This is a genomic window from Streptomyces sp. NPDC088745 (assembly GCF_044751045.1).
GTDB classification, from domain to species: Bacteria; Actinomycetota; Actinomycetes; order Streptomycetales; family Streptomycetaceae; genus Streptomyces; species Streptomyces cremeus.
The window spans coordinates 1-51,947 of sequence record NZ_JBIVLB010000026.1 but is presented as its reverse complement, the minus strand read 5'-3'; the positions used below and the strand labels follow the sequence as shown (position 1 = coordinate 51,947).

40 protein-coding genes and 5 pseudogenes are annotated in these 51,947 nt (G+C 70.0%); 22 read left to right on the top strand and 23 right to left on the bottom strand.

Translation table 11 applies throughout. From position 1 onward, the window contains the following. Positions 1 to 519 precede the first annotated feature (519 nt). Together ACIP93_RS36910 and ACIP93_RS36905 are read right to left on the bottom strand one after the other, a co-directional pair. Positions 520 to 1,311: a class F sortase gene (locus ACIP93_RS36910; protein ID WP_401766618.1), complete on the bottom strand. Its 792-nt coding sequence runs from the start codon at positions 1,309 to 1,311 to the stop codon at positions 520 to 522. A gap of 15 nt (positions 1,312 to 1,326) precedes the next feature. Beyond that, the gene (locus tag ACIP93_RS36905) at positions 1,327 to 2,109 is read right to left on the bottom strand and encodes a hypothetical protein (protein WP_401766616.1); all 783 of its coding nucleotides are present in this window, start codon (positions 2,107 to 2,109) and stop codon (positions 1,327 to 1,329) included. Positions 2,110 to 2,478: 369 nt separating this feature from the next. Here ACIP93_RS36905 and ACIP93_RS36900 point away from each other — a divergent pair, with 369 nt between their 5' ends. Beyond that, positions 2,479 to 2,700, top strand: a complete 222-nt coding sequence (locus ACIP93_RS36900) for a hypothetical protein (RefSeq protein ID WP_401766613.1) — start codon at positions 2,479 to 2,481, stop codon at positions 2,698 to 2,700. 16 nt (positions 2,701 to 2,716) lie between these two features. On the opposite strand, the pseudogene ACIP93_RS36895 reads toward ACIP93_RS36900, so the two are convergent. After that, a pseudogene (locus tag ACIP93_RS36895) lies at positions 2,717 to 3,649 on the bottom strand (IS5 family transposase). A 248-nt stretch (positions 3,650 to 3,897) separates the two neighbouring features. Between ACIP93_RS36895 and ACIP93_RS36890 the strand changes: the two are divergent. Both ACIP93_RS36890 and ACIP93_RS36885 read left to right on the top strand, forming a co-directional pair. Further along, positions 3,898 to 4,611, top strand: a complete 714-nt coding sequence (locus ACIP93_RS36890; RefSeq protein WP_401766610.1) for a hypothetical protein — start codon at positions 3,898 to 3,900, stop codon at positions 4,609 to 4,611. Then, positions 4,596 to 5,142 (top strand): annotated as a pseudogene (locus ACIP93_RS36885) (GNAT family N-acetyltransferase). The gene ACIP93_RS36890 and the pseudogene ACIP93_RS36885 overlap by 16 nt, the downstream one beginning before the upstream one ends. A gap of 150 nt (positions 5,143 to 5,292) precedes the next feature. Here ACIP93_RS36885 and ACIP93_RS36880 read toward each other — a convergent pair. From ACIP93_RS36880 to ACIP93_RS36870, 3 genes are all read right to left on the bottom strand, one after another. After that, positions 5,293 to 5,613, bottom strand: coding sequence for a hypothetical protein (locus tag ACIP93_RS36880; RefSeq protein WP_401766608.1), 321 nt, complete (start codon positions 5,611 to 5,613; stop codon positions 5,293 to 5,295). A gap of 342 nt (positions 5,614 to 5,955) precedes the next feature. After that, positions 5,956 to 6,270, bottom strand: a complete 315-nt coding sequence (locus ACIP93_RS36875) for a hypothetical protein (RefSeq protein ID WP_401766605.1) — start codon at positions 6,268 to 6,270, stop codon at positions 5,956 to 5,958. 14 nt (positions 6,271 to 6,284) lie between these two features. Next, positions 6,285 to 6,584: a DciA family protein gene (locus ACIP93_RS36870; protein WP_401766603.1), complete on the bottom strand. Its 300-nt coding sequence runs from the start codon at positions 6,582 to 6,584 to the stop codon at positions 6,285 to 6,287. Between the two features lie 12 nt (positions 6,585 to 6,596). On the opposite strand from ACIP93_RS36870, the gene ACIP93_RS36865 reads away from it, so the two are divergent. Beyond that, complete coding sequence (locus ACIP93_RS36865) at positions 6,597 to 6,998, top strand: AAA family ATPase (RefSeq protein ID WP_401766600.1); 402 nt, start codon at positions 6,597 to 6,599, stop codon at positions 6,996 to 6,998. After that, entirely contained in the window at positions 6,970 to 7,656 is a 687-nt protein-coding gene (locus ACIP93_RS36860; protein ID WP_401766597.1) for a transposase family protein, read from the top strand. Before ACIP93_RS36865 ends, ACIP93_RS36860 begins: the two co-directional genes overlap by 29 nt. Before the next feature lie 33 nt (positions 7,657 to 7,689). On the opposite strand, the gene ACIP93_RS36855 is transcribed toward ACIP93_RS36860, so the two are convergent. Then, positions 7,690 to 8,097, bottom strand: coding sequence for a DUF6193 family natural product biosynthesis protein (locus tag ACIP93_RS36855; RefSeq protein WP_401766595.1), 408 nt, complete (start codon positions 8,095 to 8,097; stop codon positions 7,690 to 7,692). A gap of 64 nt (positions 8,098 to 8,161) precedes the next feature. On the opposite strand from ACIP93_RS36855, the gene ACIP93_RS36850 reads away from it, so the two are divergent. Then, positions 8,162 to 9,021, top strand: a protein-coding gene (locus tag ACIP93_RS36850) for an IS5 family transposase (protein ID WP_401766592.1) whose coding sequence is annotated in 2 segments (ribosomal slippage) — positions 8,162 to 8,515 and positions 8,518 to 9,021 — 858 coding nt in all. Because the reading frame shifts where the segments join, the coding sequence is not laid out codon by codon here. Between the two features lie 30 nt (positions 9,022 to 9,051). Here ACIP93_RS36850 and ACIP93_RS36845 read toward each other — a convergent pair. The 3 genes from ACIP93_RS36845 to ACIP93_RS36835 form a co-directional block, all read right to left on the bottom strand. Further along, positions 9,052 to 9,702, bottom strand: a complete 651-nt coding sequence (locus ACIP93_RS36845) for a fasciclin domain-containing protein (protein WP_401766589.1) — start codon at positions 9,700 to 9,702, stop codon at positions 9,052 to 9,054. Between the two features lie 127 nt (positions 9,703 to 9,829). Beyond that, the gene (locus ACIP93_RS36840; protein ID WP_401766586.1) at positions 9,830 to 11,425 is read right to left on the bottom strand and encodes a molybdopterin-dependent oxidoreductase; all 1,596 of its coding nucleotides are present in this window, start codon (positions 11,423 to 11,425) and stop codon (positions 9,830 to 9,832) included. Between the two features lie 44 nt (positions 11,426 to 11,469). Then, positions 11,470 to 11,649, bottom strand: coding sequence for a hypothetical protein (locus ACIP93_RS36835; RefSeq protein ID WP_401766584.1), 180 nt, complete (start codon positions 11,647 to 11,649; stop codon positions 11,470 to 11,472). 810 nt (positions 11,650 to 12,459) lie between these two features. On the opposite strand from ACIP93_RS36835, the gene ACIP93_RS36830 reads away from it, so the two are divergent. Beyond that, positions 12,460 to 13,149, top strand: coding sequence for a ferritin-like domain-containing protein (locus ACIP93_RS36830; protein WP_401766625.1), 690 nt, complete (start codon positions 12,460 to 12,462; stop codon positions 13,147 to 13,149). Then, positions 13,146 to 13,922 carry a ferritin-like domain-containing protein gene (locus tag ACIP93_RS36825; protein WP_401766582.1) on the top strand — a complete coding sequence of 259 codons (777 nt, stop codon included), beginning with the start codon at positions 13,146 to 13,148 and terminating at the stop codon, positions 13,920 to 13,922. The genes ACIP93_RS36830 and ACIP93_RS36825 overlap by 4 nt, the downstream gene beginning before the upstream one ends. A gap of 553 nt (positions 13,923 to 14,475) precedes the next feature. On the opposite strand, the gene ACIP93_RS36820 is transcribed toward ACIP93_RS36825, so the two are convergent. The 10 genes from ACIP93_RS36820 to ACIP93_RS36775 all read right to left on the bottom strand — a co-directional run bounded on the left by ACIP93_RS36820 (position 14,476) and on the right by ACIP93_RS36775 (position 23,320). Then, positions 14,476 to 15,129 (bottom strand): alpha/beta fold hydrolase, encoded by a 654-nt coding sequence (locus ACIP93_RS36820; protein WP_401766581.1) that lies wholly within the window; start codon positions 15,127 to 15,129, stop codon positions 14,476 to 14,478. A 72-nt stretch (positions 15,130 to 15,201) separates the two neighbouring features. Then, positions 15,202 to 16,023, bottom strand: a complete 822-nt coding sequence (locus tag ACIP93_RS36815) for a DUF1295 domain-containing protein (RefSeq protein WP_401766578.1) — start codon at positions 16,021 to 16,023, stop codon at positions 15,202 to 15,204. Continuing rightward, complete coding sequence (locus ACIP93_RS36810; protein WP_401766575.1) at positions 16,020 to 17,306, bottom strand: class I SAM-dependent methyltransferase; 1,287 nt, start codon at positions 17,304 to 17,306, stop codon at positions 16,020 to 16,022. The genes ACIP93_RS36815 and ACIP93_RS36810 overlap by 4 nt, the downstream gene beginning before the upstream one ends. After that, positions 17,303 to 18,601, bottom strand: a complete 1,299-nt coding sequence (locus ACIP93_RS36805) for a class I SAM-dependent methyltransferase (RefSeq protein ID WP_401766623.1) — start codon at positions 18,599 to 18,601, stop codon at positions 17,303 to 17,305. The genes ACIP93_RS36810 and ACIP93_RS36805 overlap by 4 nt, the downstream gene beginning before the upstream one ends. A gap of 76 nt (positions 18,602 to 18,677) precedes the next feature. Then, entirely contained in the window at positions 18,678 to 19,463 is a 786-nt protein-coding gene (locus ACIP93_RS36800; RefSeq protein WP_401766573.1) for a DUF1365 domain-containing protein, read from the bottom strand. Next, positions 19,460 to 20,704 (bottom strand): NAD(P)/FAD-dependent oxidoreductase, encoded by a 1,245-nt coding sequence (locus ACIP93_RS36795; protein WP_401766570.1) that lies wholly within the window; start codon positions 20,702 to 20,704, stop codon positions 19,460 to 19,462. Before ACIP93_RS36795 ends, ACIP93_RS36800 begins: the two co-directional genes overlap by 4 nt. 129 nt (positions 20,705 to 20,833) lie before the next feature. Then, complete coding sequence (locus ACIP93_RS36790; RefSeq protein WP_401766568.1) at positions 20,834 to 21,316, bottom strand: peroxiredoxin; 483 nt, start codon at positions 21,314 to 21,316, stop codon at positions 20,834 to 20,836. 49 nt (positions 21,317 to 21,365) lie between these two features. Further along, the gene (locus ACIP93_RS36785) at positions 21,366 to 22,112 is read right to left on the bottom strand and encodes an anti-sigma factor domain-containing protein (RefSeq protein ID WP_401766565.1); all 747 of its coding nucleotides are present in this window, start codon (positions 22,110 to 22,112) and stop codon (positions 21,366 to 21,368) included. Continuing rightward, on the bottom strand, positions 22,109 to 22,696 hold the full coding sequence (gene sigK / locus ACIP93_RS36780; protein WP_401766562.1) for an ECF RNA polymerase sigma factor SigK: 588 nt from the start codon (positions 22,694 to 22,696) through the stop codon (positions 22,109 to 22,111). The genes ACIP93_RS36785 and sigK overlap by 4 nt, the downstream gene beginning before the upstream one ends. Before the next feature lie 441 nt (positions 22,697 to 23,137). Next, positions 23,138 to 23,320 carry a hypothetical protein gene (locus ACIP93_RS36775; protein WP_401766560.1) on the bottom strand — a complete coding sequence of 61 codons (183 nt, stop codon included), beginning with the start codon at positions 23,318 to 23,320 and terminating at the stop codon, positions 23,138 to 23,140. A gap of 396 nt (positions 23,321 to 23,716) precedes the next feature. On the opposite strand from ACIP93_RS36775, the gene ACIP93_RS36770 reads away from it, so the two are divergent. From ACIP93_RS36770 to ACIP93_RS36750, 5 genes are all read left to right on the top strand, one after another. Then, a complete protein-coding gene (locus tag ACIP93_RS36770) occupies positions 23,717 to 24,484 on the top strand; it encodes a hypothetical protein (RefSeq protein ID WP_401766558.1) in 768 nt (255 codons plus the stop codon). A 15-nt stretch (positions 24,485 to 24,499) separates the two neighbouring features. After that, positions 24,500 to 25,132 (top strand): sortase domain-bontaining protein, encoded by a 633-nt coding sequence (locus ACIP93_RS36765; protein WP_401766556.1) that lies wholly within the window; start codon positions 24,500 to 24,502, stop codon positions 25,130 to 25,132. Between the two features lie 322 nt (positions 25,133 to 25,454). Next, positions 25,455 to 25,691, top strand: a complete 237-nt coding sequence (locus tag ACIP93_RS36760) for a hypothetical protein (protein ID WP_401766553.1) — start codon at positions 25,455 to 25,457, stop codon at positions 25,689 to 25,691. Positions 25,692 to 26,055: 364 nt separating this feature from the next. After that, positions 26,056 to 26,493, top strand: coding sequence for an NfeD family protein (locus ACIP93_RS36755; RefSeq protein WP_401766550.1), 438 nt, complete (start codon positions 26,056 to 26,058; stop codon positions 26,491 to 26,493). A 29-nt stretch (positions 26,494 to 26,522) separates the two neighbouring features. Then, complete coding sequence (locus ACIP93_RS36750; protein ID WP_401766548.1) at positions 26,523 to 27,647, top strand: SPFH domain-containing protein; 1,125 nt, start codon at positions 26,523 to 26,525, stop codon at positions 27,645 to 27,647. A gap of 564 nt (positions 27,648 to 28,211) precedes the next feature. On the opposite strand, the gene ACIP93_RS36745 is transcribed toward ACIP93_RS36750, so the two are convergent. Then, positions 28,212 to 28,529 carry a hypothetical protein gene (locus ACIP93_RS36745; protein ID WP_401766545.1) on the bottom strand — a complete coding sequence of 106 codons (318 nt, stop codon included), beginning with the start codon at positions 28,527 to 28,529 and terminating at the stop codon, positions 28,212 to 28,214. A 330-nt stretch (positions 28,530 to 28,859) separates the two neighbouring features. On the opposite strand from ACIP93_RS36745, the gene ACIP93_RS36740 reads away from it, so the two are divergent. From ACIP93_RS36740 to ACIP93_RS36720, 5 genes are all read left to right on the top strand, one after another. Then, positions 28,860 to 39,284: an amino acid adenylation domain-containing protein gene (locus ACIP93_RS36740; protein ID WP_401766542.1), complete on the top strand. Its 10,425-nt coding sequence runs from the start codon at positions 28,860 to 28,862 to the stop codon at positions 39,282 to 39,284. Continuing rightward, positions 39,281 to 39,487 (top strand): MbtH family protein, encoded by a 207-nt coding sequence (locus tag ACIP93_RS36735; RefSeq protein ID WP_401766539.1) that lies wholly within the window; start codon positions 39,281 to 39,283, stop codon positions 39,485 to 39,487. The genes ACIP93_RS36740 and ACIP93_RS36735 overlap by 4 nt, the downstream gene beginning before the upstream one ends. 44 nt (positions 39,488 to 39,531) lie before the next feature. Continuing rightward, a complete protein-coding gene (locus tag ACIP93_RS36730) occupies positions 39,532 to 40,548 on the top strand; it encodes an ATP-binding cassette domain-containing protein (RefSeq protein WP_401766536.1) in 1,017 nt (338 codons plus the stop codon). Further along, positions 40,545 to 41,345 carry an ABC transporter permease gene (locus ACIP93_RS36725; RefSeq protein WP_401766533.1) on the top strand — a complete coding sequence of 267 codons (801 nt, stop codon included), beginning with the start codon at positions 40,545 to 40,547 and terminating at the stop codon, positions 41,343 to 41,345. The genes ACIP93_RS36730 and ACIP93_RS36725 overlap by 4 nt, the downstream gene beginning before the upstream one ends. Positions 41,346 to 41,785: 440 nt before the next feature. Beyond that, complete coding sequence (locus tag ACIP93_RS36720) at positions 41,786 to 43,804, top strand: serine/threonine-protein kinase (protein WP_401766531.1); 2,019 nt, start codon at positions 41,786 to 41,788, stop codon at positions 43,802 to 43,804. 142 nt (positions 43,805 to 43,946) lie between these two features. Here ACIP93_RS36720 and ACIP93_RS36715 read toward each other — a convergent pair. Further along, positions 43,947 to 44,855, bottom strand: a pseudogene (locus ACIP93_RS36715) (FAD-dependent oxidoreductase); the annotation flags it as partial. A 255-nt stretch (positions 44,856 to 45,110) separates the two neighbouring features. Here ACIP93_RS36715 and ACIP93_RS36710 point away from each other — a divergent pair. Continuing rightward, on the top strand, positions 45,111 to 46,676 hold the full coding sequence (locus ACIP93_RS36710; RefSeq protein WP_401766528.1) for a chitinase: 1,566 nt from the start codon (positions 45,111 to 45,113) through the stop codon (positions 46,674 to 46,676). 119 nt (positions 46,677 to 46,795) lie between these two features. Continuing rightward, positions 46,796 to 47,517, top strand: a pseudogene (locus tag ACIP93_RS36705) (IS5 family transposase); the annotation flags it as partial. A gap of 18 nt (positions 47,518 to 47,535) precedes the next feature. On the opposite strand, the gene ACIP93_RS36700 reads toward ACIP93_RS36705, so the two are convergent. Beyond that, complete coding sequence (locus tag ACIP93_RS36700; RefSeq protein WP_401766525.1) at positions 47,536 to 49,110, bottom strand: alpha/beta hydrolase; 1,575 nt, start codon at positions 49,108 to 49,110, stop codon at positions 47,536 to 47,538. Positions 49,111 to 49,795: 685 nt separating this feature from the next. Here ACIP93_RS36700 and ACIP93_RS36695 point away from each other — a divergent pair. Together ACIP93_RS36695 and ACIP93_RS36690 are read left to right on the top strand one after the other, a co-directional pair. After that, the gene (locus ACIP93_RS36695; protein WP_401766621.1) at positions 49,796 to 50,980 is read left to right on the top strand and encodes an IS701 family transposase; all 1,185 of its coding nucleotides are present in this window, start codon (positions 49,796 to 49,798) and stop codon (positions 50,978 to 50,980) included. A gap of 203 nt (positions 50,981 to 51,183) precedes the next feature. Further along, a pseudogene (locus ACIP93_RS36690) lies at positions 51,184 to 51,947 on the top strand (IS5 family transposase); the annotation flags it as partial.

Sequence of the window (51,947 nt, the reverse complement as noted above, 5' to 3'; positions counted from 1 at the left end):
CGACGACAGCACCAAGCCCGGATCAGCCACTACAAATGCCGCGGCCACACACCACCCGAACCTGCCCAACCATCAGGAAAAGCACCGTTGCAGTATTAGGTTCCGCGCCAGCCGGATGACGTCGGGCCCGGCAGCCCGGTCCAGGGGCAGCCCGTCTCGGGCCGCCTTGTCGACGGGCTCGCGCAGGGCGTCGCACAAGTCGGCGTAGCTGCGCTACGTGTTCTTCCGTCCGTGGAGGTGTGTGACATCCCGTGGGTTCGCGTGAGCGTCCATCTCTCGGATTGACCGTGTTGCCCCAGGTCTACGCGGTGCGAAGGCTCGGCCCACCTGAACGGATCATGATGGTTTTTCAGGGAGCCTGAAGACCATCATGATCTCGACGTCGGAGCATGGGCCGATGGCCGCGAAGCCCCTGGTCGGATCCCTGCTGTGTGATCACCGACCGGCGAGAACCCGCGGGACATTACACATGCGGGTCGGTGAGCCTCGTGGGCGGGGGTCGCCAACCGCGGGCCGGATTCAGCGCACCGAGGTCAGCGAGGCGTAGACGATGACGTTGTCGCTGTAGTGGCGGGTGGCTTCGTCGTAGGTGCCTCCACAGGTGATCAGGCGGAGTCCGGCGTGGTCAAGGTTGCGGTAGACCTCCAGGGTGGGGAACTGGTTCTTGGGGTAGCGGCCGACCCGGTCGACGGTGAACGTGGCGGTCTTCCCGTCCTTGCGGCTGACCTCGATGCGGGTGCCCTTCGCGGCTTTGGCCAGGTCGAAGAAGACGCTGCGGGCACCGTTCCAGGTGACGTGACCGGCGATCACGGCAGGCCCGAGCTCGCCCGGAGTAGGGCCGGGCGTGAACCAGCCGGCTTTTTCGTGGTCGTCAGGGGTTTCCATGACCCGCTTGGCGTCGAGGCCGAGGCTCTCCAGGGCCGAGTCGACGCCGAGGGCAGGCACAGTGATCCGCTCGGGTGCAGACTTCGTCAAGACGGTGCCGCGCGGGGGTGCGGGGTCGGCACCGTCGCCCTTGTGCCCCTCATGCTCCTTGCCGGCTGTCGGCTGTCCAGGGGGTGCCGCGGGGGCCTCGCCGCGTACCGCGGGGGTGGCCTGCGGCGGGGCGGGTTCCTGCTGGTCCAGGCCGACGGCCAGCAGGGTGACGGCCAGGGCGGCAAGGGCAGCAGCCGCCATGAGCAGCGTCCGCCGCCCTGCCATCGTCCCGGTCGTGCGCCCCGGCGAGGCGTCCTCGTCGCGCGGAGGTGCCGCGGTCGTCTCCCCGGAGGCGGGGAGGCGTGAGACGCCCTCATGGGGAGTGTCGTCAGTCATGACCGGGACGCGGTCTCAGAGACCGGACCGGGCGGTCCGGCGGCGGGCCACGGCCAGAACTCCCACGGCTGCTGCGGCTGCCGCGCCGCCGGCGGCGAGGAGTTGCGGGGACTCGGTTCCCGCGGTGTTGCCCGTGCCGGTTTCCACGCCGCCCACCGGCACGGAACCGACTGCCGCGCCCGCGAGCATGCCGCAGGTGGCGGGGGCGGTGGCCTCCTGGGGAAGCTTGGGATCGAGCTCGCTCTTGCCCTTGTTGAAGTCGTACTTCTTGTTCTTGTTGGTGTCGATGCCGTGCTGCACCACGTGCAGGTCCTTGATGTGGTCGGCGACCTTCTGCGAGACGGTGAGGGTCCGCTCGTAGGACATGTAGCCCTTGCTGTCGGCCACCGGCATCCGGTCGACGGCGAGGCCGCTGGCCTTGCTGGTGTCGCCCTTGGTGGTCAGGGAGATGTTGATGTCTCCGTACGCGGGCAGGCCCTCCGCGGTGGAGACGACATTGTCGCCGTTCTTGTCGGCGCTCGGCTTGGGACAGTGGAAGTCGTGCCCCTCGGTGGAGCCGTGGATGTGCTGGGCGTGCGGGGCGCCGGGGACCAGGCCTTCGGCCTCTATCTTCACCGTCAGCTCCTTGCCGCTGAGCGTGAGCATGGCGGTGCCGGAGGCCCCGGAGTCGTTCAGCTGGGCCAGATCGACCTGGTAACTCTGGGAATCCGCTGCTCCGGCGACCCCGCCAAAGCCGAGGACGAGAGCGGCGGGCAGAGCGGTCGCGGCAGCGATTCGTACGGTGCGACGGGACTTCATGAGTCAACCTCCATCAGATGCGGAGGGGCGCGTACGGCCCTCGCGGGGTTGTGAAATGCGGGCAAAGACTCGGCACTACTTCCGGGGGCCGGGGAAGAGACTTGGTCTCACTACTGGGTTCGGCGCGGACACGACAGCGGATTGGTCGCATGTTCGAAGAACTTCTCCGCGCTGCCGATTTCGGCCATGCGGGCCAGGCGTCATCACACGTATGGCCACCGCATGCAACCCTTCGTGTGCGACATCCCGTGGGCTCTCGCCGGTCGGCTAGGACCTGTCCGGCCGATCACGGTCTGGGCTGCTCCCGCGATATGAGTCGCGGGCCCCGGTGGTCGGTCTGCTAACCACGGCAGGTCCTACGATCAGCCCATGATTGATACTCCGGAGCATTGGACCGTGCGCCATTTCTCGCAGGCCAACCCCGCTGGCCCGGGCTGCGATAGCGTTCCGGCCCTCTTGCGACAACTGGCCGACACTATCGACGCGTTGGGACCTGTTGAGATCCAAGACGTGGTGATCTCGTCAGAGACGACCGAACACGGCCCTTGGCGGTCGGGGACCGTCTACTACCACCTGCCGGAAGACGGATGAGGACTGATCCTGGCACTCATGAGCGGAGCCAGATCACCAGTGCCGCAGCAGTCGCGGTGCCGAGGTAGACGTATCGGCGCTTGTCGTAGTGAGTGGCCACCGCCCGGTGCTGCTTGAGTCGATTGATCACCCGTTCAACGGTGTTCCGCTTCTTATACCGCTCTTCATCCCAACCCGGTGGCCGTCCGCCACGTGAACCTTTGCGCAAGCGGGCGGCCTGGCTATCGGCTTTCTCCGGAATGGTGTGCCGGATGCCTCGGCACCTCAGGTACTGGCGGCAGGGCCCGTTGCTGTATGCCTTGTCGGCCGCGACGCTGCCGGGCTTCTTGCGAGGTCTGCCCGGCCCGGTCCGCGGGACGCGGATTGCCTCCAGGACCAGGATGAACTGCGCGCAGTCCGCCCGCTGTCCCGGCGTGACGACCAGAGACAGGGGGGCGGCAGCGGCCGTCCGCGCTCAGGTGAAGCTTGCTGGTGAACCCGCCGCGCGAGCGGCCCAGGCCCTCATCTCCAGCACCAGCTCCACCAGGCGGCCGACGAGGCTCTGCCACGGCGTCTCGTCCTGTTGTTCCACTCCTGCGGCCCCCTTTGAAGCGAGTGCTGGGGGCGGATCGGTGCGGGCACCGGCCGCATGCTGATGCGCGCGGACGATCGTGGAGTCCACCGAGATGTCCCAGTCGATCTCGCCTGCGGCGTCCGCCGCGGCCTGTACCTGCTGGAGCAAGCATTCCCAGGTGTCGTCGGCCGACCACAGGCGATGGCGTTCATAGACGGTCCTCCACGGCCCGAACCGTTCGGGCAAATCACGCCACTGCACCCCGGTCCGCACCCGGTGCAGAATCCCGTCGAACACCTGCCGGTGATCCCGCCACCTGCCACGACGCCCGTTACCGACCGGCAGAAACGGCCGCAGCCGTTCCCACTCGGCATCGCTCAGATCACCCCGCCCCATGCCCACATCAACGACTCGGGTACGCGGTAGTCACATGATCGGCCGGACAAGTCCTAGTCCGAGCCTTCGCACCGTGTAGGCCTGGGACAACACGGTCAATCCGAGAGATGGACGCTCATGCGAACCCACGGGATACTGCACAGTAGGGGTCCCAGCAGCCGCAGCCGCAGCCGCCCGGGGCTTCGGCGGGAGGGCGCCCCAGGTGACGCGTGGACCTGTTGGGTCCAACCGGGGTGACCTCTGGGGACATGGCCCTCAGCGGTGGTGTTCAGCGGCTGCCGGGTGGGGCCGGCCGCCACCTGGAACTGTCCCTGACGCTGGCGGGGCTGGCGCAGGACTCCGAGATGACGATGCAGGTCTGGAATCTGCGGGCGATGCTCGCCCGGCAACGCCGGGACTACCCCGAAGCGGTGGCCTGCGCACAGGCGGCCCGGGCAACGGCCGTCGCCCGGCGCTCCCCGCTGCACGCTTCGCCCGCCCACGCCCGCACGGCGATCGGCCTCGCGCACAGCGGGGAGACCCGGGCCGCGCTGAACTGTCTCGGACGGGCCGAGACCGCCCTGGGCAAAGCCGACCCCGCGCAGCCCAGACCCAGCTGGATCGCCTTCTACGGATGGCCCGAGCTCCACTCCCTGACCGCGATCGTGCGCGACGTCGTGGGGGATGCGGCAGAGGCAGAAGCCGCCTCGCACCGGGCGCTTGCCGTACTGCCGGACTCCTACCGGCGCAACCGTGCGCACACCACGGCCCGGCTCGCTCTCGCGCAGCTGCACCAAGGCGACGTCGAGCAGGCGTGCGCCACCAGCGGCGAGATCTTCACCATCATGTCGGGGGTGCCGCTGCAGGGACGGATGCGGCAGGTTCTCGGCGACTTCCAGCGCGACCTGATCGCCAGTGCGCCCTCCGCGCACCTCGCGCACGAGTGGATCGACCGCTACCGGACCGAATGGAGCACCCCTTGACCACGACAGCTGTCGAACTCCGCCACTTCGGCCACCAGGACCTGCCCGCCATCCGGCAGACCCTGCTGGACGTGCACGCGGACGCCTACGCCGACGACATGGACGAATTCAACGAGCGCTTCCCCCTGGTTCGTGGACCACTGAGGCGGCCACCCCGGCTTCGCCTGCGTCATCGGGTACGACGGCCAGGAACCGGTGGGCTTCGCATACGGGGCCCCGGCCACACCGGGCCGGGAGTGGTGGCGCGAGCACCTGAGCACCCCGCCGGCGGACGACTCGACGTTCGCGTTCTCGGAACTGATGGTGCGTCCGCGGTGGCGCAAGACCGGGACCGCGGACCGGCTGCACGCGGCGCTGGTCGACGCCCGGCCCGAGGCCCTGGCGGTGCTGCTCGTCGACCCCGGCCACCCCAAGGTGCAGGCCCTGTACGAGACATGGGGATACCGCGCGATCGGCTCCCGGCAGCCATTCCCGGACAGCCCGAACTTCACGGTGATGCTCCGCGACCTGCGCAGCCCCATTCCTTCCTGAACCCCGCGCACGAAGAAGAGGCCCTCAACCCACGCATCCCTAAGCGGTGCATGAACGAAGTCCCGCATCCCTGCGTACGGGATGCGGGACAGGGGCTGATCTTGTTGTCTGACCTCTGGCCCCGGTGGAGGTGATCGCGGCGAAGGGCGTTCAGATCCAGTTGCCCCAGCCGAACGTGGCAAGGTAGGCCCGACGGACGGCATCCCGGCCACGGCCGCTGCCGATGTGAATCACCGCCAGTGCAAGAAGGAACCAGGCCGAGAGAGCACCAGCGATGATCAAAGTCCATCGTGGGCCGGAGAAAGTAGCGACGACAATCAAGACGATGACGGTCACGCCCAAGCCCATGTGGGCGTCAGGCAGGTCCGAGCGCAAGGCCTCGCGCAGAGCGTGGCGTTCTTGCTGTATGTCCCGGTTGTAGCGAGCACGAGCTGCGCTTTCGATGTTCTCCCGCTCAGAGCTGCGCTCCACGACTGGCTCCCTGCAGATCTCCGGATTCGACGCGGACAGCATCGTGCAGCAGACCCATCCCCGCGGCTTTGGCATGATCAACAGCGTCTCGACAACGCACATGATCACACCAAGGCAGAGAGTTGCGAACCCCGCCCCGGTGGCGCCCGGTCCTCATGTCACTCTGTACGTTGCCCGGCGGTGCCCATCTCCTGAGGCCGATGCTGCCGCCGGGCCGCTGCCCCGACCGCGGCGATCGGCATGTGCGGGGCTCAGGAGGGGGTACCCTCCGCCTGGCCGCGCCGCGGCCGGCCCCGCCCAGCGGACTGGGGAGCGCAGCGCCTTGGCGGCCACGGCGCCGGCTCATGCCACGTCTCCCGTTGCCTGATGCGCGGGTGACACCGCAGGAAGAGATGTTCCGGCCCGCTCGGTACGGGCCCGGCGCAGGGCAGCGGCATGGGTTTGCGCTGCCTGACGGCGTCGCTGCGCGCGGGCCTGCTCGATCGGGGCCGGGGCATCGGCCGCCACGACGTCGGCCTCGGGGAAGGTTCGGCGGCTGAGTTCGCGCATTGCCCGGTTCTGCCGCTCGATTGCCTCGCTGATGCCCGGGTCGACGCGCTGGGCGGGTTCGGCGGCCTGGGGCGGCGGCGAGGGCCCGGTGGAAGCCGGGAGGGGCATGTCCCGGGTCTTCTTCACTGGTGCCCGCGGCAGAGCCAGCCTACTTGGTGCGGTGACCGTCTCGCGGGGCGCCGGGGCCGTACTGCCGGAGCCAGGGCCTGGACCGTGGAGACCGTCGGAGCACCGACGGCGTCGTTCGCCGAGGCGGCGATCCGGGAGCTGATCAGCCGCAGTTGGGTGGCGTAGGCGGACGAGTCCGGGCGCAGGACCAGCTGGCCGGTCTCCGCTTGGAAGGCGACGGCGGTGACATGCGCGGGCAGGTTCGGGGAGACGGCGGCCGCGATGGCTGGCCACTGGCCCAGGATGCTACCCAATTCGCTGTTGTCATGCGTTTGCTGACCGCCGGTCACGCGGTCGATTCCGTCCGCGGCATCGCGGGAGTGGGCAAGACCACGATCATGTCGGCGGCCCGGGTCGGATGGGAGGCCGCCGGGCTCCGTGTCGTGGGGACCTCGACGGCCGCCGTCGCCGCGGCGAACCTCGCGGCCGAGGCGGGCATCGACAGCCAGACCATCGCCACCTGGACCCACGACATCACCGGCGGCCGCGGCCTGGCCGGTGGCTTCGTTCACTTCTGGGGGCTCTGGTCCACTTCGTGTGGTCACGTACGCAGAGTGACTGTTGATCTCCGCATGATGCTGGTCGAGTTCGCCCGAAATTCGTCAGACCGGAGGGTGGTGTGGTCGACAGTCCTTTGCCGTGGACGAAGTGCTGCTACAGCTGGATGAGCTGTTGTTCTCCTCGGTCGAGGGCGTGGTGGTGGAGTCGGCCGAGGTGACCGACACGGTCGTCCGGGTTGAAGCTCGTACGACCGCAGGAGGAACGGCATGCCCGGGGTGCGGATGCTGGTCGAGGCGAATGCATGGCTCCTACCTGCGCTTTCCTCGTGACCTCCCGACAGCGGGCAAGCCCGTCGTGGTGTCGTTGCGAGTACAGCGGTTCGTCTGTGCGCAGGCTGCCTGCCCGCGCAAGACTTTCGCCGAGCAAGTGCCGGGACTCACCCGCCGGTTCGGACGACGGACCGAGCGGCTGCGATCGGCACTGGTGGCGGTGGCTCTCGCGCTCGCAGGCCGGGCAGGCGCCCGCATGACGGACATCTTTCAGATTCCAGTCAGCAGGAAAACCCTGCTGCGGCTGATCGCCTCGCTTCAACTTCACCCAGCGTGGTCACATCACACAAAGTGGACCAGAGCCGCTTCAGGAGAGCATCGACACCTTTTCGCGAACGACAGCCGAAGGGGGGTCCGTTCCTCAGAGTGGACGGACACCCATACCCTCGAATTGCTCCAGGTCCTGCCCATGGAGTGTGGCGGGGAGGACTGCGTCGAAAGCCACGCCTTCCCCACCACGTTCTGGATCACTCCGGCCAGGCCAGGTTGGCCCTAGGGCCCGTCTTCAAAGCCGCTTGCGGCTCCGGGCCTACTTGCTGTCTTGAGCCTTCTCGTAGGCGGCCAGTTCCTCAGCGTTGCCGATGAAGGCTGGGCCGCAGTGCGGCGGCAGGCGATCGACGACCATTGCTACTGCGGCCTCTGCGCTGTCTGTCTCGGCGATCCGTGGGCTGCTCCGGCTCGGTCCTTCGACGTAATAGCGGCCGTCCCTCAGGGTTCCGATGTAAGGGATGTCCCAGGTGGGGCGGAACTCTGTGCACCTGCTGAAGTGCAGCTCCCACATACCGGCCCAGGGGTAGAGCTGACGAAGCAAAGGCTCGGCATGCGCCACCCTCGCCAGCTCGGCAAAGGGTTCCAGTAGCGGTGATCCCTCCGGCCGGGAAGGCTCGCCGACGGTGGTCAGAATCTTGAGCCAGGCCGCTTCGACAGTCTCGGTCATGCCGCAATTGTGCGGGGCCTGAGCCTCCGCGATCAACGATTGCTCGTCCGCGGATCATGGCCGGGTGCGCAGACATGAACTCACCGATCAGGAATGGGCTTTACTCTCTCCGCTCATACCTCGGGCCGGGACTGGACGGCCCAGGGCGGACGACCGGCAGGTCCTCGATGGGATGGTCTACAAGATCCGGACAGGCATCCCGTGGCGTGACCTGCCCAACCGCTACGGGCCATGGCAAACGGTCTACACCCGCTTCCGCCGCTACGCACTAGCCGGTGTATTCACCCAAGTCCTGCAGCAGATTCAGGCCCAAGCTGATGCAGCCGGCGACATCGACTGGCTCGTCCAGATCGACTCGACCATCGTGCGCGCCCACCAGCATGCTGCCGCCACCGGCCGAAAAAGGGGATGCACCGGCCGGACGAACCGGACAATCACGGCGTGGGCCGGTCCCGCGGAGGTCTCACCACCAAGATCCACCTCGCCTGCGACGGCCGTGGCAGACCCTTGGCACTCCTCGTTACTCCCGGCCAACGCCATGACGGTCTTTGTGCGCAACCGCTGCTGAAACGCATCCGTGTCCCGCGCATGGGTCCGGGCCGCCCGCGCTGTCGCCCCGACCACGTGATCGCGGACAAGGCCTACAGCTCCCGCGGGTTCCGTTCCTACCTGCGCGAACGCGGGATCGGCCACACCATCCCTGAGAAGTCCGACCAGCAGCGACACCGACGTAATCGCGGCCGCCGGGGAGGAAGACCACCACGCTTCGACCGTGCCACATACCGCCGACGCAACACAGTGGAACGGTGCTTCAACCGGTTGAAGCACTTCCGCGGCATCGCTACCCGGTACGACAAAACCGTCGCCTCATACGAAGCGGCGGTCAGCCTGGCCTCGTTCCTGCTGTGGGCAAGATCCGTTTGAAGACGGGCCCTAGTCACAACTTGGGATGAGCTACTTGGGCATCAGGACGGTGTCGACGATGTACACGGTCGCGTTGGCGGTGGGGACGTTGCCGCAGACTACGGACGAGTTGCCGTTGACCTTATAGGACTCGCCGGAGCCCACGGTGGTGAGGGTGGACTTCTCCAGCGTCGGGTAGGTGCCGGACTCCAGCTGCTTCGGAGTCAGCTTCTGGCCGACCACGTGGTACGTGAGGATCTTGGTGAGGGTGGCCTTGTCCGCGAGGACCTTGTCGAGGTCGGCCTTGGGGATCTTGGCGAATGCCTCGTTGGTCGGGGCGAACACGGTGATGTCCTTGGCGTTGTTGAGGGTGTCGACGAGGCCTGCCTTCTTCACGGCGGTAACCAGGGTGGAGAGGTCCTTGTTGTTGGACGCGGCGGTGGCGACCGGGTCCTTGGCCATGCCGTCGAAGCTGCCCGCGCCCTCTGCCGGGACACCGGCGCACGCCGGACCGAACGGCTTGTCCGGCGCCATTGTGTCAGCGGCGTCGGACGAGGGGGCGGCAGGCTCGGACGCGGCGGACGAGGAGGCATTGTCCTTGTCCTTGTCCTTGTCCATGTCACCGCACGCGGTGAGCGTGAGGGGAAGGATCGCGACGGCGGACACGGCGAGGGCGGCACGGCGGAAGATGCGGGCGTTCATGGTGACTGCTCCTGGTGATTGCGGGCTTGGTGATCGAAGGTCCGGAAGGTGGATATCTGCTGGCGGGAGGATCACGGCGGTGTCCGGATCGGAGGCGGGTGACGACCGGTCCGCCTGAGTGGCCGGTTCATTCGACGGTCAGTACGACGGAGTGCCAGCCGGTCGCTCCGTTGGGGACGGTCCCAACGCGTTCCTCGGTCTGGGTGGTGCCGGTGCGGTCGGTGGCGCGGACGGTCAGGGTGTGGCCGCCGGGTGTGGCCTTCCAGGGCAGGGACCACTGGCGCCAGGTGTCGGTGGTGTCCTCGGCGGCGAGGTCGGCGCGCTGCCAGGGCCCGTCGTCGACGCGTACCTCGACCTTGTCGATGCCGCGGTGCTGGGCCCAGGCCACCCCGGCGACCATGACGGTGCCCGCCTTCGGGGTAGCGAACGGTTTGGGGGTGTCGATGCGTGACTGGGTTTTGATGGGGGCTTGCTGGGACCAGGAGCGTTTCACCCAGTACGGGTCGTAGTCGGCGAAGGTGGTGAGCTCGATGTCCTGGATCCACTTGCACGCCGAGACGTAACCGTAGAGGCCGGGCACCACCATCCGCACCGGGAACCCGTGGTCGAAGGGCAGGGGTTCACCGCTCATTCCGACGGCGAGCAGGGCGTCGCGGCCGTCCATGAGGTCCTCGACCGGGCTGCCGATCGTCATGCCGTCCACCGAACGGGCCACCAGTTGGTCGGCGGGTCCGCCCCGGGACGGTGGCTTCACTCCGGCCTCCTTCAGGAGCGCGGCCAAGGGGACGCCGATCCAGCGGGCGTTGCCCGCGTACGGGCCTCCGACCTCGTTGGACACGCAAGTCAGGGTGATGTGACGTTCAATCAGGGGACGGTCCAGCAGATCCTGAAACGTCAGAGTCAGAGGCCGTGAGACACCCTTGCCGTGGATCCTCAGCTTCCATGCGGTGGCGTCGATCTTCGGTACGACCAGCGCGGTGTCGACGCGGTAGAAGTCCTTGTTCGGGGTGATGAACGGGCTGATCCCGGGAGTGTGCAGGGCAGCCCCCGAGGGCACCGGACGAGCCAGAGAGGCAGGACGGGGCAGGACAGCCTCGGCGCGTGAAGCGGTGGCCCCGGCGCCCCGGGAAGAATTGAGCGACCGTCCCAAAAACCCCGCTCCCGCCGAGGCGACGGCTGCGGCACCGGCCGCGACGACGAAGCCGCGACGGTCCCAGCCCGCCGGACGTCCGAAGGTATCTCCCCGCGTATCGCCCTCCGCCGGTGCAGAAGCGAGCGAGGAACCTTTGAGGCGTCCGGACAGGTAGTACAGCAGAGCCGCTGCGCACAGCGCCCCGGCAACGGAAGGCAGTGCATCGACAGGGCCGGTGGAGTCGGGCCGGCCCGTCGCGGCGGCGGCGCCCACCACACCGAACAGCAGCACACCGGCCGCTCCGAGGCGGCGGTAGCGCAGCGCAAGTACACCGATCATGATCGCGAACAGCGCGAGGACGGCGAGGATGCCCAGCTGGAGCACCAGCTTGTCGTTGGTGCCGAACTGGCGGATTGCCCAGTCCTTCACTGCGACGGGCGTCCTATCGATTGCCGCTCCTCCGACCGCGACCACCGGCCCCGCCTCGGGCCTCACCACGGCCGCGACGAGTTCGGCGACCGCCAGCGCTGAGAAGCCTGCCAGCAGCCCGGAAAGGGCGGCCAGCGGCACCCGCACGCCTCTGCTCAACATCCTGATCACACAGGTACTTCGGAACTGCTCCCTCCGCGGATGGGTCAGTCTTCGAGATTCTCGAGGAGAAGATCTGCAGGGCGGCTCTGATCAGACCCCCGGGCCGCGTTGCCGAACGCACGGTGCACGGTAGAAAAGCAATCCGGACCGCGTTTCGCGACGAACCCCTCACGTGCGAGCAGCTCTACTGGAATTTCCTCGATTTCGCTGAAATCGCCCACCATGTCGACCCCTTGATCGGAGACGTCATGTCCCAGGACACCACGCGTATCTCAGCCGCTGGCCCCATCAGCCCTCCGCAGGCCAAGGAACCAAACGGCCAGAACCTCTCGGACCTCAGTTGGACGGATCTCAGTGGGAGTCGGACTGTTGAACCGGTTCCGGCACGGTTGAAGGAGGCCGTGCTGAGGAAGATTCGCAAAGTCCCCCAAGTCACGCCGCCTTCCTCGGAGGGAGCAGCCCGGCGTGAGCGTTGCCACGTCGACGGAACCACCGGCGAAGCCGCAAGCGCGGTCGAGGCCGCTTCGGGTATCCGCTGGCGCAGGGACTGGCGGGCCTGGGCCGGATCTCTGCGCGGGTCTGCCGCAGCATGCTGGGGTCGCTGTCATTGACCGATCCTGCTCAGTGGCCGCACTGGTTGGCCTGACGAAGGTCCGATCGCCTCTGCGGACGGTGTGGCCGGGGGTTCCGCGCTACCACGCGTCGGGAAACGATATCGAGGACTGCGTCCTTGGACTTTGCTGGACTCCTGGCAGTAAAGGGGAGCCAGTCCACCAAGTGCCGTACTTGCCCATACCCGCATTGCACACGCCTTCGAAGCCCGGTCGGCCGAATCCCATCCGCAGCGGTTGCCGCGGGGGACTTTCCGCCTCGCGATGCGCGTTGGCTTTCGTTCGACTGTCGTGCCCTTGGAATGCGGTGCCGGGAATCGTTCGGGTGATTGCCGGACGGGCCGGCAATCTTCGGTGACCTGTGCCGCGAATTCCACCCGGACCGTCCGCATCGGTGCGGACGCAAGGAAGGGACGGGGCGTGATGGGCGCACCGCACATCGATTCCCGGCTGCTGAGCCAACTCACCGAACAGTCGCAGGACTTGAACAGTGACGCCATGCGCCTGACGCATGGTTCGCTGGCCGGGATGGACCGGCACGTCTCCCGGAACGACATCCGGGCCCTCCAGACAGCCGCGTCGCTGGAGAATCTGGCCGTCAGCGTCTACCGGACCGCTGCCGCACTCCCGTTCATCAAGAACGGCAACAGGACCGTCGCGGCATTCATCGCCACCACGGTCAGACAGCACTCCGCCCACGCGCGTGCCTTCAATGCCGCTGCTGTCAACGCGGGCAGCGTGGCGCAGACCGCGGTGAACCCGAAGTACGCCGCCGTGGTGAAGAAGGCCCTGCCCGGCATCAAGGGCCCGGCCGACGTGGTCGCGCTGGCAGTCACGCTGGAGGACGTCGCCACCCAGACGTACGTGAAGAACACCGGCGAGGTTCACGACGTACAGCTGCGCAGGCTGTTCGCGAGCGTCGCCCCGGTCGAGGCGCAGCATCGGGCGACCCTGCTGGCCGTGCAGGCGCTGCTAGGTGCAGGACGCCCTGAGCTGATCGCGCTTCCCACGAACGTGGACAAGCTGCCCGCGGCAGCCGGTTCGGTCGGCTTCCCGCATGCGTTCTACCCGATGAAGAACGCTTCCCCGGTCACCGAAGGAGCCGTCAAGTGAGCACCCGCCATCAGGACGAGAACCTGCACATCAGCGAGCACGACCTGCTGCGGCTGACCGCCGACATGGAGGAGGCCCACCAGGCCACCCTGCCCGGCCTGCACGAAGGCGTAGAGGAGCTTGTCGAGGAGGTGCGGGAGGAGGATGTGCGGCGTCGTGAATTCCTTGTCGGGATCGGCGTCGCCGCAGCGGGCATGGCACTCATCGCTCGCAACGGATCGGCCTCGGCCTACGCGGCCGAGTCGTCCCCGCTCGCTAAACCCAGCCCGTACACCGGAGACTTGAAGGTCGTGGCGCTCGCGGTGGCACTGGAGAACCAGGCGACGCACGCCTACGCTGCCGCCCTCAAGGCCGCCAGGGCCGGCCGACTCGGCAAGGTGCCGGCCGCCGTGGCGACCTTCGCCGTGACCGCGATGAATCAGCACACCGCCCATGCCAAGGCCTGGAACGCGGTCCTGATTGGTGCCGGACGGCCCGCGATCAAGGGCGTCCCCCTTACTAACCAGCCCGCCGTCCTCAAGGCCCTCAACAAGGTCACCAGCATCACGGACGTCGCCCGCCTCGCCCTCTCCCTGGAGGAGCAGGCCGCGCAGACGTACAGCTTCGCCACTACCCATGTCACCAGCCCCGCGGGCATCAAGACCGCCGCGTCCATCGCACCCGTCGAGGCACAGCACGCGGCCATCCTCCACTTCGTCCTCGGCGAATACCCGGTCCAGGACACCTTCCTGCCCCTGAACAAGGCCGCCCAGCCCGCACTCCTCACCATCTGACCCTGGCGATAGCAGCTGAGACCGGGCCCACGCACGCGTTCGGTCCCAGCTGCGTCGATCTGCCTCGACCTCGCGGATAGCCTGAAAAGCCCCTAAAAGGTCCTAACAAAGGCGTTGGACGTGTCAGTGGGTGATCAGACAGTGGCGAGACTGAGGAAGGCTTCGTGGATGTCGTCGCGTCGTTCCCAGCGGTATCAGGACGCAGCTGGGCGAGGATCTTCTCGGGGTGTCCTCGCGAAGATGGGGACATCCCCGACGCAGTCCAGGGCTTCGAGCAGGGCAGCTCGCTCCTGTTCGCCGACGACGGCACAGGACCGCAGGTGTCACCCCGTACTTCCGCAGGGCACACGAGGACCACCGGATCGTGGACGGCGACGCGTTCTGGGTGAACGTCACACAACCGCCGGTGCCAGGGGGCCTATGGCAGTGCGGGCGGCAGTTCTACCTCGCCACCCCGTAACAGTCCCGGCACCGCCCCGGGCACCTGGGAGCGCGTCATCGAGGACACGCTGATCTCCACCCGCTCCCCGGAGGCCGGCGGTGTCGGTGCCGCTCAAGGGGTCCAGAGAGTCGCAGTGCCGGTCCACCCCTCGCTCTGCGCGAGTGTGGCGGGGAGGGGTGTGAGCCCGAGAAGTCCGGTGGTCGCCTCGGCGGCGAGGCGCTGCCAATGGCGTGCGTGACGGAGCATCGTGTGGCCCCCGTGGGGCATGCGCAGGCCGAAGGACCGTGCACCGGCGGCCTGTGCGCGGGTGAGGTAGGACCAGGTGTCCGCAGCGCGGGTAACGCGGTCGGCCTCGTCGTGGAGGGCGATGACGGTACGGCCCATCAGGTGGGAGACGGGTTCGCCCGGCGGACACCAGGGAGCGAGAGCGACCACGCCGCTGACATGTGGGTCGGATGCCGCCCGCAGGGCCGCCCGGCCGCCCATCGAGTGTCCGACGAGCACGACCGGCACGGGGCCCGCGGCCTTGTACAGCCGGGCCAGGGCCCGGCGGGTGTCCACGACGGGGTGGGCGCGATGGCCGTTCCAGCCGCGGTGGCGGTAGCGGACGTGGCCGAGAAAGACGTCCTCGTGCGCGAGGGCCCGCCGGATGGCCGTAGCGAAGAGGCGCATGCGCAGCGCGGGCAGGTTGAGCGTCGTAGGCGGTTGCAGTGCGGTGGCACGGCCGCCGTGCAGCAGCAGGACCGCGGCGCGGGCGTGCCGCAACGGCAGGTGGCTGAAGACGACGGGTTCCAGAGCGGTGTTCTCGTCGGTGCTGTCATAGTCGATGGGAATGGGTCATCTCCTGTGACGTGAGGGCTGCTGACGCGGTGGCCGGGGAAGGAAACCACTGGTGCGGGCGGCGTACGCGGCGAAGCCGGGGCGGTGGGCCATGCGTTTCTCCAGCAGGCGCTTGCCGCTGCCGACGGTCAGAAGCAGGGTCATGACGACGGGAGAGACGAGCCCGGCCAGTCCTGTCTGCCAGCTGGTGCAGGCCAGGAGGTACAGCCCCCACCAGACGAGGGCGTCGCCGAAGTAGTTGGGGTGGCGGGTCCATGCCCACAGTCCCTGGTCCATGACGCGGCCGCGGTTCGCGGGGTCGGCTTTGAAGCGGGCCAGCTGGTGGTCGCCGACGGTCTCGAAGGTGAGTCCGGCCGCCCACACGATGGCCGCGAAGACGTCGAGCGGACCCAGCGGCGCGGGGCTGTGGGCGGCCAGTTGGACGGGTAGCGAGATCAGCCAGACGAGGCCCGCCTGCGACAGGTAGACCGTGCGCAGCGCGTACCAGGTGCGGCTGCCCGGCGCTTTGTCCAGGAGCGCTGTGTAGCGCGGGTCCTCACCATGGCCCCGGGACCGGTGGACGATGTGCAGGGAGAGCCGCAGGCCCCAGACGACAGTGGCCCCCGTGACGAGCAGGCGTCGCACTTCGTCGCCGTGGCCGTCGGACAGCACGAAGGTGACGACGGCGACGGCGCAGAAGGCCAGACCCCAGGTGACGTCCACGATGCGGTGCAGCCCCAGGCGGACGGCGAGGGCGAAGGTGGCGAGCAGGACCCCGGCCCCCGCGGCGGCCGTCGCGACGAGACAGGGCAGGAGCGTGTTCCAGTCGGGCGGGTTCACCGTCGGCCGTCCGGGCCGTACCAGGCGGCGGGGGTGGACGGCATGCCCGAGGCGCCGTCGCGGGTGGGGCGGACGGCGAGGATCTGGTCGACGCCCATGCGCCGTTCCGCGAACGCGAGCGAGGCGCCGGCCAGGTAGAGGCGCCAGACTCGGCACGTCGTCGTGCCGACGAGCGCCTCGAACCGGGACCACTGGGACTCGAGCCGGTCGCGCCAGGCGTTGATGGTCCTCGCGTAGTGCTCGCGGACGGACTCGACATGGCGGGCCTCGAAACCGGAGGACTCCAGTACGTCCAGGGTCTTCCCGACGGGACGCATGTGCATGTCGGGGGCGATGTACGTCTCGATGAACGGGCCCCCGCCCGGAGCGTTCGCACCCCGGGACATCTGCTGGACGAACAGCCGGCCCCCGGGACGCAGCGCACCGTGCAGCTTCGCCGCGAAGACCGGGTACTCGGCGTCCCCGACGTGCTCCCCCATCTCCACGACGGACGCCGCGTCGAAGCCCGCGGCTTCGATGTGGCGCCAGTGCCCGTGTTCGACGTCGACAAGACTGGCCACGCCCTCGCGCACGCACCGGTCGGCGACGAAGTCCCGCTGGGCCCGGGAGAGGGTGACGGCGGTGACGCGGACCTTGTGCTCGCGGGCCGCGTGCACGGTCAGCGAGCCCCAGCCGCAGCCGACGTCGAGCAGCCGGTCCCCGGCGCGCAGGCCGAGCTTGCGGCAGATCAGCTCCAGTTTGTCCCGCTGGGCGTCGGCCAGGCCGTAGGCGGGATCGTCCGGACGAGCCCAGTAACCGCACGAGTACGCCATCGACTCGTCGAGGAGCAGAGCGTAGAAGTCGTTGGAGAGGTCGTAATGGTGGCTGATCGCGGCCCGGTCGCGGGCTGTGGTGTGCAGCCGTCCGCCGAGCCGGGCACGGCCGTCGGGGCGGCGCGGCGGCGGCCCGGCCGCGCCCAGGCGCACGGCCAGGGCGCCCGCCGCCGCCAGAGCGCCCGGACCCGGCCGTGCCGTCCCCTGATCGCGGACGGCACGGCCGGCCCGGGACAGGGCCTGGGCGAGGTCTCCCGCGACGTCGAGGTCGCCGCTGACGTACGCCTCCGCCAGGCCCAGTTCGCCCGGCTGCCACAGCAGGCGGCGCAGCGCCGCAGAGGAGCGGAGCGTGACGCGAGGCGCGTCGGCAGGTCCGGCCGTACTGCCGTCCCAGGCGTGCAGCCGTACCGGCAGGGGTCCGGTGACGAAGTGGCCGAGCAGTTCGGCGAGGCGGTCGGCGGCGGTCCTCATCGGGGGAATCCTTCGGTCAGGAGAATCTGGCGGACGTCGAGGTAGCCGGAGCGGAACCCGGCCTCGGAGTAGGCGAGGTACAGCTCCCACATGCGCAGGAAGACGTTGTCGAAGCCGAGGGCGGCGACGGTGTCCCGGCGCTCGGTGAAGCGCTCTCGCCACAGACGCAGGGTCTCCGCGTAGTGCGGGGCGTAGCCGTGGTCGGCGGCGGTGCGCAGTCCGGCGGCGGTCGCGTGTTCGGCGACGGCCTCGCGGGAGGGGATCAGCCCGCCGGGGAAGACGTACTTGCTGATCCAGGTGTGCGTCGCGGCGGTGTCCAGCATCTGCTGATGGCCCATGGTGATCGCCTGGAGGGCGACCCTGCCGCCGGGAGCGAGGGCACCGCGCAGGGTCTGGAAGTAGGAGGGCCAGAACTCGGCCCCGACGGCCTCGATCATCTCGACGCTGACCACGGCGTCGTAACGGCCCTCGGCGTCGCGGTAGTCGCAAAGCTGGATGTCCACCCGGTCGGCCAGGCCAGCCGTCTGGACCCGCGCGCGGGCGAGATCCGCCTGCTCGGAGGAGAGGGTAAGGGTGGTGACCCGTGCGCCCCGGGCCGCCGCGCGCAGGGCCAGCTCGCCCCAGCCGGTGCCGATCTCCAGCAGCCTCGTGTCCACGCCGACGTGCGCGAGGTCCAACAGCTGGTCGATCTTGCGGTGCTGGGCTTCGCGCAAGGACTCGAAGCGCGCGGGGAAGTCGTGGAACACCGCGGAGGAGTAGGTGAGGGTCGGGTCGAGGAACGTGCCGAACAGCTCGTTCGACAGGTCGTAGTGACAGTGGATATTGTGCCGCGCCCCGTCGGGGGTGTTGCGGTCGGCGGCCGGCCGGGCCGACACCCACAGGGAGCGCAGTCTGCGCAGCGGGGCGGGCACCAGGTCCCCGACGTGTGCGGCGAGGCAGGTCAGCACCCCAGGCAGGTCGTCGCTGTCCCACTCCCCGGCCATGTAGGACTCGCCGAAGCCGATCAGGCCGTCGCTGCCGACGCGGCGGTAGAAGGCGCCCGGGTCATGGAGCGTCAAGCGGGGAGAGCGCGGGGCGGCAGGGTCCGGTTCGCCGTCGGGCGTGAGGAGCGACAGGTTCTTCAGTGCCCTGTGCACCAGGTACCGGGCGAGGGCCGTCCGGCCGGGCCTCGCCTTCGGCAGCCGGGCCACGTCCGGCCAGCGGTCGGCGTCGACGGCGCCCGCGGGCTCGGCGGTTCGAGCGGCCGGCGCCGGGAGTGGGCCGGGCTGGGCCGGAACGCGTACGGTACGCCGCACGGCTCGGGCGCTGTCGGGGCAGGCCGAGGAGGGAGGGTTCACGGTGGTGTGTCCTTCTGCGGGGAGTGCGGTGAGATCAGCGCGGGGGTGCGGTCCGTGTGCCGCACGGCCGGGAGGGCGAGGTGCCCTCGGCCCGGGGCTGCACGGGCAGTCCGCGCAGCCACAGGCGGATGGCGTGGCGGCGGATGCCGGCCCAGACGGCGGCGGTCGACCACGGTCTGCGGGCGGCGCACCGCAGCAGGGCGACGGCGCTGGCGGGCCGGCGGCGGCCCCGTACGGTCGCGGTGAACGGGCGGCCGACGGCCGTCCGTAGCTGCACCGCCAGGCGCAGCTCCTCACCGGGCAGCGGCAGCCTCATCCGGTAGCGGCCTTCGACGGTGAAGAACGGTGAGACGTAGAACTCCTTGTCGACCTCCGTCTCCCCGGCCTCGTCGGGGTGCAGCAGGTAGCAGTGGCGCTGCCCGTACGTGTTGTGGACCTCCGCAACGACGCACGCCAGGGTGCCGGAGGCGTCGTGGCACCAGTACACGCTGAGCGGGTTGAAGACGTAGCCGAGCACCCGGGCGTGGGCCAGCATCACCACGTGCCCTCCGTCCAGACCGATGCCGTGGGAGGCGAGGTAGGCGTCGAGTCCGGCGCGGATGGAGTCGCTGTCGCCGGTGAAGTGGTCCCGGGCATCGAAGCGGGCGAGCGGACGCAGCAGGGGGGGTAGTACCGGCAGCCGGTCGAGGTCCACACACCATAGGTAGGTCCGGTGCCGGAAGGCGTGGCGCAGGGGCGCGGTGCGGGTGTGCGCGACCACGCACTCGTACAGCGCGGCCGCGGGCGCGGCGCGTACGGCATCCCGTGCGGCGGGGGTCACCAGCGCGCCCCCAGGCTCCGGGCGGCTTGCACGCCGGAGCGGCAGCCGTCCTCGTGGAAGCCCCAGCCGTGCCAGGCCCCGGCATACGCCGTCGTCCCCGTGTTGAGGCGGTGCAACTCCCGCTGGGCGGCGACCGAAGCGGGGGTGTACACCGGATGCTCGTACACCATCCGTTCCACCACGCGCCCCGGGGCGATGCCGCTCTCCCCGCCCAGCGTGACGACGTAGTCGGCGCCCGCGGGCAGTCGCTGCAGGCGTTGCATGTCGTAGCTGACGCGGACGGGCTCGGCCGACGGATCGCAGCCGCTCATGCGGTAGTTCCAGCAGGCGCGGGCGCGCGGCGACCGGGGCAGCACGGAGGTGTCGGTGTGCAGGACGGTGGGGTTGCGGGAGTAGGTGAACGCGCCCAGGAGCCGCTTCTCGTCCGTGGTGGGGTCCGCGAGCACGCGCAGTGCCTGGTGCGGGTGTGTAGCGATCACGACGGCGTCGTAGGCATCGGTCGTTCCGTCCCCGGTGGTGACCAGCGCACCCCGGCCGGTGCGCCGGACGGTGTCGACGGGGCTGGAGGTGAGGACGCGCTGGATGTGCTTGGCGGCGGCGTCGACGTAGGCGGCAGAGCCGCCGGTGACGGTCCGCCACTGCGGGGAGCCGGTGACGGACAGCAGGCCGTGGTGGTCGAGGAAGGCGAAGAGGTAGGCGGCGGGATAAGACAGGGCGGTGCGCGCCGGGCAGGACCAGACCGCGGAGACCAGCGGCAGGGCGAAGTGGCTGACGAAGTAGCGGGAGAAGCCCCCCTCGCGCAGGAAGTCCCCGAACGTGAGGCCCGAGTGCGCGGAGCGGGCCATCAGCCGACGGGCACCGCGGTGGAAGACCGGAACCTCCGCGAGCAGTCGCACGTAGCGGCCCCGCAGCGCGGAACGGGAAGCGAACAGCCCCGCCGGGCCCCGCGCCCCCGCATACTCCAGGCCGCAGCCGTCGCACCGCACCGACATGCTCATCTCGGCGTCCTGCGTGGCGACTCCGAGCTCCCTGAAAAGCCGCAGCAGGGTCGGGTAGGTGCGCTCGTTGTGGACGATGAAACCGGAGTCGACGGACAGCACGCGTCCGCCGGGCACGGCCAGTTCGTGGGTGTGGGCGTGGCCTCCGAGCCGTCCGTCGGCCTCGTAGAGGGTGACCCGGTTCGAGGCCGCCAGGATGTAGGCGGCGGTCAGTCCGGCCACCCCGGCACCGACTACTGCCACTTTCCGGTCTTCCGCCACCAGTGCTCCCGCCACTCGACACGCCGCTCGGCTGCTGCGTTTCACCCGTACTTCGCAGCAGCGCGGCTGTCGGATTGGTCCCGCTGGGTGAACGCGGCGGGGGCGTGCCGCTCAGCCCGTGAGACCGGCGAGACGTGCGGACAACGTGTCGGGGCGCGGGTAGGTGGCGCCCACGGCGGTGACGTGCTTCCAGCGCAGGCGGCCGTGGCCGTCGATGATGAACACCGACCGGCGCAGGCCGATCAGCGGCGCGCCGATCCCGAAGGACTTGGCCACCACACGCCCTTCGTCGGACAACAGGGGCATGTTCAAGCCCCTGCGGCGGGCGAAGTCCTCGTGGCTGTCGAGCCCTTGGGGGCTGATGCCCCACACGCGGGCGCCGGCGGACTGGAGCTGGGCCAGGCCGTCGGAGTACGAGCACAGTTGGGCGGTGCACACCGGGGTGTCGTCGCCTGGGTAGAAGGCGAGGATGAGCGGCTTGCCGCGCTGCTCGTGAAGGGAGTAGGCGCGACGGTGAAAGGTGCCGTCGTCCAGGTGTCCGCCGGGCAGGCGGAAATCACCTACGACCTCTCCGATCTTCGGGGTGCTTGTCATGGATTACCTCGATTGCCGGTCTGGCGGCCGAATGAGCGCCCGCGCGGGGTCAGGCGGGAAGGGACATCAGGAGCAGGGGGGCGGAGGTGGGCTGGGGGGAGCCCCCGGCGGGTTCGAGAGTCAGGCCCACGGCGCCCGCGTCGGCGGGGTCGCCGGTCAGGACGACGGTGCCGTCGCCGTCGATGAATCCGGCCGGGCGCATGGTGCCTCCGTAGTCCAGCCACAACTGGTAGATCTTGCCCGCGCCGAGTGCGGGCAGGCTCGTGGCGGTGAGGACGGCGCCGTTCTGCCGCTTGGAGGCGACGATGGTCACCGTGGCTCCGTTGGCGGCCCGTCCGCGCACGCTGCGCGCGTCCGGGGCCGCCAGCACGGCACTGACCGCGTCCAGTTGCTGCTGGGCCTGGCGGGCCTGTTGCCGGAGTTCCTGACCGTCCCGCAGTTGCCACACCGTCGTGCCGCCGAATACGGCGGCGGCCACGCTCGCGGCCAGCGCCAATGGCAGCGCCTTGCGGCGCAGCACGCCGCCGAGGGCGGGTGCGGCGGCTCCCGGGATACGGGGCGGCGACTGGCGAACCCCGTCAATGGCGGCCATGACCTGTGCCTTGGCCGCCGTGGGCGGCGGCAAGGCCACCGCTGCTGCCAGGCGCGCCGCAGTCGCCTCGAACTCGGCGGCCTCCATCTGGCAGGTCTCGCACGCCTGGAGATGGTCTTCGAAGGCTCCGCGTTCACCGGCCTCCAGCGCCCCCAGCACGTAGGCGGCTACCAGGGCGTGGGCGTCGGATTCGTCGAGTTTCATGTGGCCACCCCCATGCAGTCGCGGAGACGGATCAACCCGTCGCGCATGCGTGTCTTGATCGTGGGAAGAGGTGTGCGCAGGGTTTCGGCGACCTCACGGTAGGTCAGTCCGCGGTAGTAGGCGAGGGTGACCGCCTGCCGCTGGATCTCGGTCAGTCCGCGCAGGCAGCGGCGGACCTGTTCGGACTCCAGGCGGGTCTCGACCTGTTCGGCGACCTCGTCGAAGACGGTGGTGTGTTCGCGGGCGGCCTGGGCCTGCTCGCGGTCGGAGGCCGCCTGGACGGAGCGGACGCGGTTCACGGCCCGCCGGTGGGCGATCGTCGCTGCCCACGTCGTCACCGCGCCGGCCTCGGGCCGGTAGCGGGCGGCCTGCCGCCACAGGTCGATCATGACTTCCTGGGCGACCTCCTCGGACTGCGCCCTGTCGCGCACGACCTTGAGCACGATGCCGAAGACGAGAGGCGCGAGGGCGTCATAGAGGGTGGAGAACGCCTGTTTGTCGCCGTGGGCGACCTGCTCCATGAGGTCGGCGAGGTCGGTGCGGTCGGCGATCGGCCCGGGACCGAAGGGGAACGGTTGGTTCACCTGTGGTGCTCCGGCCGGGCGGAGGAGGCGAAGGGCCGGCCGGGGAGGGCGGCCGGTGGGCGGGGTGTCCATCGCATGCCAGTCCTTGACGTGTCGCTGAAGCGCCAGCCGGACCGCCCCGCGGATTGGTCCGGCCACCGCAGCAGATGGGCGTGTCAGCAGTACTTCGTAGCGGACGCGCGTGCGGATGGGAGCGCACTTCGCCGTCCGCACCCCGAAAACTCCCAGCGGGACGCCTGAACTCCGGCGGCCCGGGCTGGCAGGGGCTGAGCTCACGACGGGCATCGACCGGGGCCAGGTACGCTCTCTGCCGTCCGACGTCAGCGAGTACGCGGTCCCGACCCTGCCGGCCAGCCCGCGGATGATGCCAAAGAGCGTCCGGCCGCAGCACGTCGACCGCATCGCGGACGACCACGGATATGCCGCCCGGGGCGCCCCGGGTCAGGGGCGGTGGTCGCGCAGGAACAGCGAGGGCCTGGAGTCTGTCCGCGAGGCGTCGAACTCCACTTCGTGCCGCCCCGTGCCGCCGCCGAGAAGGCGGCCGGGCTCATCACCTGCCCGGCGAAGGCAGGCCGCCGGGTCGCTGCCCTGGGCGACGCCGGTGCCGCGGCGACCACCGACCATGCCACTCGTGACGGGGCCGTGCCCTGCGTGAGGCGTGGCGGATCGGTGTCGAGCGCCAGGTGCGGCTCGACGCGCTGTCCGCCTTCGGCCTGCCCGTCTCCAGCCCGTCCACCTACGACACCCCGCGCGCCGGGGGACCGAACTGTCGTGGTCTGGGGCCGGGCCACCCACCTCGCCCCACTGTGGACCTGCCGTGCCTTATCGGCCGGGCTGGCACCGCGCGAACTCTTCCTCGACGTACGGGCGGGCATCTGCAGCTTCCCTCGAATGGCCGTGTGGGGTGGCTCGCCCTCGGCAGGGGTGCCCAAGCTGTCACGGAAAGCACCGGTATGCGGTCTGCAAGTGCGCCCTCATCACCTCTGGGGCAGCCGGTCTCGACTCTCAGCTGGAGTACGCATGAAGAACAAGACGGTCACCTCGGCGGCTGCCATGGCGGCGATAGCCTCCGGGATGATCCTGTCCCCGGTGGCGTTCGCGGACAGTCCCGCGCACGGCGACGACGCACTGCACGCCACGCTCTCCCCCATTCCGACGAGCAAGGTCACCGGTGCCGGCACGGCGATGGTGCATCTCAAGGGGAACCAGGCCACCGTCACCATCAAGACGCAGGGCCTGCTGGCAGACGCGCCGCACGCCCAGCACTTCCACATCGGCGCCAAGGGCCAGTGCCCGCCGATGTCCGCGGCGAAGAAGCACAACGGGCAGCTCAGCCTGAACACCACGGACGGCCTGCCGTTCTACGGCAAGATCGGCGCCTCGCTCACCACCTCCGGTGACGCCGGCGCCGACCACTCGGCCCTCGCAGTCGCGCGCTTCCCCATGGGTGCCTCGTACACCTACCAGCGCACCCTCACCGTCAACGACGAGACGGCGAAGGAGCTGCGGGCCGAGAACGCCGTCGTCGTGGTGCACGGTATCGACTTCAACGGCAACGGCAAGTACGACAACGTGCTGGGTGCCAGCGACCTTGACCCCAAGCTGCCCTCCGAGGCCACCAACCCCGCCCTGTGCGGGCCGCTGAAGATGGCCCCCACCGGGGCGACCGCCGGTGGCATGGGAGGCACACAGGACGGTGACACCATGGCACTGGGCGCCGCCGGTGGCCTGCTCGCCGCTGCGGGAGGCGCCCTGTACCTGCGCCGCCGCGCCAACCACCAGAGCTGACCGGCAGCGGCACGCATGACCGGCCTCAGGCCCCGTGGCCGCCGCGGTGTCTACACCGCGGCGGCCACCGCCTTCACCACCAGCGCACTCGCCCTCCTCGCTACCGCGATGACCGGGCCGCAGCCTCCCCCCGTCCCGCTCCCCCGTGTTCACACCGCGCCTACCGCGCACAGCACGGCCGTACAGCCACAGGGCGCGGTCCTGTCCCGCTCGGAACCCGTCGTCCTCAGCATCCCGAGGATCGGCCTGCGCACCGAGGTCGACGAGGTGACCCGGGCCGCCGACGGTTCCGTCGCTCTTCCCGAAGACCCGGATCACGCCGGCTGGTACACCGGTTCCGTCACACCGGGCGAAAGGGGCAACGCCATCACCGTCGGCCACGTCGACTCCGAGGACGGCCCCGCCGCCTTCTACGACCTGGGCACTCTGCGCCGGGGCTTTCCCCTCACCGTCACCCGCCGTGACGGCAGTACCGCACGCTTCACCGTCACCGGCATCGACGTGTGGGCGAAGAACGCCTTTCCCTCGCAGCGCGTCTACGGCCCCACCACCACCGCAACCTTGACACTGATCACCTGCACCGGCTGGGACAGCACTCACCACACCTACCGCTCCAACCTCGTCATCACCGCGGAACTCACCCCTTGAGGAAGCCGGAGTATCACCCGTGAAGGGAGACTGAGTTGCCCCCGGAGTGAGAAAGAAGACCGGGGCTTGGAAAGCCAGCCACGTCGTATACGTGAGGAGCTCAACAACCCCCAACGCCCCCAACCAGGCCGGGCACACGCCATTCACGTGTAAGTCGCCATGCGCAAACAACGGATCAGGGCTCTGGGGGACGATCCAGCCCCTTGTCACGTTCCCGCCGCGCAAAGCGTCAATGGGTGATCCACAGGCACATGGTGCGGGAGAGGTCTAGTGTGGGAAAAGAGCTCGGGGACCCCAAGACTGTTTAACAGGAGTGTCCATCATGAGCAGGATCCTCGCCAACGGTGTCGCGGCTGCCGCTCTCGCCGCCGCGCTCATCATCCCCGTTGCTGGCGGAGCCAGCGCCGCTCCCGCCTCCGCACCGCCCACCGCAGTGACAGCATCGGTACAGGACGACCACTGGGGCCACGACGGCTGGTGGGGCCACCACCACGGCTGGTGGAACGACTACTACTACGGAGGCGGAATCGGTATCGGCCTGGGCGTCGGCATCCTCTGACAGACGTCATGTCAGGAATCCGCCACCGCTGAGCGCATGAGAAAGAACGGTGCGTACCGCCTCCGCCTTTCGGACAGGGCGGGAGCGGCATGCACCGCGTAAAGCGCAACGGCAACGGTGTCGTAGACAAGTTGGTCATGGTGTTGTTGTACGCGGTGTTGTCGATGCCGACACCATTGCGGTGACCTTGCACCGGTACCGATGACCGTTCCACCGGTGCGCGGATCAGTACCCCGTCGTTCAAGGTCCGCAGCGCATCAGCCACAGAGTGTGCGGTCGACCGGGTCGAATACCCCCATCTGCCCAGATTCTTCTAGCCCGGGAAGAGCAGATTGGGAAGCAGCCCTTCGAGGGAGGCGATTCGATGACGTGGGTCCTGTGGCTCCTGGCCGCCGGGGTGCTCGGTGTCGCCGAGTTCCTCACGCTGACGCTGGTCTTCGGTCTGCTGGCGGGTGCCGCCCTGGTCGCGGCCGTAGTCGCCGGGGCAGGCGTCGGTGTTCTCGGGCAGTTCGTCGCGTTCGGAGTCGCAGCGGTGGCGGGACTCGTGATCGCGCGGCCCGTCGCGTTGCGCCTGATGACGCGAACGCCCCTCACCCGGGAGGGCAGCGACGCGTTGATCGGCAAGACGGCCGAAGTGATCCAGGAGATCACCGCGACGCGCGGTCTGATCAAGGTCGCAGGCGAGGTGTGGTCCGCCCGTGCCCTCGACGAGAGCCACGTGATCCCCGTGGGAACGCTGGTGGACGTCATGGAGATCGAAGGCGCCACCGCGCTGGTCTATCCCCGAGAGCTACTCCCTTGAACGGTTGAAGCCACCCCGACGGAGGAACCATGGACCTGATCCTCATTCCGATCATCGTGGCCGCGATCGTCGTGGTCTTCCTGGTGGCCTCCTCGGTACGGATCGTGCCGCAGGCGCGCCGTTACAACATCGAGCGGTTCGGCAGGTACCACCGCACGCTGCAGCCCGGACTGAACCTCGTCCTGCCGGTGGCGGACCGGACCAACACCAAACTCGACGTGCGCGAGCAGGTGTACTCGTCCGATCCCAAGCCGGTGATCACCGAGGACAACCTCGTGGTGAACATCGACACCGTGCTCTACTACCAGATCACCGACCCGCGCGCCGCGGCCTACGAGGTCGCGGACTACCTCCAGGCGATCGACCAACTCACCGTCACCACCCTGCGGAACGTCATCGGCAGCCTGGACCTGGAGGGCACGCTCACCTCGCGCGAGGAGATCAACGCACGGCTGCGCAGCGTCCTCGACGAGGCCACCGGCAAGTGGGGCATCCGGGTCAACCGTGTAGAGATCAAGGCCATCGACCCGCCGAACACCATCAAGGAGGCGATGGAGAAGCAGATGCGGGCCGAACGCGACAAGCGCGCGGCCATCCTGCACGCCGAGGGCGAGCGGCAGGCCAAGATCCTCACCGCGGAGGGTACGAAGCAGAAGGACATCCTGGAGGCCCAGGGCACCCAGCAGGCCATGATTCTGCGGGCCGACGGTGAGGCGAAGGCGGTGGAACGCGTCTTCCAAGCCGTTCACCGCAACAACGCCGACCCCAAGATCCTGGCTTACAAATACCTGGAGACCCTGCCCCACCTGGCGAAGAGCGACAACAACACGTTCTGGGTGATCCCGGGCGAACTGACCGAGGCGGTCCGCGCCGTCACCAGCGCGTTCAGCGACCACTCGACGACGGGTCTTCCTCCGCTCGGACAGGCCGGGGAAGGAACTGCCGCCGGGAAGGACACCGGGGCTCAGGAGGCCGAGCTCGGTGAGCCCTCGACAGGGGCGCTGTCGCTCGACGCCGCCACGGCCGCTGACGAAGTCGCCAAGCAGGCCGCGGCCGTGGTGAAGGATGCGAAAGCCGAGGCCGAGGCGGCTCGCACTGCCCAGCTCCCGGGTCGGAAACGGACATCCGCCGACGGGTCGCCGCCCGGCTCGTGAGGGCAAGTCTCCACCACACCGTGGTCTCGCGTTGCGTACACAAGCGGAGCACATCCGGGGCCGCCCCCGCCGGCCCCGTCACCCAGCTGTGGCACGCACGGGTTCAGCACGGCCATCCGCCCCGGCGTGGCAGGAGGCCGTGCCGCCCCGCGGCTCTCGGCGCCTGTCCGCCGCGGTGCCGTTTCCCGCGAGGACCGGCATCGAGGGCGCCCGGGAGCGGCTGGGACATCCGTCCCGGCAGGCCGCGTCCGACACGTAATCGAGCGTGCTGCCGAAAACGCCGCGCACCGGCACCAGGGCCGTGACGCTCGTCGTCCCGCGGACGGCCCCGTTCACCGCAGACCGACACCTGGAGGTCCGGCGGCTTCCTTCAGATCGACGGGCTGGCTGAGGCGTTCGCCTCAGCGGACTGCGAGGCGGCTCTCCGCAGCCGTGAGGCCGCGCGCCCCGACGGGGGGCGCCGACGGCCGTGCCCGCGTCCGCGCCCGTGATGTCGCTTAGGGAAAACCCACTGTTCCGGAGGCCGCTCACCGGCTTCCGGAACAGTGCTGCGCGGGGCCGGTGTCAGGGGCGGACCCCGCAGACCGCGAGCAGGCAGAGGTTGAAGCCCTGGGTGTTGCTCGGTCCGGCGTCGCCCCCCGCTGCGGGGCCGCCGACCGAACACCGCGAAAGCAGGCACAGGTTGCCGCCCTGGACCCCGCGGTAGGCGTAGGCGTTGGCCCAAGATGCCTCGCGCGGCTGGTCCGCCCGTATGGACTGCACCCTCGGCCCGGCCGGCTCTTGGGACTCGGCGGCTGCGGCGATGGTCGCGGTCGACATCAGCAGAGCGCCGGTGGCCGCAGTCGCGGCGCTCCAACGCAAGGCGGTGGCGATGAATTTCATGGGTGCTCCAGTGGTCTCGTAGGGCTCGTCACGGCTGAACCGCGACGCGGGAACTTCGGAGCCAGCCACCGCACAGATTGGCGAGTGACTCAAAAACACTGCTTTTTGACTTGTGTGCGCTTGTGAAGTCCAAAACTCGTCGCTCATAGATGTGTCGTGCATCACTCCGCCAATCCGGTGACTGCGTGGCTCCGAAGGATCGATGTGACGGCCCATTGGGGGCAACGGCGACTGTCTGGAGCTGGCGATCGTGCTCGTGTGCGCGATCGCCCAGGTTTGCAACCGCGATGCCGACCGGTGTCCGGTGGTCTTCTACCGAGGTGAGAGCGCGTGATCGACGTACCGCACAACGGGACTTCGCCCCGCCCGTTCGCGCTGACCGCGGCTCAGCGCGGTCTCTGGTTCGCTCAGCGGATGGACGCCGAGAACCCGTCGTACAACGTGGCCGAGTACGCGGACATCCGGGGCCGGATGGACCCGGAGCTCCTGCGGGCCGCCGTGCGCAGGGTCGCGGACGAGTGGGAAGCGCTGCGTCTGGTCTTCGGCGAGCGCGACGGCATTCCGTTCCAACTCGTCCACCCGAGCGCGGACATCGATGTTCCGCTGGTCGATCTGTCGCGGTACGACGACCCGCACGCCGAGGCGCTGCGGCGGATGAGGGAGTGCCTGGACCGACCGGCGGACATCACCATCGGGCCGCTCGTGCGCATGACGCTCTACCGCCTTGCCGAGAAACGCCATCTGTTCCACCAGCAGGTGCATCACCTGGCGCTCGACGGATACGGCGCCGCGCTCGCCCTCGCCCGCATAGCCGAGGTCTACACCGAGTCCCCGACTCCGGCGGCCGCCTGCCAGGGGTCCCGGCCGCAGCCCGCCCTGGAGGCGTTGGTCGCGGAGGAGGAGGCGTACCGGACCTCCGGAAAGCACAGCGCGGACGGCGAGTTCTGGGCGGAGTACCTGGCCGGCGCCCCCGCCCCCACGGGGCTGGCCGAACGCCGGCGCTCCCCCGGACACGGCTCGTTGCGCGCCCGCCGGGAGTTCGCGGCCCCCGACGCCGAACGGCTGCGCGCGGCGGCCAAGCGGGTGGGTGCCGGGTGGCCGACGCTGTTCATGGCGGCCATGGCGGTCTACCTGCACCGCAGCCGGGGGCTCGGGGAGGTCGTACTGGGACTGCCGGTGACCGGGCGGCGCACGCCGCTGGCCCGTGCGACGCCGAGCATGCTCAGCAACATCCTGCCGATGCGGTTGCGGATATCGCCGTCCGACCGGGTCGCGGACGTGGCCAAGCAGGCGTCGGCCCAGGCCCGCAAGGTCCTGGCGCATCAGCGCTACCCGTCGGAGAGTCTGCGTCACGACCTCGGACTCACCGGTACGGATGTCCCGTTGACCGGGCCTTCGGTCAACGTCCTGGCCTTCGACGACCGGCTCAGTTTCGGCCCGCACCAGGCGACGTTGCACAACCTGTCGGTCGGCCCGGTGGAGGACATGGCCCTCGCCGTGCACGCCTCGTACGCCGACGGCGGGATTCACGTCGACCTGCTCGGCAACCCCGGCCTCTACACCCCGCAGGAGCTGGCCGCCCATCACGAGCGCCTGTGCCGTTTGATCGAGGCATTCGCCGACGACCCGGAGCGGACGATCGGCAGCCTGCGCGTCGTCGGCGACGACGAGCGGCTCCAGGTGCTCGGGCTGGGTGCCCCGGCCTCCGCCGAGGCCGGAGGAGAAGAACGACAAGACCTCGCCACCCTCCCCGAGCAGCTCGCCGAACAGGCGCGGACCACGCCCGCGGACACGGCTGTGGTGTGCGGCGGCACCCGGCTCACCTTCGGAGAGCTGGACGCACAGGTCGACGCCCTCGCCCGGGTGCTGGCCGCCAAGGGTGCCAGGCCCGGCGCCCGCGTGGCCGTCGGCCTGCCCCGGTCCACGCATCTGGTGGTGGCGATGCTCGCGGTGATGCGGACGGGCGCCGCGTATCTACCGCTCGACCCCTCGTACCCCGCCGACCGGCTCGCCTTCATGATCGAGGACTCGCGGCCGATCGCACTCGTCGCCACGGCCGAGAGCGCGCGCACCCTGGCCCCGCGGGGTGCACTCCCCTTGGTCGACCCGGCCCTGGCGGGCCTGGAGCCGGCCGTGGCCGAACCGGGCAGGCCTGGCATCCGGGACGCGGCGTACGTCATCTACACGTCCGGTTCCACCGGCAGGCCCAAGGGTGTCGTCGTAGAGCACCGCTCGCTGAGCAACCTTCTCGAACACCACCGGCAGGAAACCCACGCGCTGGCGGAACGGACGCTAGGCCGACGGCTGAGGGTCGCCCTGACCGCGGCCACCTCCTTCGACGCCTCGTGGGACCCGGTGCTGTGGATGGTCGCGGGCCACGAACTGCACATCGTCGGCGACGACATCCGCCGCGACCCCGAAGCGCTGGTGGACTTCCTCGTCGAGCAGCGCATCGACGCCATCGAGACCACCCCCACGTACCTGCGGCAGATGCTCGCCGCCGGACTGCTCACCGCCCCGCAGCACAGGCCCCTGGTGATCGCCCTCGGCGGGGAAGCCGTCGACGACGCGCTGTGGAATGAACTCGCCGCCCAGTCCGGCCTGCTGGTCTTCAACTTCTACGGCCCCACCGAGGCCACCGTCGACGCGGTGACCACCCGGATCACGGGCGGCACTCCGGTCATCGGCCGCCCGGTCGCCGGTGCCGGGGCCTACGTGCTCGACCCCTCGCTGCATCCGCTACCACTGGGCGCAACCGGTGAACTGTACCTGTCCGGCGAGGGCGTGGCGCGCGGCTACTCCGGCCGTCCGGGGCTCACCTCGGAGCGGTTCCTGCCAGACCCGTTCGGGCCGCCCGGGGGGCGGATGTACCGCACGGGAGACCTCGCCCGCTGGAGCGGGAGCGGCGCCCTGGAGTTCCTGGGCCGAAGCGACCGCCAGATCAAGGTGCGTGGCTACCGCGTGGAGACCGGCGAGGTCGAGTCCGCACTGCGGAGCCTGCCGGGCGTCACCGAGGCGGCGGTCACCCTGACCGGCTCTGCGGACGGGGTGGAACGTCTCGCCGCGTACCTAGTGACCGAGGGCCCGGCGGGCGGCACGGAACTCGCGGACGCACGGGACGCCCTGGCCGGTCTGCTTCCCGAGCACATGGTGCCGACCGCCTGGGCGACGGTGCCCCGGCTGCCGCTCACCCCGAACGGGAAGCTCGACACCGGCCGCCTGCCGCAGGCCACGCCGGTCGCGGCCCGCGGCAGCGCACCGCGCACCCCCGACGAGGAACTGATGTGCGCGGTCTTCGCCGAGTGCCTGGGCGTGCCCCGGGCAGGCCGGGACGACAACTTCTTCCTGCTGGGCGGGCATTCGCTGCTGGCTACCCGCCTGGTGAGCCGGGTCCGCGGCGCCTTCGGCGTCGAGCTGCCGGTCAGCGCCCTCTTCGAGTCGCCGACCCCGGCCGGTCTCGTCGCCGTACTGGACACGGCGCCGACGGCGCGGCCGCCGGTCGAGGCCGCCTCGCCGCGCCCCGAGCGGCTGCCGCTGTCCTTCGGGCAGCAGCGGCTGTGGCTCCTGGAAGAGCTGGGCGAAGCCGGCGCCGCCTACCACCTGCCGGTCGCTCTGCGGCTGTCGGGTCCGCTGCACCGGGAAGCGCTCGCCGACGCGCTCGCCGACCTGACGGGACGGCACGAGAGCCTGCGTACCCTCTTCGCCGTCGACGAGGAGGGCCCCCGCCAACGCGTCCTTTCTCCGGAGGCCGCCCGCCCGGCGCTCGTGGTGATGCCGGAGGGGCCCGTGGAGTCCGATCCCACGCCCTTCGCCCTCGACCGTGAACTGCCTCTGCGCGCACGGTTGTTCCCCGTCGAACCAGATGAGCACGTGCTTGTGCTGACGCTGCATCACATCGCGGCGGACGGCTGGTCGATGGGCCCGCTCATGCACGACCTCGCCACCGCCTACGCGGCGCGCGCCACCGGCGGGGCTCCGCGATGGGACGCCCTTCCCGTGCAGTACGCCGACTACGCCCTGTGGCAGCGCGGCCTGCTGGGCGACCCGCGAAGCGGCGACAGCCTCGCGGGACGCCAGCTCGCCCGCTGGGCGCATCTGCTGGAAGGGCTACCGGAGGAGCTGACCTTCCCCGCCGACCGGGCACGCCCGGCGCGGGCGTCCGGCCGGGGCGGGGCCGTGCCCGTCCGGCTCGACGCCGCCACGCACCGCGCGCTGGTACGGCTCGCGGCCGATTGCGGGGCCAGCACGTTCATGGTGCTGCACGCGGTACTGGCCGCCCTGATGACACGTCTGGGCGCCGGCGAGGACATCGCGATCGGTACGCCGGTGGCGGGCCGCACCGACGAGTCCCTCGCCGACATGGTGGGCTTCTTCGTCAACACGCTGGTGCTGAGGACCGACACCTCCGGTGCGCCGAGCCTGCGCGAACTCGTGGAGCGAGTACGGCGCGCCGACCTCGCGGCCTACGCACTCCAGGACCTTCCCTTCGAGCGCATCGTGGAGGAGGTGGCGCCAGCACGCTCGCTCTCCCGCCACCCCCTCTTCCAGGTCATGCTCAGCCTCAACAACACCCCGGCGCCGCGCCCCGCTCTGGCTGGCCTCAGCGTGTGCCACGAGCCCTCCACCGGCCGCTCCGGGGCCAAGTTCGATCTCACCTGGGACCTGACCGAAGAACACGACGAGGGCGGCGCGCCGACTGGTGTCGTCGGTGAGCTGGAGTTCAGCGAGGACCTCTTCGACCGAGGTACGGCCGAGCGCTTCGCCGAGCACTTCACGCGCCTGCTGCAGGCGGCCCTCGCCGACCCCGGCCGCCCCACGGCCGACATCGGCTTCCTGACCGCCGGCCAGCACGACGCGGCCCTGGACGAGCTGCCCCGGCCCGCACCGATCCCGGTGGCCGCGCCATCCCCCGCTCCCCGGGAGGCGACGGGCGAGGACTGGACGGTGGTGGACGTGCTCACCGCCCGCGCCACCGCCCAGCCGGGCCGTACCGCCGTGGTCGCCTCCGACGGCCGCCTCAGCTATGGGGACCTGCTGGCACGAGGCGAGCAACTGGCCTGTGTGCTGCGGGCGTCCGGTGTCGGCGGTGGCGACCGGGTGGCGGTAGCCCTGCCCCGCACGTCGCTGCAGATCGTGGCGCTGTTCGGGGTGCTGCGTGCCGGAGGCGTGTACGTACCGCTCGACCCCTCGCATCCCCGTACCCGCAACCGGATGATCCTCGACACCGCCGCACCCCGGCTGCTGCTGACCACGACCGAAACACGGGACGCGCTGCCGCCGGCACCAGCCAGTCTCCTTCTCGACGACCCGACGCTATGGCGCCCCGCCGGAGGGACGCTGCCCGGGACTCCGCGCGCCCGGGACGCCGCATACGTGCTCTACACCTCGGGGTCCACGGGCCTTCCCAAGGGCGTCGTCGTCGAGCACCGGTCCCTGGCGAACCTCTTCGCCAGTCACCGCGAGAAGCTGATGGAGCCCGCCGAGGAGGAGAACAACGGCCTCCCGCTGCGGGTCGCGCTCACGGCCGCCACCACCTTCGACGCCTCATGGGACCCGTTCCTGTGGATGGTCGCCGGACACGAACTGCACCTGGTGGACGACGCGACCCGCCGCGACCCCGAGGCGCTCACCGCTCTCGTGCACCGCAGCGCGATCGATGTCGTCGAGACCACTCCGTCCTTCCTCGAACAGCTGCGTTCCTGCGGCCTGTTCGCCCCCGGGCGGCCCCGTCCGCGCGTCCTCGCACTCGGCGGCGAAGCCGTGAACGAGTCGCTGTGGCAGGAGCTGGCGGCGCTCCAGGGCGTCGCGGTGTGGAACCTGTACGGGCCCACCGAGACCACCGTGAACAGTGTGATGGGCCGCGTGACCGCCGGTACCCGCCCCCACCTCGGCCACCCCGTCACCGGCACCCGTGCCAGGGTGCTCGACGAGCGGCTGCGGCCGGTCGCTCCGGGGGTCACGGGCGAGCTGTACCTCTCGGGCGCCGGTCTGGCCCGCGGATACGAGAACCGCCCCTCCGCCACGGCGGCCCGCTTCCTGCCCGACCCGTACGGCGTCCCGGGAACCCGGATGTACCGCACGGGCGACCTTGTGCGGCGCAGGGAGGGGCGCCTCGAATACGTGGGGCGTGCCGACGGGCAGGTCAAGGTACGCGGGTTCCGCGTCGAGACCGGCGAGATCGGTACGGTGCTCACCGCGCATCCCGATGTGGCGCACTCCGCGGTCGCCGTACAACCGGACGTGCGGGGCGACGGGCGGCTCGTGTGCTGGGTCGTCGCCTGTGACGGGCAGGAACTGTCCACCCGTGCCCTGCGGGCCTACCTGGCCGACCGGCTTCCGGCGTACATGGTGCCGACGGCGGTCATACCCGTGGCCGCGCTGCCGCTGACCGCGCACGGCAAGGTGGACTTCGCCGCGTTGCCCACCGCGGCGGACGCGGGCCTCGGGACCGGGGCGGTGCCCGACACCGACCCGCCCCGCTCCGCACCGGAAGAGATCCTGTGCGCCCTGTTCGCGGAGAGCCTCGGACACGAACGGGTCGGCCGCGACGACGACTTCTTCGAACTGGGCGGTCACTCACTGCTGGCCACCCGCCTCGTCGGCCGGATCCGTTCGGCGTTCGGCGTCGAGCTGCCGGTCCGTGCCCTCTTCGAGTCCACCACCCCGGCGGCGCTCGCCGAGCGGCTGGACGAAGCAGGCACGGCGCGTCCCGCGCTACGCAGGTCCCCCAGGCCCCCTAAGCCGCCGCTGTCCCCCGCACAGCAACGGCTCTGGTTCCTGCACCAGATGGACCCGGACTCCGCCGCGTACCACATATCCGTCGCAGTACGGCTGAGCGGCACCCTGGACCGCACGGTGCTGCACCGGGCACTCGCCGACGTGGTGGCCCGGCACGAGAGCCTGCGCACCCTCATCAAGGTCGACGGCGGTGAACCCTTCCAAGCCGTGCTCGCTCCCGGCGACGCGCGCCCCGGCATGCCGGTGACGGCCCTGGAGGACACGGCTCTCGCACAGGCCCTGCGGGAAGCGAGCGGGCGGCCGTTCGACCTGGCCCAGGAGATACCCCTGCGCGCCGAGCTGTTCCGGCTCGCCGAGGACCGGCACACCCTGCTGATCACGGTGCACCACATCGCGGCCGACGGATGGTCGATGGGCCCGCTGGCCCAGGACCTGGCCGGTGCCTACGCGGCGCGGACGTCCGGACGCGCACCCAGCTGGACGGCGCTGCCGGTCCAGTACACGGACTACACCCTGTGGCAGCGCGGGATGCTCGGCAGCACCGACGACCCGGCGTCGTTGTCCACCGGTCAACTGGCGTACTGGACCGCACGGATGGCCGGGGCACCGGAGGAGACGCCGCTGCCCGCCGACCGGCCCAGGCCCGCCGTCTCCAGTGGAAGCGGCGGCGTCGTGACGTTCCAGGTGCCGGCCGACACGACTACGGCACTAGACCGGTTGGCCAGGACCTCCGCGACCAGCACCTTCATGGTTCTGCACGCCGCGCTGGCCGCCGTCCTGCACCGCGCGGGCGCCGGCGAGGACATCACGATCGGCACCCCGGTGGCCGGGCGGACGGACGAGGCCCTCGAACCGCTCGTCGGCTTCTTCGTCAACACGCTCGCCCTGCGCACCGAGGTGGACCCGCGGACGACGTTCAGGGAGCTGCTGGCCGGGGTGCGGGAGACCAACCTGGCCGCCTACGCCCACCAGGAGCTGCCGTTCGAACGCCTCGTGGAGACCTTGCAGCCCGCGCGCTCCCTCGCCCGGCACCCCCTCTTCCAGGTGATGCTCACCCTCAACAACACCCGGCCGCCCCGCCTGGACCTGCCGGGCCTACGGGCGCGGATGGAGGGAGTAGACACCGGGGGAGCCAAGTTCGACCTCTCCTTCGGTTTCACCGAACGGCCCGCAGCGGTGCCCGGTGAGCAAACCCTCGACGCCACCCTGGAGTTCAGCCGGGACCTCTTCGACGAGGACACGGCGCACCGGATCACCCAGTGGTTCCTGCACCTGCTCGACCTGGCCGTCTCCGAACCCGGCACCAGAATCGCCGACCTGGCCCTGACCGACGAGCACGAGCAGGAGCGCCTGCTGGCCCTGGGCCACGGAGCCGAGCCCGCCACCGGCTCGGCGGCGACCGTCCTCGACCAGTTCGCCGAGACGGTCGCCGCGTCGCGCAGCGGTGACATCGCGGTCACCGCGCCCGACGGCCGGATCTCCTTCCCGGAGCTCGACACCCGCTCCGGACGCATCGCCTCCCTGCTGAAGGAGACCGGTGTAGGCCCCGGCGACGTGGTGGCCGTGCTGCTGCCCCGGTCCGTCGACTCCGTCGCGGCCCTACTGGGGGTACTCAAGGCCGGCGGGGTCTACGCGCCGGTCGACGATTCCCTCCCCCAGGGACGGATCGACGCCGTCCTCGACGACGCCCGGCCCCGGCTCGTCGTCACCGTCGACGCCACGGCCGGCCGGGCCGGGGACGCCTGGCCCCGGCTGGTACTCGACGGCGCAGAGCCGGCCCGCTTCCTCACGGCGCCGGACACCGGCGCGCCCGCCGTCCGACCCGCACCGGACTCGGCGGCGTACCTCATCCACACCTCGGGGTCGACCGGGCGCCCCAAGGGCGTGCTCGTCGGGCACGGCTCGCTGGCCCGGCTGCTGGACCACCACCGGCGGCAGGTCTTCGCCCCGGCCGTTCGCGCGAGCGGCGGCCGGCGGCTGCGGGTGGCGTTGACCGCCGCCCTGTCGTTCGACGCCTCCCTCGACCCCGTGCTGTGGATGACCGCCGGACACCAGTTGCACGTCCTCGACGACCTGACCAGGCGCGATTGCGAAGCGCTGGTCGACGCGGTGCGCGAGCACCGCATCGACGTCCTGGAGTCGACACCCAGCCACGTGCGGCAACTCCTGGACGCCGGGCTGCTCGCACCAGGCCCCCACCACCGCCCGTCAGTCGTCGCGCTCGGCGGCGAGGCCGTCCCGCAGGCCCTATGGACCGCGCTGCGCGAGGCGCCCGAGGTGCGGTCCTGGAACTTCTACGGCCCGACGGAAGCCACCGTCGACACCGTCATCGCCCCGCTCGCCGAGACCGACCGCCCCGTGCTGGGCACACCGGTCACCGGCACCCGCGCGTATCTGCTGGACGCGCGGCTGCGCCCGGTGCCCATGGGGATCGTCGGCGACCTGTACCTCGCCGGCGACAGCCTCGCGCTCGGCTACCACGGGCGCCCGGCCGAGACAGCCCGCAGCTTCGTACCCGATCCGTACGGCCCCGCCGGCGCACGGATGTACCGCACCGGAGACCGCGCGCGACGCGGCAGCGACGGCGCACTCGAATTCGCCGGACGCTCCGACAGCCAGGTCAAGGTGCGTGGCTTCCGGGTCGAGCCGGACGAGATCGCGGCCGTGCTCGAAACACACAGCGACGTCGTCCAGGCCGCCGTGACAGCCCACGACAGTGAGGACGCGGGGACACAGCTGGCCGCCTACCTGGTCCTGACCGAAGCGGCCGAAGCGGCCGGGGCGGCAGCCGCTCTGGCGGCGATACGGGACCACGCGGCCCGCAACCTGCCCGTGTACATGGTCCCCACCAGATGGCAGCCCCTGGCCGAGATGCCGCTCTCCCCCAGCGGCAAACTGGACCGCAGGGCCCTGCCCGACCCGGCGTCCTCCGCCCTCGCGGTCGGCGCCGATCGCGTCGGCAGGGGGCCGCGCAACCCTCGCGAGGACGTGCTGTGCACCCTCTTCGCGGAGGTGCTCGGCGTCGAACAGGTACTGATCGACGACGACTTCTTCGCACTGGGCGGCCACTCCCTGCTCGCGACCCGGCTCATCGGCCGCATCCGCACCGCCCTGGGCGTCGAGGTCAGCATCCGCAGCCTCTTCGAGGCGCCGACCGTCGCCGCGCTCGCGGAACGCCTCCTCGACGGCGGGGACGACAATCCGCTGGCGACGCTGCTGCCGCTGCGCACCGCCGGCGACCGCCCGCCCCTGTTCTGCGTCCACCCGGCGGGCGGACTGGCCTGGGCGTACGGCGGACTGCTGCCCCACCTCGACCCCGACCAGCCGGTGTACGGCCTGCAAACCCCCAACCTCGACGGCACGGCGCCCTTCCCCGACAGCATGGAGGCGATGGCGGCCGTGTACGCCGCCGAGCTGCGAGCGGTACAGCCGCACGGGCCGTACCACCTCTTCGGCTGGTCCTTCGGCGGCAACCTCGTGCAGGAGGTCGCGGTGCAGCTCCAAGAGGCAGGTGAACAGATCGCGCTGCTGACCATCCTCGACGCCTTCCCCATCGCGCCGCTCGACGGCCTGGACAGCGCCGGCCGCGACACCGTGTTCCGGGCGCTGCTGTCCAACCTGGGAGTGGGGGAGGACGCGCTCGAAGGAGACGGCGAAGTCGAGGCGACCGCTGTGCGGGACGCGTTCCGCCGCAGCGGCAGCCCGCTCGGGTCTCTCGAACCGGCCACCATCGACACGATGGTGGACAACTTCGCGGGCCAGGCACGGCTGATGCGCACATACACCCCCCGCACGTTCCGGGGCCATGTGCTGTTCTTCACCGCCACCGAAGGCCGCCCGCGCGACGCCTTCGGACTCGAACTGTGGGCACCGTACATCGACGGACACATCGAGAACCACGACGTGGCGTGCGCGCACGCCCAGATGATGCAGCCGGCCGCGCGGGCGCAGATCGGCACGACCCTGGCCGCCGCGCTGCGCGCCGGTCACCACACCGCACAAGGAGATCACTCATGACCAACCCCTTCGACGACCCGCAAACCCAGCACCGCGTCCTCGTCAACGACGAGGACCAGCACGCCCTGTGGCCGTCCTTCGCCGACGTCCCTGCCGGGTGGGAGCCCGTGTTCGGCCCCGCAGCCCACGCCGCCTGCCTGGATTACGTAGAGGCGCACTGGACGGACCTCACACCCAGGAGCGCCCGCGCCGCCATGGCCTGAACAAGACCCGCGGGTCCCAGAACACAGCGAGACGAAAGGAAGCGATGACGGAGCGGCAGAACAGAGCGGCGATACGCGCCGAAGGGCTCACCAAGAGCTTCGGGGGCACACAGGCCCTGGCGGGTGTGGACCTGGAGGCAGCACCCGGCACCGTACTGGCAGTACTCGGCCCCAACGGAGCGGGCAAGACCACCACGGTGCGCGTGCTGTCGACGCTGCTGCGCCCTGACGGCGGGCAGGCCTGGGTGGCCGGGCACGACGTGCGCGAGGACCCCGAGAGCGTGCGGCGCAACCTCGGCCTCTCCGGCCAGTACGCCGCGGTCGACGAGAAACTGACCGGCCGCGAGAACCTCTACCTGGTCGCCCGCCTGTACGGGATGGGGCGGCACGCCGCCCGGCGCAGGGCGGGGCTGCTGCTCGAGAGCTTCCGGCTCGAAGACGCCGCCGACCGGCCCAGCGGTACGTATTCCGGTGGCATGCGCCGGCGTCTCGACCTGGCGGGCGCGCTCGTCGCCCGGCCGCCCGTCGTGGTGCTGGACGAGCCGACCACGGGGCTCGACCCGCGCAGCCGGGCCGATACCTGGGCCTCCATCCAGGAACTCGTCGACGGCGGAACGACCGTCCTGCTCACCACGCAGTACCTGGAGGAGGCCGATCAGCTGGCCGACACCATCGTCGTCATCGAGCACGGCAGTGTGGTCGCCCGGGGTTCGGCGTCCGAACTCAAGGGCCGGGTCGGCGGCGAGCGGCTGACGCTGACCGTCGCCGAACCCCGGGCGCGCGCGGCGGCCGCCGAGATCCTGGACGCCCTGGGCCCGCACGCACCGGTCCTGGATTCCCGGACGGGTCGCTTCACCGTCGCTACCGAGCAAGGCGCTCGGGGCCTCGAACACGCTCTGAGCCGCCTGCGGCTGGCGGACATCGCCGTACGGGACGTGGCACTCGCGCCGCCCACCCTCGACGACGTCTTCCTGGCCCTGACCGGGCAGCCACAGACGTCCCGCGAACCAGCGACCACCGAAGTGATCGTCGGCGCGGGCGCACCGGAGGCAGGGCGATGACGTCGGTACGGCGGCTGGCCCGCGACTCGTCCATCGTCGCCTGGCGCAACCTGCTGAACCTGCGCCGCACACCGGGTTCGGTGATCGCCGCGCTGGTGCAGCCGGTCATGTTCGTACTGCTGCTGGCGTACGTCTTCGGGGGCAGCCTCGGCGGGGCGGACTACCGGACGTTCCTCATGGGCGGGATCTTCGCCCAGGCCGTCACCTTCAACTCGGCGTTCACCGCCCTGGGCCTGGCCAACGACATGGACAAGGGCATCGTCGACCGGTTCCGGTCGCTGCCCATGCCCAGGATGGCCGTGCTGCTGGGCCGCACGATGTCCGACCTGCTCATGAGCACCGTGACACTGGTCGTCACCTCCCTGTGTGGGCTGCTGGTGGGGTGGCGCGTCGGCGCGTCCGCCGGTGACGCGGTGCTCGCGTACCTCCTCATCCTGCTGTTCGCCTTCGCCATGTCGTGGGTCGGTGCCGCCATCGGGCTGATGGCCCGCAGCGTGGAGGTGGCGCAGAGCGCGGGCCTGCTGTGGCTCTTTCCGGTGACTTTCGTGTCGTCTGCGTTCGTGTCGACGCATACGATGCCAGGCCCGCTGCGGGCGGTGGCGGAGTGGAATCCGGTCTCGGCGACGGCGACGGCCGCACGAGACCTCCTCGGCAACCCCGCGCCCGGTGGCGTCCCGCTGAGCGACGCCTGGCCCGTCGTACACGCCCTGCCGTACGCGCTCGGCTGCGCATGCCTGATCACGGGGACCTTCATGCTGCTGGCGCTGACGCGCTTCCGCCGGGTGACCCTCGGGTGAGCGACTGAGAACACGCGGGCGGGAGCCATATGCGCGAGGCGGCACGACGGTTCGGCTTCTACACTCGCCGCACCGGCACTTCGGGACAGCGTACGGTGCGCGCCGCTGAGCGTCCGAGAGAGCCGCCGAAACCACTCCCACGGGCCGCTGGCGGCCGGGCCGGGCGCCCCGGACTTCCAGTCCGACCCAGGTGCCCTCGACATGCGTCGATGCGGTGCCTCACCGCAGTCTCTTCGTTCGTCCAGCGAGCACGTTCTACACCTCCTTGACCAGCGGGAACGTCTTGGCCTTAAACCGGGAGCCGGTCACACCAGCCATTTGACCTGCTACTTCAATTTGGCGGCAGCTCACCGAGGCGCATACGTTCCAGACGAGTGCGGGCGCGGCCGAGAAGTGCCTGTGCTCGGCTTGGCGCAGCGGCTGGGCTACTCTCCTTCCTCGTGGACAAGTTGACCGCCGATGACCCGCCCCACATAGGCCCCTACCGCCTCATCGCCCGTCTGGGTGCCGGCGGTATGGGGCGGGTCTACCTCGCACGCTCCGAGGGCGGGCGCACCGTCGCGGTCAAGGTCGTTCAGAGCGAGTTCGCCCAGCACAGCGAGTTCCGTTCACGGTTCGCACGAGAGGTGACTGCGGCAAGGCGGGTCGGCGGAGCCTGGACTGCGGCAGTGCTGGACGCGGATACGGATGCGCGAACGCCGTGGGTTGCGACGCAGTACGTGCCAGGGCCCGATCTGCACGCCGTCGTGTCTGAGCAGTACGGGCCGTTGCCTGAGGAGTCGGTCCAGGTCCTGGCCAACAGGCTCGCGTCCGCTCTGCAGGCCATCCATCAGACTGGTCTCGTTCATCGCGACCTCAAACCGTCGAACGTCCTGGTGACCGTGGACGGCCCTCGGGTCATCGACTTCGGGATTGCCCGGGCACTGGACAGCATCGGCGGTGACAGCCTCCAGACCCGGACCGGCATGGTGATCGGCTCGCCCGGGTTCATGTCACCGGAGCAGGTGCGGGGCCGTCATGTCAGCAGCGCCTCCGACGTGTTCTGCCTGGGATCGTTGCTCGCTTACGCTGCCACGGGACGACCGCCCTTCGAAGCAGCCGGCCACGGGGTGCACGCCCAGCTATTCAGGGTCGCCGAAGAGGAGCCGGAACTGGACGGGGTGCCAGCAGGGCTTCTTGCGCTCATACGGGAATGCCTGCAGAAGGACGCGGCACTGCGCCCCACACCGGGCGAAGTCGCAGCCCGCACCACCACCGAAAGCGGACGTGAATGGCTGCCGGGCGCGCTCCTGGCACAACTAGGGCGTCATGCCGCACAGTTGCTGGACTTCGACCCGCTGCGTCCGCGCACCTTCCTTGTCCCCGAGCCAAGCGTCGTTGCGCCGGTCGCAGCCCAGGCGGCTCCCGCGGACCGGACGGGGCGTCGACCCGCGGTGCCCTCGTCGGCCGCGTTCGCGGATGCCCTCACTGTCGGAGGGGCACAGAACGAAGCGGCGGGCCCGCACGATCCGCCGCGGACCCGGGCGGGATGGCACCGTCCCGCCCTCGTCGCGGCCGCAGCAGCCGCCTTGGCCCTCGCCCTCGGACTCTTCGCACTCCGCCCCTGGCAGGACGGCAAGCAGCAGGAAATCATGGAGTCGGCCCCCACGGCGTTACGGGGGAGCTGGGAAGCCGCCCTCGACTGGAAGGGCCCTGACGGCCTCTCTGTCGACGGTCTCACCGCCCGCCTGGTCATCGGCGCCGGGGACACCATCGAGTACTCCCTGTTGAGTCGGGACAGGCTGTGTGTCTGGGAAAGCTCCATCACCGCCTCCAGAACCGGATCCGAAAGCGGTTCCGAGGGTGACGCGATCAGACTCAGTACGCGACGGCTGAAGAGCACGATCCCGAAGACCGAGGCAGCCCGCTGCGAAGACAACACCGACGACTACGGCAATGTCTCACCGAACGGCCTGGGGGCGTTCGTCACCACATCGGGTGACAGGTACGAGTGGGCCCACGACTCAAGCTATTTCGACTACGGCAACAACGGAAGCACCACCTACAGAACCGACGAATTCCGGAAAGCGACTCCGGCCAAGGGGCCGCTGCCGCCCAACTATCAGGGCTCGTGGAGTGGCCGGGGCAAGGACGGCACCTACCGCCTCGAAGTCACGCTGGGCTACGGAGCGGCGAAGCAAGGCATCCGTCTCGTGTCCATCAGCAACGCAATCGGGGAAAAGTGCGCCTACAAGGCCACAGTGTTCTCCCGGGAAGCGGGCCTGCTGCGCACCACACCCGCAGAGCCCGCCGACAGCACACAGCCATCGGGGTGTACAAAGAGCGCCCCGTCATTGACCTTTCAAGAGAGCAAAGACAATGGACGACGGACAATGTCCCTCGAACCCATCGGCGGTGAACACACACCCCTCTTTGAAGCCGCGCACTGGATGGGACAGCTCAACGCTTCAGGCAACTGAGGCCACGGCGGCTCGTTTCCTTCCACCCCTGTCTTGACGGGTCACTCAGGACGCGTAACCCCACGAAGTCGCCCCGCCACGTGGCCAAGGACACCATCCCCCCATTGCGGCAGCGCCGGGCCTTCCTCGGGCCCGGTGAGGTCTACCGCCTTTGGCCGGTGCTGCCGTCCGGCCGGAGGCCGTCGAGGTCGAGTCCTTCGCCGGCCTCCATCGCGGCGGCCTCGGCGCTGCGGGGGAACAGGGTCTGCTCGTATGTCCGCAGGGCGGTTTCCGGGTCGTCGCGGTGTGTGGCGAGGGCGAGGGCGAGGTCGGCGCCGTCGAGCATCGCCAGGTTGGCGCCCTCGCCGTTGGGGGCCGTGAGGTGGGCGGCGTCGCCGAGCAGGGTCACTCCCGGCACCCGCTCCCACCGGTGCTGGTCGGGCAGTGCGTACAGCGGGCGCAGGAACGGCCCGAGGTCGCTTTCGGTGATAAGTCCGGTGAGCTCCGGCGCCCAGCCGTCGAACTCCGCGGCGATGCGTCCGGCGGCCGCGGCGGCATCGGTGAAGTCGACGGTGTCGAACCATTCCTGCGGTTCGTGCAGCCCGATGTACACGTGCAGGGTGTCTCCCTTCTCCCGGTGGGCGAAGATTTCCCGGCCCGGCTGGAGCGCGATCATCGATCCGCCGCCGACCGTCTTCGCGGCGGCCGGATGCCGGGTGGCGGCGTCGAACAGGTAGGTCTCGACGACCGATTTGCCGATGTGCTGGGGGGTGGCGGCGGAGACCAGCGGCCGCACCCGGGACCACGCGCCGTCCGCGCCGACCAGCAGGCGTGCCACGACGGTGCTGCCGTCGGCGAACGTCACCTCGTGGTGGCCCCGGCGCAGGGTACGGGCGGCGGTGACCTTGCGGCCCCACCGGACGGTGCCGGCCGGGAGCGAGTCGAGCAGGATCTGCCGCAGGTCGCCCCGCTGGATCTCCGGGCGTCCGCCGGTTGGGTCGTCGGCCTTGTCGAGCAGGACGGTGCCGTTGGGGTCCAGGAACCGCATGGCCTGGCGCCCCTCCAGGACAAGGCACAGAGCCCGAAGAGCGGTTCATGCGCAGGCAAACCCGGTTCACGGGATGGCAAAACCGTGGAGGAATGGTCCAGTCCGCCGGTCCTGCGCCTGCCTGGGGTCGGTTCCCGCAACGGGCACCCGGCGCCGAGATTGGTCTAGTCCTGCATTGGTCCAGGCCATTGACCGGCGCCTGAGAGCGGGGCTATTCCCTTCTCACTGCCGCCGCACCGCCGGGAGACCGGCAGCCGTCCCCCCACACCTTGGACCGCCATGAGAAGCAGACGCTCCGTCCGCACCCTGTTCACCACCACCGCCGCCGTCGCGCTGGCCGCGGCCGGCCTCACCGCCACGGGCCTGAACACCGCCCAGGCAGTCGAATTCAGCGCTACGGCCCCCAGCGGTACGGCACAGGCCGCGACCCCGCTCCCCGCCCGCGTCTTCGCCCCCTACTTCGAGTCGTGGACCGGCGAGAGCCCGGCCGCACTGGCCGCCCAGTCCGGGGCCAAGCATCTGACCATGGCGTTCCTCCAGACCGCCACGGCCGGTTCCTGCACCGCGCTCTGGAACGGCAACCCCTCCACTCCCGTCGCCGCCTCCTCCTTCGGTAATGACATCAAGGCCATCCAGGCGGCCGGCGGCGACGTCATCCCCTCCTTCGGCGGGTACACGGCCGACACCACCGGCACCGAGATCGCCGACAGTTGCACCGACGTCAACCAGATCGCGGCGGTCTACGAGAAGGTCATCACCACCTACGACGTCTCCCGCCTTGACATGGACATCGAGGTGGACTCCCTGGACAACGCGGCGGGCATCGACCGCAGGAACAAGGCCATCAAGATCGTCCAGGACTGGGCGGCGGCGAACGGCCGCAAGGTCGAGTTCTCCTACACCCTCCCCACGACCACCAGGGGCCTCGCCGAGAGCGGGCTCGCCGTGCTCAAGAACGCCGTGGCCAACGGCGCGCGGGTCGACGTCACGAACCTCATGACGTTCGACTACTACGACAACGCCACCCACAACATGGCCAACGACACCGAGACCGCGGCCCAGGGCCTGTACAACCAGCTCGCCAAGCTCTACCCCGCCAAGACGCCCGCCCAGCTCTGGGGCATGATCGGCGTCACCGAGATGCCGGGCGTCGACGACTTCGGCCCGGCCGAGACCTTCACCCTGGCCAACGCCACCCAGGTCTACAACTGGGCCGTCGCCAAGGGCATCAACACCCTCTCCTTCTGGGCGCTCCAGCGGGACAACGGCAGCTGCCCCGGCGCGCCGGCGGGCGACAGCTGCTCCTCCATCCCGCAGAACACCTGGGACTTCACCCACATCTTCGCGCCGTTCACCAGCGGTACGACCACCCCCGCCGACGACTTCTCCCTGACCGCGATGCCCGCAGGCGGCTCGGTGGTGGCGGGGGGTTCGGCCACCTCGACCGTGAAGACCGCGGTGACGAAGGGCCAGGCCAAGACGGTTGCGCTGAGCGTCAGCGGCGCGCCCGTCGGCATCACCGCCACCCTCAGCCCCGCCTCGGTGACCGCGGGCGGGTCCTCGACGCTGACCGTGAACACCACGGCGGCCACCGTCTCGGGCACGTACACCCTGAACATCACCGGCACGAGCCCGCCGGCTCTGCACTCCACTCCGTACGTCCTGACCGTCACCGGAGGCACTCCCCAGTGCACGGCCGCCCCGTGGGCGAAGGCGACGGTCTACACCGGCGGCCAGCAGGTCTCGCATAAGGGGCACACCTGGAAGGCCAAGTGGTGGACGACGGGCGAGGAGCCCGGGACGACCGGCGAGTGGGGCGTGTGGCAGGACCTCGGGACCTGCTGAGCCCGACTCGGCCCCGAACGACCGGCGTTGACGGCGCCCGGCAGTCTCTCCCCCAACTGCCGGGCGCCCTACGGAAGCGAAAACTCCAGCACCGAACCCGCGTGAAGCGTGAGACGTACGAGACGCAGGACACGCCTGATGAGACGTTGTTCGCGGCGATCGTTTACGTGCTGGTCAGCGGGTGCTCATGGCGGGCCTTGCCGCCGTGCTTCGGGGTGTCGAAGTCGACGGTGCACCGTCAGTTCATGATCTGGTCGAGAGCCGGCGTCTGGGGCCACCTCCATGAAGCGGTGGTGCACCGCTTGGACGACGCCGGCCTCGTCAACGTCTCGCGCGTCGTGCTGGACTCCGCGTACGTGCGGGCTAAAAAGGGGGCGAACACACCGGTCCGAGCCCCGTGGACCAGGGTAAGCCGGGTTCCAAGATGCACATCCTGTCGGACGCGAACGGACTGCCCCTGGTCGTCGGCCTCTTCGCCGCGAACGTCCACGACAGCCTTGCCCTGAAGCCCATGATCGCCGGTCACCAAACGCGACACGACCCCCACCGCGGGCGCTACCTCAAACCCACCCGGCTGCACGCGGACAAGGCTTACGACATCCCCCACCTGCGGAAATGGTTATGGGGCAAGCACATCGGCGTCCGCATCGCACGCAAGGGCATCGAGTCCAGCAAACGGTTGGGACGCCGCAGGCGGGTGATCGAGCGGACCATGTCGTGGCTGACCAGCTACCGCCGACTCAGCCCACGCTACGAACGCCACCCCGCCAACTACCAGGCATTCCTCGGACTCGCCGCCGCCCTCTGCTGCTACAAACGGCTCGTCCGACTCACCACATAGGGCACCGTCTAAGAGGTGTCAACCACCGCACGTCAGGTCCTTCGTGGGCAGTCTGCCGGTGGTCAGGTAGCGCGTGACGCCGGCGTCCGCGCAGGACGGGCCGGCCACCACCACGCCGTGGCCCTCCCCGCCGGCCACCGTGATCATGCGTGCGCCGTGCAGCGCCCGACGCATGCCCCGGGCCATGGCCAGCGTCGCCTGCGGGTCCCACTGGTTCTGCACGATGAGCGCGCCGGCGTCGTTGTTCACCACGGTGGCGGGCTCCCTCGCCGCCGACTTCCAGAACGCGCACGGCTGGATGTTGGATCCCAGGTCGCCCGCCAGCGGGAACCCGACCCGGTCCCGGATCGCGTCCCGGCGGTACCGGTCGGGATCGCGCGGCCAGCTACGGGTGTCCCCGCAGAAGACGGCCCATACGACGGAGGACGCGTTGTCCACTGGAACGTCCGCGCCGAACGCCCCCGTCTTCGCTCCCGCGTCGGCTGTCCGGGCCGGGGCGGCGCCGGACGTCTCCGGGCTGTCCGGTGCCTCCCTCCCGTCCTGCGCTGCCGGGGCGAACGGTGTGGCCGGCGCGGGCGGTCCGCCCGCGGCAGCCGCCTTCAGTGCGACGATCCACGGGGTGACGGCCTCGGCGCGTACGAAGGCGCCGTACTCGGACCGGATGGCACCGCCGCTCAGTGTTCCGCCCGTCGTCGGGACGGGTGTGCGGTCGGCGTGGGCGACGAGCTCCCGGTACGTCTTGCGGACCGCTGCCGGAGTCGCACCCAGTCCGTACGCGGCGTCGTGTACGGCGGCCCACTCGGTCCACCGGGTGAAGGCGAGTTCCGCCCCCGCCGACCACCCCTGGAACAACCCCCGCCAGGCGAGCGCCGGATCGAGCGCGCTGTCGAGCACGAACCGGTCCGTGCGCCGGGGGAACATCTGCGTGTAGACCGAGCCCAGGTAGGTTCCGTATGAGTACCCGAAGTAGGAGATCTCCTTCTCTCCCAGCGCCGCTCGTACGATGTCCATGTCCCGTGCCGTGTTGCGGGTGGTGAGGTGGGGCAGTACGTCCCCCGCCTTGGCCCAGCACTTGTCGGCCACCGACCGGGCCCTGGCCACGTCCTTCGGGAACGTCTTCGCGGAATAGGGGTGGTGGAAGGTCTGCTCGTCGCCCGTCAGGCCACAGCTGATCGGTGAGCTCTGCCCGACTCCGCGCGGGTCGAAGCCGATCAGGTCGAACTGCTCCCGCACCTCCGCCGGCAGCACCGGCTCCATCTCCACGGGCATGTTCAGCCCCGGACCGCCCGGGCCTCCGGGGTTCATCAGCAGCACACCGTGCCGCTTCTCCGGATTTCCCGTCCTGACCCTCGATACGGCGAGGTCGATCTTCCGGCCTTTCGGGTCGCCGTAGTCCAGCGGCACCTCGACCTTCGTGCACTCGAACGCCGCCGGGCGGTCGGTGTCGCAACGCTCCCAGCGGAGCTCCTGATGTGTGTACCGTTGGAGCGGTTTCTCTGCCGCGGACGCCGTGATGGGGGTGAGCGCCGCCGTCATGGTCGTCACCGCACCGACCGCCAGCAGGGATATCGTGCGTCCGCCTCGTAGAACCATGCCCGCCCTCTGTCCAGGTGTATAAGTGTCTCGGATCGCCTCAAGTCTCTGATCCGTGCCGGCCGCACCGCTACGACGTGAGGATGGACTCAAGATCCGACCTGGGTGGCACGGCACCGCTCGCGGCCTCCTGCTGAGGTCTGGCTCCTCGGCGTTCGCCCTTACGGGTGGGCGGCCGGTGGTCGCGTCGTCGGCACCCGGCGGGTCCGGGCGGACGCGGCCACCCGGTGAGCCTTCACTCCCTAAGGGATGCCTCCGTCCCTTAGGGGGACCCCGGCGTCCCCCTAGGGCATTCCTCTTGCGGTATGGCTTCTCGGGCGGGTAGCACACCCTCTCTCGCAGGGTGTGGCGTGGGGATGTGCGGGTGTTCAGTCCCTTGGGTCCCTCGGTCTCGGAGCGCGGGGCCGATCAGGACCTGCCCGCCCGAAGTTAGCGGCGCCCTGACGTGTGGGGGGTCGATGTCGCAGGTGGGGCGGGAGATAGGGCAGACGGTGCACTGTGCCTCGTGGCGGGCCGCGCAGTAGTGCCGCGAGCCCCGGCCCCGGTGGTGAGTTCTTCGGCGAGAGCAGTGAGAACTTTCCTAGGAATGGTGCGGGATGCGGTGACAGTCCAGTCGGGGTAGTGGATGCTAGTACTGCAACGGTGTTTGCCGTGACTGTTGGCCAGCTCGTTCGTTGGTGTGGTTATGGGTGGGGGCCTTGCTGATGTCAGGCTGTGGGCGGGTGAACTGAGTGCTCTGCATGAGCGGTTCGTGCACCGCTTCAACCAGGAAGAGCCACGGCAATCTGCTCTGGCGTACATGCGAGGGCTGATCGCGCCGCTGGAGCGGAAGAACGGCTGGACGCTTGCGGAGGAGGCCGGACATGCGGGCCCTGACCGCATTCAGCGGCTGCTGAACCGGATCGAGTGGGATGCCGACGAGGTTTTGGACGACGTGCGCGACTACGTCGTGGAACACCTCGGAGACCCAGATTCCGTCCTGATCGTCGATGACACGGGCTTTCTGAAGAAGGGCATCCGCTCGGCCGGGGTGCAAAGGCAGTACTCGGGCACCGCCGGCCGCACCGAGAACAGCCAGATCGGCGTCTTCCTCGCATACGCCACCAGCCGCGGACGCACCCTGATCGACCGGCGGCTATATCTGCCCACCTCCTGGACCGACGACCGGGAACGCTGCCGACGGGCCGGCATCGACGACACGGTCGTCTTCGAAACGAAGGTGGCCATGGCCAAGTCGATGGTCCGCCGCGCGATCGCCGGCAAGGTGCCCTTCCGATGGGTTACTGCGGACGCCGCTTACGGCTTCTCCAAAGGCTGGCGCCACGAGCTCGAACAGGCGGACGTCTTCCACGTTATGGCCACCACCCGCCACGACACCGTCGTCACCCGCTTCGCCCTCGACCACTCCGTCCACGACCTGTTTCCCGGGCTGCCGCGGCAGAAGTGGAAACGTCGTTCCTGCGGCGAGGGAGCCCACGGCCGGCGGATCTACGACTGGGCCCGCGTCGAAGTCCGGCCCCGGCACCGTGAGGACCGCCGGCACTGGGTTCTCGCCCGCCGCAGCGTCAGCAGACCTGAGGAGATCTCCTACTACATCGCCTACTGCCCCGCCGGCGCCACGCTGGACGAGCTGATCCGCATTGCCGGAAGCAGGTGGGCGGTCGAGGAATGCTTCCAGACCGCCAAGCAGGAGTGCGGCCTGGACGACTACCAGGTCCGCCGCTATCCCGGCTGGCACCGCCACATGACCCTGGCCATGGCCGCCCACGCCTGCCTGACCGTCCTGCGGGCCCGACAACTGGACGCGGACAAAGCAGAAACGGATCCTCCCAGCTCGTCCACCTCAGCCTCGCCGAGATCCGACGCCTGATCACCCGACTCACCGACCGCCGTCCCACCCCGGCCGACCACACCCTGCACTGGTCGGCCTGGCGCCGGAGACGGCAGTATCAAGCTCGACTCAGTCACTACAAGCGCCGTGGACATAGCCCCTGAAAACTGCCTACCACTCAGAACAAACACCGTTGCAGTACTAGGGCGTTTCCTTCGGATCATCTGATCGTTGGTTGATGTGTGTCGTTGACTGATGCTCAGTGGGCCCGTATTGAGCCGTTGCTTCCCGACCGGATTCCTCGCCGGGGTGGACGATGGCGGGATCACCGGCAGGTGATCGACGCGATCGCGTTCAAGTACCGCACCGGGACGCCCTGGATGGACCTGCCCGAGCACTTCGGGTCCTGGAAGGGCGCCCACAACCGGCTGCGGAAGTGGGCCGCCGACGGCACCTGGGAGAAGGTCTTCACCGCCCTGCTCGCCCAGGCCGACACCGAGGGCGACCTGGACTGGGCCGTCGCCGTCGACTCCACCGTCGTGCGTGCCCACCAGCACGCCGCCGGGGCCCGGCAAAAGGGGCCCCGGCAGGCGAGCCCGCCGACCATGCCCTCGGACGCTCCCGCGGCGGACTGACCACCAAGATCCACCTCGCCGCAGACGGCCACTGCCGCCCGCTGGCCTTCGTCCTCACACCCGGCCAGGCTGGTGATGCACCCGCCTTCACCCAGGTCATGGCCCACTTACGAGTACCGCGCCCGACCGGCCGCCCCAGGACCACACCGGATGCAGTCCTGGCCGACAAGGCCTACTCCTCCCGCGCGATCCGCACCCATCTCCGCCAGCGCGGAATCAGGGCAGTGATCCCGCAACCAGCCGACCAGGTGGCCCACCGCAAACGCCGCGGCACCCACGGCGGGAGGCCGCCGGCCTTCGACCGCGACGCCTACACACAACGCAACACCGTCGAGCGGTGCATCAACAAGCTCAAACAATGGCGCGGCCTG

What these genes read in the sequence shown, in the direction of transcription:
- ACIP93_RS36910 (WP_401766618.1), bottom strand. Translation starts at nt 1,311, where the DNA reads ATGACTGACGACACTCCCCATGAGGGCGTCTCACGCCTCCCCGCCTCC.
- ACIP93_RS36905 (WP_401766616.1), bottom strand. Translation starts at nt 2,109, where the DNA reads ATGAAGTCCCGTCGCACCGTACGAATCGCTGCCGCGACCGCTCTGCCC.
- ACIP93_RS36900 (WP_401766613.1), top strand. Translation starts at nt 2,479, where the DNA reads ATGATTGATACTCCGGAGCATTGGACCGTGCGCCATTTCTCGCAGGCC.
- ACIP93_RS36890 (WP_401766610.1), top strand. Translation starts at nt 3,898, where the DNA reads ATGGCCCTCAGCGGTGGTGTTCAGCGGCTGCCGGGTGGGGCCGGCCGC.
- ACIP93_RS36875 (WP_401766605.1), bottom strand. Translation starts at nt 6,270, where the DNA reads ATGCCCCTCCCGGCTTCCACCGGGCCCTCGCCGCCGCCCCAGGCCGCC.
- ACIP93_RS36865 (WP_401766600.1), top strand. Translation starts at nt 6,597, where the DNA reads ATGCGTTTGCTGACCGCCGGTCACGCGGTCGATTCCGTCCGCGGCATC.
- ACIP93_RS36855 (WP_401766595.1), bottom strand. Translation starts at nt 8,097, where the DNA reads ATGACCGAGACTGTCGAAGCGGCCTGGCTCAAGATTCTGACCACCGTC.
- ACIP93_RS36845 (WP_401766589.1), bottom strand. Translation starts at nt 9,702, where the DNA reads ATGAACGCCCGCATCTTCCGCCGTGCCGCCCTCGCCGTGTCCGCCGTC.
- ACIP93_RS36840 (WP_401766586.1), bottom strand. Translation starts at nt 11,425, where the DNA reads ATGTTGAGCAGAGGCGTGCGGGTGCCGCTGGCCGCCCTTTCCGGGCTG.
- ACIP93_RS36835 (WP_401766584.1), bottom strand. Translation starts at nt 11,649, where the DNA reads ATGGTGGGCGATTTCAGCGAAATCGAGGAAATTCCAGTAGAGCTGCTC.
- ACIP93_RS36830 (WP_401766625.1), top strand. Translation starts at nt 12,460, where the DNA reads ATGGGCGCACCGCACATCGATTCCCGGCTGCTGAGCCAACTCACCGAA.
- ACIP93_RS36810 (WP_401766575.1), bottom strand. Translation starts at nt 17,306, where the DNA reads ATGAGGACCGCCGCCGACCGCCTCGCCGAACTGCTCGGCCACTTCGTC.
- ACIP93_RS36790 (WP_401766568.1), bottom strand. Translation starts at nt 21,316, where the DNA reads ATGACAAGCACCCCGAAGATCGGAGAGGTCGTAGGTGATTTCCGCCTG.
- ACIP93_RS36785 (WP_401766565.1), bottom strand. Translation starts at nt 22,112, where the DNA reads ATGAAACTCGACGAATCCGACGCCCACGCCCTGGTAGCCGCCTACGTG.
- ACIP93_RS36775 (WP_401766560.1), bottom strand. Translation starts at nt 23,320, where the DNA reads ATGGTCGGTGGTCGCCGCGGCACCGGCGTCGCCCAGGGCAGCGACCCG.
- ACIP93_RS36770 (WP_401766558.1), top strand. Translation starts at nt 23,717, where the DNA reads ATGAAGAACAAGACGGTCACCTCGGCGGCTGCCATGGCGGCGATAGCC.
- ACIP93_RS36765 (WP_401766556.1), top strand. Translation starts at nt 24,500, where the DNA reads ATGACCGGCCTCAGGCCCCGTGGCCGCCGCGGTGTCTACACCGCGGCG.
- ACIP93_RS36760 (WP_401766553.1), top strand. Translation starts at nt 25,455, where the DNA reads ATGAGCAGGATCCTCGCCAACGGTGTCGCGGCTGCCGCTCTCGCCGCC.
- ACIP93_RS36755 (WP_401766550.1), top strand. Translation starts at nt 26,056, where the DNA reads ATGACGTGGGTCCTGTGGCTCCTGGCCGCCGGGGTGCTCGGTGTCGCC.
- ACIP93_RS36750 (WP_401766548.1), top strand. Translation starts at nt 26,523, where the DNA reads ATGGACCTGATCCTCATTCCGATCATCGTGGCCGCGATCGTCGTGGTC.
- ACIP93_RS36745 (WP_401766545.1), bottom strand. Translation starts at nt 28,529, where the DNA reads ATGAAATTCATCGCCACCGCCTTGCGTTGGAGCGCCGCGACTGCGGCC.
- ACIP93_RS36735 (WP_401766539.1), top strand. Translation starts at nt 39,281, where the DNA reads ATGACCAACCCCTTCGACGACCCGCAAACCCAGCACCGCGTCCTCGTC.
- ACIP93_RS36730 (WP_401766536.1), top strand. Translation starts at nt 39,532, where the DNA reads ATGACGGAGCGGCAGAACAGAGCGGCGATACGCGCCGAAGGGCTCACC.
- ACIP93_RS36725 (WP_401766533.1), top strand. Translation starts at nt 40,545, where the DNA reads ATGACGTCGGTACGGCGGCTGGCCCGCGACTCGTCCATCGTCGCCTGG.
- ACIP93_RS36710 (WP_401766528.1), top strand. Translation starts at nt 45,111, where the DNA reads ATGAGAAGCAGACGCTCCGTCCGCACCCTGTTCACCACCACCGCCGCC.
- ACIP93_RS36700 (WP_401766525.1), bottom strand. Translation starts at nt 49,110, where the DNA reads ATGGTTCTACGAGGCGGACGCACGATATCCCTGCTGGCGGTCGGTGCG.
- ACIP93_RS36695 (WP_401766621.1), top strand. Translation starts at nt 49,796, where the DNA reads ATGGGTGGGGGCCTTGCTGATGTCAGGCTGTGGGCGGGTGAACTGAGT.